This is a genomic window from Brevibacterium sp. H602, assembly GCF_051172395.1.
GTDB lineage: Bacteria > Actinomycetota > Actinomycetes > Actinomycetales > Brevibacteriaceae > Brevibacterium.
The window spans coordinates 56,999-113,015 of the sequence record NZ_JBPIZD010000014.1; the positions used below are offsets into that span (position 1 = coordinate 56,999).

The following is a 56,017-nucleotide window of genomic DNA, read 5'->3' on the forward strand; positions in this document are numbered from 1 at the left end:
GTCTTCTCCTTCATCGCCGTCGGCATCCTGACCGTTGCCGGCATCCTCGTCGCCGTCATCTTCCTGTCCTCGGAATCATCGTCGACAGATTCATCGCCGACCTCGGACTCCTCGTCGGTCGGTTCCTCATCCTCCGATTCCGACGCGGACGGCGCCCCCGGTCCGAGCACCACTGCCCCGGTGTCCGGAGGCTGGTCGAGCGGAGGCTGATTCGTTCGCAGCGGTCGGGCCGGTTGAGTCACGGCAGAGGTCGAATACAGCATCGACGCCGGTCTCGGGCCGAATCAGCCGCGGTCGTCCCGCGGAATCACCGGCTGGCGGAGGATCGTGCGCAGCTTCTCCGGCGCTGTGCGGCGAACGTCGCTGAGGTAGATCTCGTGGTGCTTCCCAGTCATCGTCATCCCTGCGTCGGGAATGACATCGGCGTGCATGTGTTCGAGGACCGGCCCTTCCTCGTCGAAGGGGCCGATATGCAGGGTCTGGACGCACGTGCCCTCCCGCAGGGACTCGAACCGGATCTCGCCGAGGCGGGGCGCCGATCCCTTCGCCCGGACCGTGTCGATGACGCCGTCGACGTGGCCTGCGTCCAACCAGTCCGGGACGAACAGCATCAGCGTGAAGTCCCACGCTGACTTGTCCCGGGCGCTCGTGAACGCCGCCATATCATCGGCCCACCACAGCCCCTCGAGCGGAGGCACGACATAGTCGCGGCCGAGTTCGAGCTTGCTGAAGAACTTCAGCCCATAGGCGAGCGGATAGAGGCTCGTCAGCGCCGATGCGAAATCCGGCGAGGTGTTCGGGTCCCCGTGGCCATCGATCATGAGGTACCGCGATTCCGGCACCTCGATGAGGTCGAATCGCCCCTGCTTCGCGCGGAGACTCGGCAGCGATCTCTTGAAATCGATCTTGTCCATTCGAGGCTCCGCTCCAGGGGTGGGAATGAGATGAGTCTGATCCGCTTGACCTTGACACGATGTCAGGGTCTTCACTGGGTGGCAAGGAGGTGGAGACCATGACACATCCACACAAGCACCACCAGGCCTCCGAACCGGAGATTTCGACTGGTACCGGCCGTCGGAACGACACCGGCGACCCCATGATCGACGCGCTGAGTGCGTCGAACCCGCAGCAGCGCCTGCAGGCGGCGATGGCGATCGGCACCCGGGCCGAGCCCCGTGACCTCGACGTGCTCATCGCCCGGTGCCGCATCGAACCGGACTTCTTCGTCCGCGACATGCTCACCTGGGCACTCACTCGCCTGCCTTCCGACGACACCGTTCCCCGCCTCGTAGCCGAACTCGACTCGCCGCTGCCGCAGGCGATCAGCCAATCCCTGCACACCCTGTCGAAGATCGGTGACGTCCGCGCCTGGCCGGCCATGGACCCGGCCCGGATCGGCACCGCCCTCATCGCCCATGCCGACACCGAGGTGGCCCGCAGTGCGTGGAGAGCCGCCGTTGCTCTGGTGCCCGGTCAAAGTCGCGAGGAACTGGCATCCGCCCTGGTGACACAGTTGGGGCGAGGGGATCTCGAGATGCAGAAGAGCCTCAGCCGAGCGCTTGTGGCACTCGGCGAGGATCTCGTGTCAGTGGTCGATGAGAGGCTTCATGCAGAGGACGACACAGTGCGGGCTCACGCCATGGCGACTCGGGACATGTTTGATGACCCGGATGCCGGCTTCGCCCACGCCTTGGACGCAGCCAAGCGGGTGGTCGCACTGGGGTCCGAGGCCACGGTCTAAATCGGCACAGGGAAGGTCCGGTCGTGCGTGTGCCGACGGGTGGGGCAAGCCCGTCGGCACACGGCCGAGGTCTCGGATCCCTTCCTTCAGCGCGCGGTTCCAGCACCTGTGCGAAATCCGCCTGCGACCGTTGAGTGACGTCCGAAAGGTCCCAGGCAGCGAAGAACTTCGGAGCAATGCACCCGGAGGGCCGCGATTGCGGCATAGAGTGGCTGACAGCAGAGAAGAGGTGGCAATGCTCATCGGCGAAGTGGCCCGGCGCTCCGGTGTGAGCGCGCGCATGCTGCGCCACTACGAATCGTTGGGCCTCGTCTCGCCCACCCAGCGGACGCCCGGCGGCTATCGGGAGTACTCCGACTCCGACATCGGTCGCATCTTCCACATCGAGGGTCTGCGCAAACTCGGGATGTCTCTGACCGAAGTCGGTCGGGTGCTGTCCGAACCGGACTTCGCCCCCGGCAGGGTGCTCGGGGACCTCATCGACCAGGCACGTGAGCGGATCGCGGCCGAGCAGCGTCTGCTCGACCACCTTCAGTCCGTCGCTCGGCTCGGCCGAGCCGACGGCGAGTCTCTCCTGTACACCATTGATCTCATGCGTTCTCTCGAATCCGACGACGTCATCCAGCGGCACAAGGCCGCACTCGGCGGCGGAGTCGACGGAGGAATGCCGATCGAGACCTTGGCACAGGCGGTCCTGCAGGAGACCGTGCTCAACGCGGCCGGGGCCATGCGGTGGGCGCTCGCCCAAGCAGGTGCCGAGGCCGTGCCTCATGTTGTGGTCGGAATGGACGACACATCGGCCCAAGTGCGTCGCAATGCACTCCTTGCCCTCGACGAGATTCGCAGAACCACACCGGATGAGAAACTCGACTCACGCTCGACATCGATGATCCGGCAGGCGCTGGACCAGGGACTCGACGATGTCGACCCTGATATCCGCAGCATCGCCGCGCTCACCCTCGGCCGCTCAGGTGATGAGAAGGCCGTGCCCGTGCTGCTCGACATGGCGATGAACGGACCGAAGGACATCGAGGCGGCAGAGACCCTCGGCTCCATCGTCGACGCGACCGGACCGACTGCCGTCATCAGCGAACGGATCCTCACCGAACTGCACCGACAAGCGGACTCGAACGATCCACAGATACGGTTCCGGGTGCTCCAAGTCCTCCTCGAGATCCCCGGCGACCGCAGCAGTGACCTCATCGCCGAGCTCAGCGACGATGACAGCCCGGAACTCGCGGCCACCGCGCTCGCCGCACTCGACCGACGCCGGCGGGACGTCGGGTCTTCCTCATTCCGGCGGCTGAGCTCGGATCATTAAACTGGCCCTCATGACAACGGGCGGGACGACGGACGGAACGGATGCGGCCGGTGCGGCGGTCGGGCAGAAGCGGCGGCTGAGGCAGCCGTTCGTCTATCGGCGACACCACTTCACGCCCACCGGGGTGCTCGACTACCTGTTCTTCCTCTTCGCCGGAGCGGCCTCGACCTGGCTGGCGCTGCTCATCCTGCTCAAGGGATTCAGCCTCGGCTGGTGGCAGGTGCTCACGCTGCTCGTGTTCTGGGGAGTCGTGTCCTATCTGGCTCTGCCCAGACTGCACCGCATCCTGTCCCAGATCTATGTGCCGAACTACTTCATCGGCCGCACTCGCACCTCTGACGGTCTGCTCGGCGATCCGGTCAACCTCGCCTGGCGTGGTGAAGAAGCGCAGATCCATCACGCGATGCGCGAAGCAGGATGGATCCTCGCCGACAGCATCACTCCCGCATCGACGTGGGAGATCATCCGTTCGACAGTGACGAAGCGCAGCTACCCGCAGGCGCCGGTGTCCCCGCTGCTGCTGTTCGGTCGCCGTCAGGACTTCGCCTACCAGCAGGAAGTCGACGGAGATCCGGGCCAGCGGCACCATGTGCGGTTCTGGAAATGCCCGCACGGATGGCTGCTGCCCGGCGGGCACCAGGCCGATTGGCTGGCCGCCGGAACCTATGACAAAGCCGTCGGCATCTCCCTGTTCACCCTCCAGTTCACCCACAAGATCGAAGAGAATACCGACGTCGAACGCGACCACATCGTCGATACCGTCACCGGCGCCGACGACGTGATCGCCGTTGATCGGATCAAGGACTTCTCCACGGGATACCACTCCCGCAACGGCGGCGGCGATGCGATCGTCACCGACGGGCACCTGCCGATCGTCGACGTCACCGAGGTGGTCACCGACGAAGCCGATCATCCCGAACGTCTGGAACTGGCCCTCGACGCCACCCGCATCTACTCCGAAGCACACAGTGTGTCCGAAGTGACGAAGACGCTGTGGCGACAGCGGCCGCTGCAGACCGTCGTCGGAGCGGTCCTCGTGCTCGTCCTGCTGCTCTTCCAGGCGTGGGATGTGATCAGCATGCTCCTCGACTGGAACGGACTGCGGTCCGAAGTCGTCGGCTACAGCTCGGACATAGCGGCCGTCAGCGATGACACGGCCACGCGCATCGTCGCGGGAGTGCTCGTCGGCGTCAGCCTCCTCATCGGGTGTCTGCAGGTCATCGCCTCGACTGCGGTGTTCCGTGGCAGCAACCGGGCCAGGCTGTGGATCCTCACGCTCTCGACGATCTCCGTGATCGTGTCGATGACGAACTACTTCACCGGAGACCGCGACCTCGCGACGAACATGTACGCGCTGACGACCATCGCCATGCAGGTGGCGGTGCTGCTGGCGCTGTCGAGCGACTCCTCCCGGATGTTCACCCGCTTCAGCACGGCAGCCTTGCGAGCCGAGCGACAGGACCGCGGACTCGAGGACTGACGCGGAGGGTCCGTGTATTCTGACCGTGTCCGATCCACTCCGCACTTCAGCTCGACGCCGAGGCTGGACCACACACGAAGGCAGGACTTCATGACCGAACAGACCCCCGATGCTTCCGTCTTTGATTCGATCGACCCGGTCCTCAAGGTGGTCACGGCCGAGATCGAGATCTCAGCCCCCGCCGAGGCGGTCTTCGAACTCATCGCCGACCCGCAGCGACAGCCGGAATGGGACGGCAATGACAACCTCGGCTCGGCCGTTGAAGGCCAGCGAGTGCGCGGGACCGGCGGCTCGTTCGTCACGACTCTGACCAAGGGTGTGGACCGGGAGAACCACATCGTCGACTTCGCCGAGGGCAGGCTCATCGCCTGGAATCCCTCCGAGGTGGGTGGAGAGCCGTTCGGTCAGAAGTGGGTGTGGGAGATCGAACCGACCGGAGACGACTCGGTCCTGGTTCGGCACACCTATGACTGGACCGAGCTGCGCGATCCGAAGCGTCTGTCGCGGGCGCAGTCGACGACCGCGGCGAATCTGCTCGCTTCACTCAAGAGACTCAAACAGCTCGCCGAAGGCTGAGTTCAGGCGCCTGACAGACAGCCGCGGCCGAGGTCTGACTGCTCACCGCATCCGAGTGCCCGTCTCGCCGGGACAGCAGTCCGGTCAGAACAGACGGATGGAGACACTCACTTCGGCCAGGCGTCGGCCAAGCGGGTGAGCAGCGAGGCCAGCTGCGCTCGTTCGTCCTCGGTGAATGTGCTCAGAGCCTGATCGACGTTCTCACGCTGAGCGCCGCGGAACCTGTTGGTGATCGCGCGTCCCTTGTCCGTCAGCGCGATGAGGGTTCGCCGGGCATCTTCCGGGTCGGCCTCGCGGCGCAGGAGGCCGAGCTCGACGCCTTGGGACACGAGCCTGGACGCACGCGGCTGATCGACGCCGATCGCATCGCCGAGCGCGCTGACTCCCAGCGCCGTGCCCGCCTGGACGAGGGAGACCAGCAGGCGGATGAGCGCACGCCCGCGACCGTGCGCAGCGAACGGCCCACCGGGATGACGCTTGCCGCCGAAAGGGAAGTCGTCTGAGTTCCGACCGCCACCGAATCCACCGCGGTCTCCGAAGCCTCCGCGTTCACCGAAGCCGCCGCGCTCGCCAGGGCTGCCGTGCTCACCGAACCCTCCGAAAGGGCCGAATCCGCGCGGGCCGCCGGGCCCGCGCCGCCACTGCAGGCGGGTGAGCGCCTCGGCGATCGCCTGAATGTCATCGTTCGTGCTCATGATTCGATTTTACATGCCACTTGACATGCAACCGAATTGCATGTCATTCTGCATATACATGTCAGATGACAACTAAGGAGATGACATGACTGCACACAATGACTTCAATGACGACAACAACGACTTCACCACCCCGACCGGAGGAGCCGGCGCAACAGGTGCCGATGATCGGAAGGACTCGCCGAACACCGACGAGAACACCGCCGCCGCCAACGCCTCGAGCCTCGGCTCCGACCGCGAACAGCCGGGCGAAGCGGACCAGACCGAGGCGACGGAGAATGATTCGGTCGCAGGCACTGAGCCCGTGAACGACACCGATTCCGGTGACGACAAGGGTGATGACACCGACGCCGATCTGCCGCAGCTGCTGCGCGAGTTCAGCCACGTGCTGCGCCGCGAATTCCGTGCGGCCGCCGCCGACTCCGGATTCGACCCCCGCGACTTCGGAAGCATGCGGCGGGGACGCCGCCGCTGGGACGCCGATGAGGTGGTCGCCGACGGCGCCGCCTACCCGGAAGAGCCCGTGACCTACGGCCCTCCGCGCGGCCGGGGCGGATGGGGACCGTCGAAGAACATCGATCCCGAAGAGCTGCGCCAGCGCTTCCGCGATATGCGCGACGGAGTCGGCGATCGCATCGAAGAGGTGCTCACCTCGGAAGAATTCGAGAATCTCAAGGCCTCGCTGTCGAAGATCGTCGACAACTTCGGTCCCGACCGCTGCGGTGACGACTCGGACCGCCACGACGGACCGCACGACCGCGAACACCCCCACGACCATGACGATCACCGAGGCGGCCCTGACCGTCACGGGACCCATGGGCCCCGGGGTGGGAACGGCGACCGCGACCGCCGTCGCGGAGGAGGCCGCGGACGGCGCGGATTCGGCCCGAACTTCGGTCCCGGCTTCGGTCCGGGCCGACGAGGATTCGACCCCTTCGGTTGGGCCGATGAGCGCCGCAGCCGCGAGCAGGAGGTCCAAGAGGCCTTCGAGCGCGGTTTCGCCGCGGGCTTCGAGCAGGGTCGCAACTCGTAGTCGAAAAGGCCGGTCCTCCTGTTGATCCCGCATGCGCGGTGAGCAGAGTGCGGCTCCGGTCACCCGCGAACGCGATGTCGACCCGCACATCCGCGCTGTCCATCAGCAGAACGGCACCGTGAAACGTCGACGCGATCCGGTGCGAACCTTCACGGTTCGCACCGGATCGCGTCTGCGTCCGTGCACCGAGTCTCCCGGTGCGCCGCACCGGGAGACTCGGTGCGGCGCACTTGCGTGTCCGCGGCACCGCAGCCGGTGCCGCGATCATGCGGCAGCACAGGCTGCTGAACGCTCAGCTGCGGGAGAGCACCGCCCCGAGGTCATCGAGCACGCTGCGATCCTCGATCGTCGAGGGCACTGCCGGATCGTCGACGCCATCGGCGATCTGCCGCATCGTCTTGCGCAGGATCTTGCCCGACCGGGTCTTCGGCAGACCTGCGACGATGTCGACGCATTTGAATGCGGCGACCGGCCCGATCTCCTTGCGGACGAGCGCCACGAGTTCGTCGATGACGGTATCCGGATCGGCCGCCTCGGCGGAATCCCCGAGCACGACCAGCGCACGTGGGATCTGCCCCTTCACATCATCGTGGACCCCGATGACAGCGGCCTCGGCCACGGCCGGGTGGGAGGCGACGACCGCCTCGATGATGCCGGTGGACAGGCGGTGGCCGGCGACGTTGATGACGTCGTCGGTGCGACCCATGACGAAGACGTACCCATCCTCATCGAGATAGCCGGAGTCACCGGTGAGGTAATAGCCGTCGAAGGCGGCGAGGTAGGAGGAGATGAACCGCTCGTCGTCGCCCCACACCGTGGCCATGGTGCCCGGAGGCAGCGGCAGCCGGATGACGATGAGTCCTTCCTCCCCGGCCGGAACGGGCTGGCCGCCGGGGTCGACGACCTCGACGTGGAAGCCGGGAGTCGGCTTCGTCGAGGATCCCGCCTTGAGCGGGAACCGGGTCAGTCCCAGCGGATTCGCCGTGATCGGCCAGCCGGTCTCCGTCTGCCACCAATTGTCGACGACGGGGACGTCGCGTCCGGTCGCCTCGGCGAGGATCTTCGTCGTCCACTCATATGTGTCGGGATCGAGGCGCTCGCCGGCGAGGAATTCCGCACGCAGACTCGACAGATCGTACTGCTTCATCAGCTCGCCGTTCGGGTCCTCCTTGCGCACCACTCGCATGGCGGTCGGGGCGGTGAAGTGGACGTTGACCTTGTGCTGCTCGATGGCGCGGAAGAAGGCTCCGGCGTCGGGTGTGCCCACGGGTTTGCCCTCATAGAGCACCGAGGTGACGCCGGCCAGCAGGGGTGCGTAGATGATGTATGTGTGCCCGACGACCCACCCGACGTCGGAGGCTGTGAACATCGTGTCGCCCGGGTGGAGGCCGAAGACAGTCGGCATCGAGAAGGCTCCGGCCACCGCATATCCGCCGGAGTCGCGGACGATTCCCTTCGGTTTGCCGGTGGTGCCCGAGGTGTAGAGGACGTAGAGCTCGTCGGTGGCCTTCACCGCCACCGGATCGATGCCCTCGGGTGTCTGGTCGAGCAGTTCGGCGTAGTCGAGGTCGTTCTCGCCGAGTTCGCAGCGATGTTCGTCGCGTTGGACGATGACGGTGAAGTCAGGTTTGTTCTCAGCGATCTCGATGGCCTCATCGAGCATCGGCTTGTATTCGAGGACTCGGCTCTTCTCGACTCCGCAGGAAGTGGAGATGACGGCTTTCGGGGCGGTGTCGTCGATGCGCACGGCGAGCTCGTTCGGCGCGAAGCCGCCGAAGACGACCGAGTGGATCGCGCCGAGGCGGGCGCACGCGAGCATGGCCACGGCTGCCTCGGGGATCATCGGCATGTAGATGACGACGCGATCGCCCTTGGTCACCCCTCTGTCCGCCAGGGCCCGAGCGAAGCGGGAGACCTCGTCGAGAAGCTCGGCGTAGGTGATCGAACGGACGGTGTCGGTGACCGGCGAGTCGTAGATGATGGCGGCCTTATCGCCGCGACCGTTCGCGACATGTCGGTCGAGCGCGTTGTAGCAGACGTTGAGCTCGCCGTCGGGGAACCAGCGATAGATCGGCGCATTCGAATCGTCGACGGCCTTCGTCGGTTCGGTGACCCAGTCGATGTGGTTCTTGGCCTGCTCGAGCCAGAAGCCCTCTGGGTCCTCGGCGATGCGGGCCACGACGTCGTCGTAGCTTTCTGCGGAGTTCTCGGTGGTGGTGTTCATGCTCCTATTGTGACGCATGGCACAGTGGTGTGCCGAGGTGGGGCACATCCTCGGGGAGCATCGCCAGCACGAAAGTGGACCCATTTCCCTGCACTCGGACCAGGAGAGGGCACAATGGGGATATGAGATTTCTGGTTGCACTGATCCTCGGCCTCGCCGTCATGTTCGGTCTGAACGCCATCTTCGACTTCTTCGCGATGGCGCGACCGTGGGGTTCGATCCTCATGGGCGTCATCGTCGGACTGACCATGCTCGTCGTCCTGCTCATCTGGGAGGCCGTGCGCCCGACCCAGCCGAAGGGCGAATCGGCGAAGGCGCAGAAGAGCGAAGACGAGCGGGCGAAGGCCCGTGCCGAACGACGTGCCCGACTCGCCGCCGAGGCGGGAGTGAGCCTGGAAGGCATCGACGGTGCCCTGCCGGGGTCGACCGCCCAATCGTCCGAGGCGGCCTCGTCCGATGGGTCCGCCGAGGAGGCTTCCACCGAGGGGACTTCCACCGAGGGGGCAGCTGCAGCCGATGAATCCGCCGAGGCGGCGTCGGGGGAGGCGACACCCGCCGAGGGAGAGTCGGCCCATGTGGCACCCACCGAGACGGTTCCCACTGTGAGCGAAACCGCCGAAAGCTCGACAGCTGAAGGGCCGGACGCGGCTGAGGCAGCGGCGACGACCGAGGGTGAGGAATCCGCTCAGACAGGTGACGGTGCCGAGCCGGACGCGGTCAGCGACCAGAACAGTGAGACGGATTCGTCCCTGGAATCTGACGGAACCGAAGTCGACGAGGCCTCAACTGACGAGGAACGTCCCGCCGATGATGCGAAGCCCGCAGTGGTCGTGAAGCCCGCACAGCCGGCAGCGCCCGTCGCTTCCGCGCATCCATCCGCATCTGCACCGTCCGGTGGCTCCGAAGCCGCCGACGCCAGCGCCGCAGACTCCGAAACGACCGGCGCCCGCGTCGGTGACACCGAAACCGGCGGCACAGCCGCTGTCGACGGCGAACCGGCTCGGCCCGCTGAGAAGCCTGCCTCGCAGTCAACCGATTCGTCCGAACTGCCTCCGCCTCCACCGATGCCGCCGGCGTTCCCGGCTCAGCCCACGGCCGCACCACAGGCTGCAGATACCGCTGCACCACAAGCTGCGGATACGACGAACGAGACCATGTCTGCGGCTCCGGCGCTGAACAAGGACGATGTCAGCGACAGCGGATCCGCCTCGGCGTCCGACCCTGAACTCGAAGGACCTGCCGAAGACCCGGCGACGCTCGACCCGGAGGAATTCGACGAATCCGCCAGCGGCTCCTCGCTTGAGGCACCACCGACCGGTGAACCCGGAATGTCGGCTGATGCGCTCTCCGGCAAGATGCCCGATGAGGCCGAGGAGTCCGCAGACTCGGCCGAGGAAGAGCCCACCGAAGACGAGACCGAGGAAGCTCAGGCTCCTGATCGCGAGGAACCGTCGGCCGAGGAGAACAACCAGTACCGGCTCTGAGCCTCTGTCGCCTCAGAGCGTGCCTCGAGTCGGCGACCCTTCAGGCGAGCAAGCCCTCAGGCGTAGTGCGCTGCGAGGATCTGCAGACCCTCTTCGATGCTGACGCGGGGAGTCCAACCGAGGACTTCCTGCGTCCGCCGCTGATCGAACCAATGTGCGGTCGACAGCTGTTCGGCGAGGAACCTCGTCAACGGCGGTTCGTCGTCGTGCTCTCCGAGGTCCCACACCTTTTCGACCACGGTTCCTGCTGCCAGCGCCGGTGCCACCGGAATGCGCAGCTTCGGCTCCGCCGCACCACCGGCGATCGCGATGCGTGACATCAGCTCACCGATCGGCCGCGGCTGTCCGTTCGTCACCACCAGTGCCTCACCATGGGTGGAGTCGACCGCGGTCACCGCTGCGACGATCGCCTCCACAGCATTGTCGACGAACAGGGTGTCGACCAGAGCCGCACCCGAACCGAGCACCGGCATCCGACCCGATCGGGCGCGGTCGATGACCCGTTCCGTGAGCTGCGAGTCACCCGGACCCCACATCAGGTGGGGGCGCAGAACCAGCACCCGGAAATCAGGGGTATCCGCGCCCAGAGCAATCCGCTCACCGGCACCCTTCGTCCGGGCATACTCGCCGCGTGCGAACTCCGGAGACGCCGGCTCGGCACCGTCGCCGATGATCGACTCACCGGTATGCGCCACCGACGGCGACGAGATATGGACCAGGCGCTGCACGCCGGCGGCCCGCGCCGCGTCGACGAGAGTGCGGGTGCCGCCGATGTTCACGGCCTCGAATTCCTTGGGATCGCCCATCATGGACACCTTCGCGGCCAAGTGCACGACCGCCTCGGCACCGGTGACGGCCTGATCCACGGCAGCCGCATCGGTCACCGAACCGATGACATCGGCGGCCCCGTCGACCCCTGAGGGGCGACGTTGCAGGGTTGTGACCTCGTGACCGGCGGTGACGAGTGCACGTGCGACGGACGAACCGAGCAGCCCGGAGGCTCCGGTGACGGTGATTCTCATTTCATCCTCAGACGCTTCCCCGCACCGGCCCACCAGCCAGGACGCTGTCGGCCCAGGCGGCGAGACGGGAACGGTCGATCTTCGAATTGTGGCGGATGTCGGTGGGGAACTCGGGTGCCACGAGAACCGCGGTCAGATCATGACCGACCGCCTCGGCGACCTTTTCCCGCAGCCGCGCCGTCAGATCCAAGGGCGCCAGCCCGGGAGACAGCGAGGTGCCCTCGGCATCGAGCACGGCCACAAGCGCCTGGGTGCCGACGGGACCGATGCCCACGATGGAGCTGCGGCTGACCTGCGCATCGGCGTCGATGAGCGCTTCGAGGCCTCCGGGCCCGACCGGTCCGCGCGGGGTCGTGACGACATGCTGCAGACGTCCTTCGAGCCACACGCGGCCGTGCTCATCGATGTGGCCGATGTCGTTCGTGCGGTGCCAGTTCAGACCGTGCAGATCATCTCGCGCCGAATCCGCAGTCGTGCGCCACAGATTGTCGTAGCCGGACTTGATATGGGCGGCACTGACGACGAATTCGCCGAGGCGGCCCTGTGCGGCCGCGCCCTGCAGCAGCTCATCGGCCGATTCGCCCGACTCATCGATCGGGGCCAGAGCGAGTTCGACGCCGTCGAGCGGCTGCCCCACGCACACCCCGAGACCACCGGTGGCATCAGCGGCGGCCACGCCGTCACGATCGATGTCGGTGAGCAGGAGCCCCTCGGTCATGCCGTAGGGGGAGTGGATGGACGCGTTCGGGAACACCTCGGCGATGGCGTCCATGAGCTCCAGCGGCACGGGCGCGCCCGCCGAGAGCACGAGTTCGACCCCGGCGCATGCTTCCCGCTGCGTCTCATCGAGCTCACCGGCGGTCGCGGCGACGTTCGTGTATGCGGCAGGAGAGGCGAAGACCATGGTCGCCCGTCCGGCGATGATCGCATCGGCGATCTCTGTGGCCGTGAGCGTCTTCGGTTTCGTCACCGACATGTCCGGTGTCACCGAGGTGGCCCCGATGACCGGTCCCAACAGGGCGAACGGTGGGAACCCGGCCACCAGACCGGTGCCTTCGGTGACGTTGAAGGTCCTGGTCAGAACGGCCGCCAGCGCGGAGATGTCCGCATGCGTATAGCGCACGCCCTTCGCCGGTCCCGTCGACCCGGAGGTGAAGAGGATCGCCGCATCGGCATCCGGTGCCGGGGCCGGCAGCTCGGCCCGGTGCGGGGTGCGGGAGAGTTCGGTCAGGCTCGTCTCTGCCTTGAACATCCGGGAACGCACGGGCCCAAGCGGACGCACCGAGATGCGTCGTCCGGGCCAGCCGAAAGCGCGGGCCAGTGTGAGTCCCGGCAGTTCGCCGATGATCCACTGCGGATCGGCCGAGGTGATCGCCCGGGTCATTCCCTTCGGGCCGAGTCCGGCATCGGCGACGACGGCGACCGCGCCGATCTTCAGGCACGCATAGAGGGCGGCGGTGAGATTGTTGCCCGGAGGCACGAGCATGGACACCCGGTCCCCGGGCTTCACGCCGAGGTCGAGCAGCCCGTTCGCGATCGACGTGGTGACATGCCACAGGTGGCGCCACGTGATCTGCTGCGCCGGATTCTGCGCGAAGTCGACCGAGGCGATCGCCTCGTCGTCACGGCGGGCATCGAGGATCGCCGTCACCGCGCGAACGTCGGTTTCGGAAGCTGAGCCGGCGGCGGCAGGGCCTGATCCCGTCGCCGAGGCGGCCGCGCCCTTCCGCTCGGACGATCCTTTCGCGGGGGCCGCCTCGGTGGGGGTGTTCGCGGTGGTGGGCGCATCGAACTGGGCGCTCAGCCAGTCGAGGACGAGACCGGGAACATCGTGATCTTCGCTGACGAGGTGGGAGGCCGTTTCGAACCGGTGCACATCGGCCTGCGGCAGGCGCTGGCGCAGGTCGCGCAGATAGCGTTCGAGGAACACCGGATCCTTCGGGCCCCAGACGAGCAGCGCCGGTTTGTCGAAGGCAGCGATGTCATGGCCGATGCGCTGGAGTTCGGGATCGGAGGCATGAGTGTCATCGACGGGGATGTCGGCGACGAAGTTGCCGATCGCCCACCGGTCCTCTGCCTTCCGGTACGGGGCATGGAAGGCGTCCTTGGTCTCGGCATCGAGGTCACCCAAGGCGAGGGTGACGCGCAGGAAACCGTCGGTGAGAACGGTGGCCGCAGGCAGCATGGGCCCGGCCAGGGTCGCGCGCAGCGGCGCGGGCACCGGGGCGTCCTCGGGCTGGTGGACGGCCGTGTTGAGGCTGATGGCCGCGGACACCAGGTCGGTGTTCCGGGCGGCCCAGCCGAGAGAGAGGACTCCGCCCCAGTCGTGACCGATCGTCACGATCGGATGGGTGGCGAATCCGGTGGCGGCCACCTCGGCGAACAGGTTTGAGACGACCGCATCGAAATCGCTGATGCGATCGGCGATGCGACGCACCTCATCGGATTTCGGGGCCGGCATCGAGGAGTGGGCGAGCCGTTCGGAGAAGCCCATCTCGAGCTGGTCGGGGGCGATGAGCCGCCAAGCGCGGCCGCCGGACTGTGCGGCATCGATGGTGGCTCGGGCGAGCCTGCGCCACAGATACGACCAGGTCGGGTTGCCGTGGAGGGCGACGACCGTGCCCGCCGGCTCCGCCCCGGCAGCGGTCAGGGCGGGCAGTGTGTCGAGCACATGGAACGCGTGTGTCCCATCGGAGGTCTCCGCCTCGACGATTCGGGACCAGGCGGGGTCCCACTCGGGCAGCTGCGGGGGAGTCGTGGCCGGCCGTGCAGGAAATCTCATGAAGTCTTTACCACTCGATCTCGGTCATGGCGGTGTTGAGGCCGGAGCCGACGCCCATGCACAGGATGCGGTCGCCGGGTTTGAGGTTCTCGGCCTCGCGGGACAGGGTGATGGGCAGGGAGGCGGGGCCGACGTTGCCCAGCTCCGGATAGCTCACGGGAATCCGGTCGGGGTCGAGGTTCGCGGCCTTCGTGATCGAATTAGTGTGCACATCGGAGACCTGGTGCATGACGTAGCGGTCCATCTCCCGCCAGTCCCAACCGGTCTCGTGGGCTTCCTCCCACGCGGCGACGACGAGTTCCATGCCGCCGGAGAGCAGCCCCTTCGTGTCGGTGAACATTCCGTTATGGTCGCCGACGCACAGTTCGTGATGCTGGGTGGCCGCACGGGTGATGCCGCCGAGGATGCGGTGGCCCTCCGGATGTTTGTCGGCCGGGCCGAGGACAGCGGCGGCAGCGCCGGAGCCCAGGGTCAGGGAGGCGAATTCGTTGAGGTACTCCTCGCGAGTGATCTCCGGACGGTTGAGGCGGCGCAGCGTCGCGTCTTGGACGCGGGAGGCGTCTTCGCCGGCGACGATGAGGGCGTATTCGATCTGTCCGGCGTCGATCATGTTCGCGGCCAGGGTCATTCCGTTGACGAATCCGAGGCAGGCGTTGGCGATGTCGAAGTTCATCGCCTGCGGGCCGAGCCCGATGCCGGCGTGGACGCCGACGGCCACGGACGGTTCCAGATGTTCACGGGTCACCGAGGTGTTGACCATCAGTCCGATGGCGTCGGGAGGGACCCCCGCCTCGGCGAGGGCCTTCTTTCCGGCCGCGATCGCACCATCGGCGAACTGGTGGGGTTCATCCCAGTTGCGGCGGGCGTACACTCCGGCGACACGTTGGAGCAGACCTGTCGGCAGTTTGAGGGATGACAGCGTATCGGCGAGGCGCTCGTCGAATTCCTGTGAGGTCACTTCGTTCGGGGCCAGGATCTCGGTCAGGCCGAGCAGGGCCACGTTCGAGTGCCGAAATGTTGCGTTGCCATTCGCCAATTGAAGTACTCATCCCTTTTCGGGTCGTTCGTCGGTGTCGATATCGGCCGCAGAGGCGCGTGCGTGACGCGTCACGACGGAGGAATTCCGGACCTATCTTACCGCCCGGTTTCTGAGATGTTCATCAGCGTGTGAACCAGGTGAAGCCGTCATAGAGCAATCCTGTGGCGGCGAGCACAGCGATGACGGCGAGAACGAGCGAGGTCACAGTGTGCGAGACCTTCGACGTCTGGAAGCGCACGGCACGCGAATACGACATCGGACGATCGGTGACGTTGTGGCCGAACTGGGCGAAGATCCGCCAGTCCATGACGTCGATGAGCGACTTCGCGGCGAGGGTGAAGACGATGATGCAGCCGATGCCCATGAACAGCAGGAACACGAAGCCGAAGAAGCCGAAGTCCTTGAAGAACGTCACCACCCGGTCGCCGATGGCCACGGCGAAGGCGGAGAAGCCGTCGCCGAAGGGCAGGGCGTCGAACGAGTCGGTGATCGTGGACAGACTGATGTTGTCGCGCACCGTCTGCACGGACCCGATGTACATGAAGATCGAGGCAGCCAGGGCGACGAGCAGGTTGATGATCGAGATCGTCGCATTGTCCGGCCAGAAGTCCAGGTGCTTGATCGTATAGGTTGCCGAGAGAGCCACGCAGATGATCGCGCCCGTCAGCGCGCCGATGGTGGCCGGCAGAAGCAGATTGTTGAAGAACACGAAGGCGACGACGGCGATGAGAGCGGCGCCGAGGATGTAGGTGAACACAGCGACGGTGTCGCCGTTGGACGCGGTGGCAGCCCGTCGGTTGGCCTCGATCATCTGGCCGGAGTGCTGGACGTTGGCGGCGAGTTCGTTCTTCGTCGCCCGCGGCAGATCGGCGTCTGCGTCGTCGTAGCCCTGTGCGTCGTAGCCCTGCGCGTTGCTGGGCAGAACGCGGGTCGCATCGTCATTGCCCACCGGACGGGTCGTCTGGTTGTAGCCGGGCTGGCCGTAGGGGTTCTGACCGTACTGAGTCTGCGGGTAGCCGCCCTGGGCGCCGCGTCCGCCGGCGGGGTTCCTGGGCTGCCATCGTCCGAGCTTCGCTCCGATGAAGTAGATGACGAAGACGACGAGAGCCGCGAGGACTCCGATGGAGATGCCGGCGCCGAGCTCGTTCATAAGGGTGACTTCCTGGGGATGGACAACGGTGGTCTTCTTTTCAGTCTATGGACTCATGCCGCTCAGAGCACGTTCCGTGGCCCATGTGCGCGCGGTTCGGTGGCGATCTGCTCCGTTTTGGAAGGGGTGCGGGCGCGGTCGACCCGACAATCGCCACGTACCGCGGTGGTTTCGCACTGCAGCCCCGTCGTTCACGACTCCGTCCTGGCGCAACTCCGTCCTCGCGCACCAGTTCTGTCCTGGCGCGCGTGGTTCGTGGGTATGGTGGGGTCAGGATCCGCCCACCGACGTTCGAGGGAGACACGCGATGAGCAACCCACAGGCTTTCACCTCCGAGGCTCTGCCTCTCGATGAGCAGGTCGTGCTCGTCACCGGCTCCGGACGCGGCCTGGGTGCTGCGATCGCGAAGGCCTTCGCGCCGGAAGGTGCGGCGCTGGTCATCAACTACCGGTACTCGGCCGAGACTGCGGAAGAGCTCGCCGAGGCGGTCCGCGCTCGCGGTGGACGTGCCGTGGCCATCGAGGCCGATGTCACCGATTCCCGCGCCGTCGACGCCATGTTCGACACCGCGGCCGCCGAGTTCGGTACTCCCGTATCCACTGTGGTCAACAACGCTCTCGCAGACTTCTCGTTCAACGGCGATGAACGCCAACCGGCCGATGAGATCGACTATTCGGATTTCGCCGACCAATTCCGCGGTTCCGTCGAGGGCGCGGTCAACACGATCCAAGCCGCGATGCACGGTTTCCGAGAGCTCGGTTCCGGCCGTGTCATCAATATCGGCACCAACCTGTTCCAGGACCCGGTCGTGCCGTACCACGACTACACGGCAGGCAAGGCGGCGCTGCTGTCGCTGACCAGGACGTTCGCGAAGGATCTCGGTCCGGCCGGGGTGCGGGTGAACATGGTCTCCGGCGGACTGCTGCGCACCACCGATGCGTCCTCGGCGACACCCGAAGAGGTCTTCGACCAGATCGCGGCCGCCAGTGCGCTGCGACGTGTGACGACTCCGGAGGACTTCGCCTCGGCAGTGGTGTTCTTCGCCTCTCCCGCTTCGCGTGCGGTGACCGGCCAGAACCTCATCGTCGACAACGGCCTCGTCATGGGTTGAGACGGCCGACTGCGACGTGGGCGGGCCGCACCCACCAGAGTCGACGGAGGTGGGCGGAAGGCGGGATTCGCCTGCAGGGTGGCCCAGGTGCAGGAATCCCGTGCCGTTGAACCGGCGTGGACTTCAGAAGCGGTCGAGGAAGGCCAGAGCCCGTTCGTAGAGCAGCTCTGCGCTGTCCTCGCGGTAGTCCGGGGTGGTCGGGTCGCTGAACAGGTGGGTGCTGCCCGGATAGAGGAAGTACTCTGCCTGCGCACCGGCCTGCGTCGCGGACTCCATCAGGGTCTCGATCGTGCCCGGGCTGCGCCAGGAGTCATCGACGGCGAAATGAGCCTGCACCGGCACCCCGGCCCGCCAGCGCGTCGGCTTCGGGAAACCGCCGCCGTGGAAGAGCAGGACGCCGCGGGCGCGCGGATCGTTCTTGCCCATCTGCTGAGCGAGCGCGGCGCCCAGCGAGAAACCGCCGAAGACGAGGTCGTCGCCGAGGTCCCCGCAGGCGTTCTTCACCCGATCCACGAGGGTCGAGAACCCGACCTCCTGGGAGTGGGCGACTCCCGATTCTGCGTCGTCGAAGGTCCTGCCTGCGTAGACGTCGGGAGTGTGCACGGCATATCCGGCCAGGGCGAAGCGTTCGGCGATGGCATCCATCCCGGACGTCCGCCCCAGAGCCGAGTGGAGAAGGACAAGGGTGGTCATAGGCAGTCCTTTCGGCGGCTCAGCGGCTGTGTCCGCGGGGGATCGAGAACGTGTCCGCGCGGGCCGTGGCCCAGTCGTCGGCCCACTCCGTTGGGGTGTCATCAAGGAGCTCGCCGGGCTTCAGCCAGTCGTAGATGCGAGCATATGACCACGACTCGGAGGCCGAGACATTGCGTCGCAGCATCGTCGGCTCCAGCTCGTCGGGTGCGGCCGCACCCATCGAAGCCATGAGGCGGATCGCCTCGGCGACGACTCCATCGTGGTAGTTGCGCACACGTTCGGCCTTGGTGGGCACGTCGATGGCGCGCGCTCGCCGCGGATCCTGTGTGGCGACGCCGACGGGGCATTTGCCCGTGTGGCAGGCCTGGGCCTGGATGCAGCCGACGGCCATCATCATCGCCCGCGCCGAGTTCGTGAAGTCGGCACCCTGGATGAGGCGTTTGACGATATCGGTGCCGGTGGCGATCTTGCCCGAGGCGCCGACCTTGATCTGCTTCCGCAGGCCCGCACCGACGAGCGCGTTGTGGACGATCATCAGCCCCTGGGTCAGAGGCAGACCGACATTGTCCTCGAACTCCAATGGTGCAGCACCCGTGCCGCCCTCGGATCCGTCGACGATGATGAAATCGGGCAGGATCTGGGTCTCCACCATGGCCTTGACGATCGAGAGGAACTCCGTGCGCGAGCCGATGCACAGTTTGAATCCGGCCGGCTTGCCGCCGGAGAGCTCGCGCATCTGCCGGATGAACTCGAGCAGTTCGATCGGGGTCGAGAACACCGTGTGTCCGGGAGGGCTGATGCAGGTCTGGCCGACGGGGATGCCGCGGATCTCGGCGATCTCCTCGGTGACCTTGGGCCCTGGCAGCACGCCGCCGATGCCCGGCTTCGCGCCCTGGGAGAGCTTGAGCGAGACCATCTTCACCTGCGGGTCCTTCGCCTTCTCGCCGAAGATCTCGGGGGAGAATTCTCCTTCCGGGGTGCGGGCTCCGAAGTATCCGGTGCCGAGCTCCCAGATGAGGTCGCCGCCGTGCTCACGGTGATATGGCGAGATCGATCCCTCCCCGGTGTCGTGGGCGAATCCGCCCAGCGCCGCACCCTTGTTCAGGGCCCGGATGGCGTTGTTGCTCAGCGAGCCGAAGCTCATCGCCGAGACGTTGAGCAGCGAGATGTCGTAGGGCTGAGTGCACTCGTCACCGCCGACGCGCACGCGTGGTGGCCTGGGCGGATTGGGGATCGGCATGTTCGAGTGCATGAGTGCCTCGTAGCCGGCGCCGTCGACATCGCGCTCGGTGCCGAACGCGTGTTCGGAGTGAGTGCCTTCGGCTCGTTCGTAGATGGTGGTGCGGGTGTCGCGATTGAACGGGCGCCCGTCCCAGTTGCGTTCGATGAAGTACTGCTGGATCTCCGGCCGGATCGACTCCAGCAGGAATCGGGCGTGCCCGGCGATCGGATAGTTGCGCAGGATCGAGTGCTTCTTCTGCGTGAGATCCCATGCGGCGAGTGCGCCGAGTCCGAGGGCCGAGGCGGCCGCCGCCGCTCCGGCGATCTGCTTGCCTGCCGATTCGCCGGTGACCATCCGGACAATGGGGAATTGCCGTTTCATTGTGCCTCCTTGAACTGTCCTGACCTCGAGCCTAGACCCGGGAGGCGCAGATTTCAGGAAAGGCAGACCTGAGGCCGCCGTGAACTGTCGGCGAACCGCCTCAGAACAGGCCGTCGAGACGCATCAGTACATGAGGCAGAACCGTCTCAGAAGAGACCGCTGAGCAGCGTCGTGACGAGCTCGTCGACCTGCATCGAATAGGCGACGATGAGGGTGAATCCGGTGGCGATCCACGCGATCTCCTTGTCGTGGACGTAACCGCGCAGCGGCTCCTGCCGATAGCGCAGACCGCCGGCGAGGACGATGCCGAGATCGATGATCCACCAGATCCCCAATCCGCCGAGGCTGAGCAGCTTGAGTGCGCCCGTGAAGTACCGGCCCGTGTAGAACCGATCACAACCGAGGACTCCGAAGAGCATCGACAGCAGCCAGGTGATGACGAAGGAGCGGTTGCCGGGAACGTCCGTGTGCTGGCCTTCGGTCGGCGCAAGCGATTCCAGGGACGAGGTGGTGACACCGGGGGATGACGCAGCGGGGTACTGTGGAGCGGCTGACGGGTCAGAGGACGTGGCAGGGCGGTTCGCGGGGTCTGCGCTGAGTGCGGGAATCTCGCTGGTCGCCGTCATCGCTGGCACGTCCATTCACTGCTCGTCGAACTTCTGATCTTCAGCCTAGAATCCGCAGGACCGCCTCGGCGATGGGGTTATCCTCCACATCCTTGCGGTGTCCGGACTCACACGGTCCGGGACCCGGAATCGTTTGAGCCGCGAATGCCGGAGGCATAGCGTAGGGCTCATGAGCACAGGTGAGCCGAGTCCGACGAGCACTCGGCGTACCGTAGCCGCGGTCTTCCTCGCGGGAGTCTCCGTCTTCCTCGTCCTCTACGAGACCCAGGGCCTATTGCCGGCGATCCGTGACGCCTACGGAATCGACGGTCCGACGGCGAGCCTGACCGTGTCCGCGACGAACGTGGCCATGGCCTGTTTCCTCATTCCGTTCTCGATGCTCGCCCCGCGCGTCGGCCACGCCCGCCAGATCGGCGCGGGGGTGATCGTCGCGGCGATCCTCGCGCTCGTCCTTCCCTTCACTCCGACTCCGGAGCTGCTCATCGTCGTCCGGTTCCTCCAGGGGGTGGCGATCGCCTCGGTGCCGGCCACAGCCATGGCCTATCTGTCGCTTCGCCTGCCGTCGGCCGCGCTGCCCGGAGCGATCGGGGTCTACATCGCCGGAAACACGATCGGCGGGCTCTGCTCGAGGCTGCTCACCGGACTGGCGTCGGAATTCCTCGGCTGGCACGGCGGGCTTGCGTTCACCGCGGCAGTGTCGCTGATCTTCGGGCTCATCGTCGTCTGGCTGCTGCGCCACGACCTCTTCTCCACCGCCCGCAGCCGGGCCGTCCTCGACACGGACGTTTCCGATCAGTCAGACACGGATCCCACCCTCACCGAGGCGGCCGACCCCGACGCTGCCACCGCAGGTGACGACGCCGCCGATGCTTCCACCGACAGTGATGGTGCCGACGACGAGACCGAAACCGGGGACAATGCCGACGACGGTGGGGCTGGGAGCGCGCAGCCGCCTCGGCGAGCGATTCCGCTGCGCGGAGGTCTGTGGCGGATCTACCTCACCGGGTTCCTGTGCATGATCGTCTTCGGCGGATCGTTCACGATGCTCGGCACCCGCCTGCAGCAGGATCCGTGGCACCTGAGCGAGGGTGCGGTCGCCCTGTTCTTCCTCATCTACCTCGTCGGCACCGTCGTCACCACGTATTACGGCCGTTTGGCCACGAAGTTCTCGCGTACTCGGATCACCTTGGCGGGAATGGTCATCGCGCTCGCCGGTGCGGGGCTGACTCTGGTCGATTCGCTCGTGGTGATCATCATCGGCATGTCGCTGCTCACTGCCGGATTCTTCCTCGGACATACGGGTGCTTCCGCCGCTGCCAGTGCCGCCCGGCCGGGAGTCGATTCGACCCGTTCCGCGGCCATCTACCTCACCGTGTACTACCTGGGTACGAGCCTCGGCGCGTGGCTCTCGGCTGTCCTCTTCGCTGACTTCGCTTGGCCGGGTGTCGTCGCCATGTGCGTGAGCTCCCTCATCGTGGTCTTCGTCTTGACCCTGACCGGTGCTCCGCTAGGCTTCAGGAAACGCAGCTGATCGCTCGTTCAGTGTCGCCGGCGTCGGTGGACTGTCGCCTGCGGCAGCGTGATGTTCCCTACCCGCCGGTGGCTTCCGCGCCGGCGTCGTCGTCGAAAGGCCAGTTCATGTCCGAGACCACCAACTCGACCGTCGTCTACGCGATCACCGACGGCGTCGCCCACGTCGAGATCGACCGTGCCGACAAGCTCAATTCGCTCACCCGCGAGGTCTTCGAAGACCTCGTCGAGGCGGGGCTGGCGCTTAAACGTTCGAGCGAGGTCAAGGCCGTGGTCCTGTCCGGTCGCGGTCGTGCCTTCAGCGCCGGTCTCGACTTCACCGAGATGGCCCGGATCGCCGAGGCGGGAGCAGCGACCCGCTCATCCGCCGAGGAAGCGGCCGAGCGGGACGCCGGTGCCGGTGAGAAATCTTCCGCAACCGGTGCCGGGCGGTCGGGTGCCGCGGATTCCGTGGCCACTGTCGTCCAGGTCGGGGAACGGCTCGGCTCGGCTCGGGCCCTGGCGCAGAAAGCCGTGCACATCTGGTCACTCATCGAAGTTCCGGTCATCGCGGCCGTGCAGGGAGCTGCTCTCGGCGGCGGGCTGCAGATCGCCCTGGGGGCGGACATGCGAGTCGCCGGACGCGATGCGAAGCTCTCACTCATGGAACTCAATTGGGGGATCATTCCCGATATGTGCGGCACCCAGCTGCTGCCGCGACTCGTCGGACCGGCACAGGCGAAGAAGCTTATCGTCACGGCTGACACGATCGGCACCGACGAAGCTCTGCGCATCGGCCTCGTCGAAGAGATCGTCGAGGATCCGCTGGCCAGGGCTCGCGAGTTGGCCGGGCAGATCGCGGGCCAGTCACGGTCGGCGCTGGTGTGGGCGAAGCGGCTCGTCGACCTGTCCTATGACTCCGACTTCAGCACCGGACTCGACGCCGAACAGGAAGCGCTCGCCGCGCTGCTCGGCACCGACGAGCAGAAACAGGTCGTCGCCACTCGACTGGCTGCGATGAAGGCCCGCGCCAAGGGCTGAATCAGGAACCGCGGTCGGAGGGGAACTCCGGGCGGACGGGATCGATGATCCTCTCGGCGGTGACCGCCTCGGTGACGGTGGAATACTCCGCGAGCTCACGCAGCAGCACGAACGTCGGGCGCATGAGCTTCAGCCGTCCGGCTCCCTCATCTGCGAGGATGCCGGTCACCGAGCGCCACTCGCTCGTGTGCGCCTCCGTCGTCTGATGCTGGGCGGCGGCGAGTTCGGGAGTCGCGATCGTATAGAAGTACGTATCGAAGCGTTTGGGCCGACCCAAGGGCGTCACCCAGTTCGCCCACGGTTTGAGCCCGGCCGGGTCGAGGACCGCGCCCGTCTCCTCCTCGACCTCACGCACAGCGGTGGCGAGCAGGACGCGCCAACCCTCGGCATCCTCGGCGATGGTCGATTTCGACCATGCGGAGGTGTGCACCTGCGGATCGGGGACGGTGATGGTCGGTGCGGTCGTGTAATCGATGGGGTCGACGCGGCCGCCGGGGAAGACGACGACGCCGGCGGCGAAGTCCATCGTCGATACCCGGTGCTGGACGAAGACCTCGAGTCCGTCGTCCCCGTCGCGGAGCATGAGCACGCTGACGGCGGGCCTGATCGGGACCGCCTCGGCGTCGGCGATATCGGGACCGCGGCTCGCGCTGTCGGCGGTATCCGAACGGTCGGAGCCCTCAGGGTTGATGTCTCGAATCACGTTCAGCACCTTCGCTCTCAGCAATTGATGTCTTCATCCAGTATGCCGGGGCTCGGGCGGAGGGCCGACGGCGGGGTGGCGCGAGTGCGCGTCGGGCGGGCAGGATACGATGGGTGACAATCTGACATCCTCCATCGGAGGCCGATAACCCAACCGGTGACGAACAGGGCGGGCTGAACGGGCAATTTATGAGCAGTTTCGGGATCTATCCGTTCTTCAACATCAACCAGGCTTGGCCGAACTGGCTGATCATCATCCTGCTGCTGGTCGATCTGATCATCCGCATCATCGCGCTCGGGTGGATTCCGCACAATCGCCGGCCGTCGGTCGCGCTCGGCTGGCTGCTCGCGATCTTCCTCATCCCCTATGTGGGCATTGCGGCCTTCCTGCTGCTGGGCTCGGCGAAGCTGCCGAAGCGGCGGCGGGACAAGCAGTCGAAGATGAATCACCTCTTCCGCGATCAGATCCGCCACCAGGCGATCGTCGGGCGCCACGACCATATGCCCGAACCGCTGAGCACCGCCGCGCAGCTCAACTTCGACCTCGGCGCACTGCCGATGACCCACGGCAACTCCTTCGACCTCCACGTCGACAACCACGCCTGCATGGAGGCGATGGCCGATGCCGTCGACCGAGCACAGCGGTTCGTGCACTTCGAGTTCTACATCGTCGCCATCGATGACACGACGAGGCGGCTGCTCGAATCGCTGTTGGCCGCGCACCAGCTAGGTGTGAGTGTGCGGGTGCTCATCGACCACGTGGGATCGCTGGGCTACCCGGGGTATTCGGAGCTCGTGAAGAAGCTCGACCGGTCGGGCATCAGCTGGCGCCGTGCCCTGCCGATCCGCCCCTGGAAGGGCGAATACCAGCGTCCCGATTTGCGCAATCACCGCAAGATCCTCGTGGTCGACGGGGAAGTCGCGTTCACCGGTTCGCAGAACATCATCGACCGCACCTACAACAAGGCCCGCAACCGTCGGAAGGGCTTCCAGTGGAAGGACCTGTCCGTGGAATGCCGCGGGCCGGTCGTCGAAGAACTCGACGCCGTGTTCATCACCGACTGGTATTCGGAGACCGACGAGATCCTCGACGAACCCGACAGCTTCGAGCTCGAGGCCCCCGAATTCGGCGGCATCCAGGCTCAGATCGTGCCGTCAGGTCCGGGATTCGAAGACGAGAACAATCTGCGGCTATTCAATCACCTCATCTACAACGCGAATCGTCGTGTCGTCGTGTGCTCGCCGTATTTCGTGCCCGACGAGTCCCTGCTTCACGCGCTGACGACGGAGGCCAGATCCGGAGTCGATGTGCGTCTGTACGTCGGTGAGACGAGCGACCATTGGCTGACCCACAAAGCGCAGCAGTCCTACTATGACGAGCTGGTGCGCGCCGGGGTGCGGATCTTCATGTACCACGCGCCGACGGTGCTGCACTCGAAGTTCCTCATGATCGACGACGAAGTGTCGATCATCGGCTCGTCGAATATGGACGAACGGTCCTTCGCGATGAACCTCGAGGTCACGCTCTTCATCGTCAACAAGGAATTCACGCAGCGCATGTACGACCTCGAGGCCGAACGCTATGCACCGAATTCGGTTGAGCTCAATGCCGAGGAATGGCGGTCGCGGTCGCTGCTGAAGAAGTACGTGGAGAACGTCGCCCGGCTGACGAGTTCGCTGCTGTAGTCGCGCGGGGACGCAGCCTGCCGCCGCGGTGGAAGCCGCGGTCATCCAATGCAGTGGGATCCGCAAACAGCATAGAGAAAGGCGTATAGCCCAGTTTCAAAACTGGGCTATACGCCTATTTCTGGGCCGTAGCGAACTAGGTCGGGGTCGCGCTGTCGGAGGTGCGCGGCGACTCAGCCAGTCTGCCGGCGCTCAGTCGTCGGCGACTCCTGCCGGACCTTCGTCGTCGAGGTGACGCTCGGGATCGGTGATCGAGTCCTGGGCCTTCGGCGAGGGCTGTTTCGCCGTGGTGTTCGACTTCGCTGTTTCCTGCGCGGCCGTGGTGCTCTTCGCCGCCGTGTCTGCCTGCGCACCAGCCGAATCCTCGTCACCGTCGTATTCCGAGACCGGAGTGTTCGTGGCAGCAGCTGCGTTGACCTTGTCGGCAGCCGTCTGCACGGCATCGGCCACAGCCGGGGACTTCTCACGGATGGACTGGTTGGCCTTCTCGACGGTGTCCTGGACGCGCGGGTCGGTCCACAGTTCCTGAGCCTGGGCCTTCAGCCGTTCGTAGCTCTGACGCCCGGTGCGTGATCCCAGAATGAATCCGACTCCGAGACCGGCCAGGAGAATCAATCTCTTCTTCATGGTCTTGCTCCTCTTCGCAACTCGACGTCACCGTATTCGGCTCTGCTGTGCGACACAGGTCCGGGCAGCGATGTGGCAGCGCACGGGCACTGTGCCCTTGGGATCCACCTTATACCGAGTCGGGCCCGTACGGGTATGGATTCACATGCGTCGTCATCGCGGATTCTTCACGGCCTTCGGGTCGGCGCACGGGACGCGGGCTCGGCAGGTGGAGCCTTGGATCGGCAGGTGGGACCAGCAGCAGATCCCACCTGCCCGACTGCAGACTCAGCCGAGGCTCGGCTGCTGCTGGGTGATGCAGTGGATTCCGCCGCCGCGGGCGAAGAGCTCGCGCGCATCGACCCCGACGACCTTCCGTCCCGGGTAGACGCGCTCGAGCACGGCGGCCGCCTCGGCGTCCATCGGATCGTCGAAGGTGCAGGCGATGACCCCGCCGTTGGTGACGAGATGATTGACATACGAGTAGTCGACCCAGCCCTCCTCGTCGCGCAGCACCTCGGGGGCCGGGATCGGCACCACTTCGAAGGGCGTTCCGTCGGCGGTGGTCTCGGCCGCGAACTGCTCCTTGAGTGCGCGACTGAATTCGTAGTCCGGGTGTTCGGGATTGCGCTGATCGTGGACGAGGACGACGCCGGGGCTCGGCATTGCGGCGACGATGTCGACGTGTCCCCGGGTGCCGAAGGTCTGATTGTCCCGGTGGAGTCCGCGGTCGAGCCAGATGACCTTCTTCGTCCCGATCGTGCGCGCGAATTCGGCTTCCACATCGGCTTCGGTCAGACCCGGATTGCGACCGGGATCGAGTTGGACGCTGCGCGTGGCGAGCACCGTGCCTCGACCGTCGACATGGAATCCGCCGCCTTCGTTGCGCAGATCCGAGGACACCACGGGAGTTCCGGCGAGGCCTGCGACGAATTCTCCGATGTGCTCATCGTGATCCCAGCTCGCCCATTCCTGCGCGCCCCAACCGTTGAACACCCAGTCCACCGCGTGCAGGGCGCCGTCATCGTCGATGACGAAGCTCGGCCCGATATCGCGCATCCACGCATCATCGAGTTCTGCGTTGACGATCGTGATCTCGTGGTTGATCCCCTCGCCGAGGTGGCGCTTGGCGTGATCGGTCTGTGCACCGGTCACGACAACCGTGACAGGGGTGAATTCGCTGGTGGCGCGGGCAACGGCGGCCCACGTGGCGCGTGCGGCCTCGGCCTCGGCTTCCGTGTCGCCGAGCGCGTAGCCGGAAGATGGGAACGCCATCCAGACTCGGTCCTGGGCGGCGGTCTCCGCCGGCATGTGCAACGTCATCGTTCGTCCCTTCGCTGGTGGACTGTCGCTGAGCCGAGTGTAGCCAGAATCTCGCCGAGGCGGTCGACGGATTTCGCAGGTCCGTCTCCGCATCTGCCCGGTTCGGGGGAGTCCACGTAGCCATCTGGGACAGTGGGCGGCCACTGGAGTCCGTATAGTCTGGCAGGGAGTCACAGAGCTGGCCAGGACACCGAGCACACGACACCGGTCACAGAGCCAGCTTTCGATCGCGTGCGAAGGAGGCAGGAAGTGGAAGACCAGGATCTGCAGGAGATGTTCGGCAGGCGAGGGACGGGGCCGCTGGCCGGAACCATCGTCGCCGATTTCTCCCGAGTCCTCGCCGGCCCCTACGCGACGATGATGCTTGCGGATCTGGGCGCCACGGTCATCAAGGTGGAGGGGAAGACCGGGGACGATACACGTCACTGGGCGCCGCCTCGGCGAGGGGATGATGCGACGTATTTCCTCACAGCGAACCGGAACAAGCACTCCGTCGTCCTCGATTTCAAGGACTCCGACGACCTCGCACTCGCCCAGCGGCTCGCCGCTCGTGCGGACGTGCTCGTGGAGAACTTCAAGGCCGGGGGACTGGCGAAGTACGGCCTCGACTATGAGACGGTCAGCGCGGTCAATCCGGGCATCGTCTACGCCTCGGTGACGGGTTTCGGCCGCGACAACCCGCAGCCGGGCTACGATCTGCTCATCCAGGGTCTGTCCGGATTCATGTCGGTCACCGGCTCCGAGGAGTCGGGCCCGGTCAAGGCGGGCGTCGCCGTCGTCGACGTGATCACGGGACTGCATACGGCCGTCGGCATCCTCGGCGCGCTCAATCACCGGAAGGACTCCGGGGTCGGTCAGCTGGTCGAGACGAATCTGCTGTCCTCGGCTCTGTCCGGGCTGGCGAACCAGACCTCCGCGTACGTGGCCGGCGGCGTGACTCCGCAGGCCATGGGCAACAAGCACCCGAGCCTCTACCCGTATCAGCCGATGCCCACGGCGGAGGGCCAGATCATCATCGCGTGCGGCAATGACAAGCAGTTCGCCCGCCTTGCCGAGGTGCTCGGCCACCCCGAATGGGCGAACGATGAACGGTTCGCGAACTTCGCCGACCGCAACGTCAACCGCGATGACCTCGAACCCGAACTCATCGCGGCGCTGAGTGAGAAGACGAACCAGGAATGGTTCGACATCCTCACCGAGGCGGGGCTGCCGTGCGCACCGATCAACTCGATCGCCCAAGGTGTGGACCTGGCATCGTCGCTGGGACTCGAGCCAGTCGCCGAGGCGGGACAGGGCGATCGCGTCATCCCCACAGTCCGCAACCCGATCCGACTGTCCGAGACCCCGCCCAGCTACGAACTGGCCCCGCCGACGCTCGGCGATTCCACCGAAGCGGTCAAGGCGTGGCTGCGGGCGGCCGAATAGGCCTCGGGCGTGCGCCGAGTGCCGAGTGCCGCGTGCCGATGTTCGGGAAGCCGGTGGGTGTCGCATGACCATGACTGATGGTCTTCGTGTGTCTGATGACCGCGAATGATTCTGCCGCTGCCCGGGCAGGCAGTGCCACAGCTGAAGTACCCTATTGACTGTGCGTTGTCACCGAGAGATCTGCCAAGCGACCGATGAGGCGCGGGACCAGCGGTGACGGCAGTCGTATTCCCAAGAGAATTTCGGAACCGAGATGGACAATGAGCCGACCGAGGTCACACCTCGGAGACGTTCGGCGGTGAAACGGACCCTGATGGTCATCGCGATGGCGATCACAGGGTTCCATATCTTCGCCAGCTTCCTGTGGATCGCCCCTGCCTCGACGGCGAGGGAGGTGATTCCCGGTGACCTGCTCTCCAAATACATGATCCCGCTGTGGGGACAGTCGTGGAGCGTGTTCGCCCCCGAGCCGATCAACGGCGACTACTACTTCGATGTGCGCGCGGTGATCAAGACCGACAACGGCGAAGAGATCACTCAGTGGGTGCGGGCCACCGATGTCGAGCTCGACCATTCGACATACAAGCTGTTCCCGCCGCGGTCGGCGGGGCTGGGCGTCGGAGTGGCCTCGGACATCAAGGGCTCGTGGGAAGAGCTGCCCGACGATCAGAAGGCGATCGTCAAACTCGACTACTTCAAGGGCGACGATTCCGTCGACCGGCTGGAGACGAAGCTGAAGGACTACGACGACCCGGAGAACGCGATTCCCGCCTACCTGGAGAGCGAGCATCTGGCCACGGCATATGCGACGCAGGTGGCGAAGGCCATCTGGGGCGACGACGTCCAGCGCGTCCAATACCAGGCCGCCCGTCAGAACGTCGTACCGTTCGCCGAACGCAACGACAAAGACGCGAAGCGTCCGAACATCCAGCCCGTCCCCGTGGGATGGCGCGCACTCGTCGTCGAGGAGCACCAGTCCCAGGAGGAATTCACGAAGTACTTCTGTGCCTCGGACGAAGTGAGGTGCGTCGGTGAACAGTGACGACACGAACCGCACGGACCGGGACGATCTCGACGGCGAGGTCACGGACCAGCGGACCGGCACGGCCGCCTCGGCGCGGAAACGGGAGAAGGGCCACGCCTCGGACTCCGCGGACCGCGGAAACGATGGGGCCGCCTCGGTGAGTGATTCGGCGCCCGAATTCGGGCTGGTCCCGGTGACGACCCTGGTGCGGACGAAGCTCGCGCAGGGGTGGAACTGGCTCGAGGAGATGCTCACCGGCCGGTACCACGCGACGTACGGGCTGGCGGTGACGCGGATCCTCATCGGATTCACCGGACTCGGCCTCATCCTCACGAACTTCAGCGCGCGGCATTACACCTTCGGTGTGGGGTCGGCCTGGAACGGGGAGATCGCCGAACCCAAGAGCGACTTCCCGAACATCTGGCTCTTCTCCCTCTTCCACCGGGCGGTGACGACGCCGCCGCTGTTCACGGCGATGATGATCGGACTCGCGCTGCTGGCGATCGTCATCATCCTCGGCTGGCGCACAAGGATCGTCCTGCCGATCTACCTCGTGCTGTGGGTGAGCTTCATCGAGCTCAACGACGGGGCAGGGGACCAGGGCGACAACGCCTACCGGATGTTCATGATCGCCATGCTCTTCGCCGATACGACCCGCAGATGGTCCCTCGACGCCAGGCGGCGCGCGCGGAACCCGGAATTCCCGGACAACGACGGCGGCTCGTGGCGGTGGGCGCTCATCATGGCCAACAATCTGGCGATCGTCGTGCTCGCATTCCAGGTATGCGCGATCTACATGTCCGGCGGTCTGTACAAGGCCGGTGGCGAAGCCTGGCAGCACGGGTTCGCCGTGTACAACCCGCTGCATACCCAGCAGTTCGGCACGTGGCCGGTGCTGTCGGACCTGATGACGGCGTGGGGGCCGATGGTCGTGGCGATCTCGTGGGGATCGATCCTCTTCCAGTGTGCCTTCCCGTTCATGCTCTTCAACCGTTACACCCGCATCATCGCGCTGCTGGGCATCCTATCCTTCCACCTGGGCATCGCCCTGCTCATGGGCCTGCCGTGGTTCTCACTGACGATGATCGCCGTCGATGCGATCTTCATCCGCGACCGCTCATTCGCGAAGGTCTCCGCCTACCTGCGGCCTTGGTGGACGTCATCGGCGCCGCGGTCGGTCGGTGGGGCTTCGGGCGGTTCGGGTGCTCGCGGCGGCGGCGCGAAGGCCGGCTCCGCTGGTCGCGGCGGCGGCGCGAAGGCCGGCTCCGCTGGTCGCGGCAGCGGTTCGAAAGGCACTGCTGCGAAAGCCGGCGCGAGTGCCAAGTCGAAAGCTTCCGCCGGGTCCCGCAAGAAGTAGTTCGCGCGCTTCGACTCCGCACGCACCCGCGGCACGCAGCCTGCGAGCACCAGCGCAGCGGCGCACCAGCGCAGCGTCCAGCGGAAGCTGAAATGGGACACTCTGCTCTGAATTGCTCACCGAAGAAAGTGAGCGATCCAGAGCAGGGTGTCCCATTTCTGTGCTGTGCTGCGCTGCGGTCAGCGAAACAGCCCAGTTTGAGTTGAATAGCCTATGTTCAAACAGGTGCTATTCAACTCAAACTGGGCTGAATCCGCTCAGCACGCCCCGGCGGTGAGCCTTAGCGCTTGGGGCGCAGCTCCAGGCCGGTGGCTTCGGGGTCCTCGGGCAGATCGACGACCACGGTGTCCCCGTCGACGACGTCGCCGGCGAGCAGTGCGCGGGCCAGCTTGTCGCCGATCTCACGCTGAACCAGCCTGCGCAGCGGGCGGGCACCGAACGCCGGATCGTAGCCTTCGAGTGCCAACCAGTCCTCGGCCCCCTGAGTGACCTCGAGTGAAACCCGACGGTCGGAGAGCCGGCGCGACATGTGCGAGATCTGCAGATCGACGATCGACGCGAGTTCGGTCTGGCTGAGCGCGTCGAAGAGCACGATGTCATCGAGACGGTTGAGGAACTCGGGCTTGAACGTCGCATGCACGACATCGAGCACCTTGCTCCGCTGCTCCTCGGTCGAGAGGCTCTTGTCGACGAGGAACTGCGAACCGAGGTTCGAGGTCAGGATCAGGATGGTGTTCCTGAAGTCGACCGTGCGTCCCTGACCGTCGGTGAGCCGACCGTCGTCGAGGACCTGCAGCAGGATGTCGAACACGGACGGGTGCGCCTTCTCCACCTCGTCGAGCAGGACGACGGAGTACGGGCGACGGCGGACCGCCTCGGTGAGTTGGCCGCCCTCGTCGTATCCGACGTAGCCCGGAGGGGCACCGACGAGGCGGGACACGGTGTGCTTCTCACCGTATTCGCTCATATCGATCCTGATCAGGGCCTTCTCGTCGTCGAAGAGGAAGTCCGCGAGAGACTTCGCGAGCTCCGTTTTGCCGACGCCGGTGGGTCCGAGGAACAGGAACGAACCGGTCGGACGATCCGGGTCTGCGACACCGGCCCGCGAACGGCGGATGGCGTCGGAGACCGCGGCGACGGCGTTCTTCTGCCCGATGAGACGCTCACCGAGGATGCCCTCGGCTCCCAGCAGCTTCTCGACCTCGCCCTGGACGAGGCGTCCGGCGGGGATGCCCGTCCACGAGGAGACCACCTCGGCGATGTCGTTGCTGGAGACCTTGTCCGAGACCATCTGATCGGAATTCGCTCCCGCCTCGGCCTGGGCTTCGGCGGCTTCGGCTTCGGCGATCTCCTTCTGCACGGCGGGGATCTCGCCGTAGAGCAGACGGGATGCGGTCTCGAGGTCCGTGTCGCGCTGGGCCTTCTCGGCGGCCGAACGCAGCTCGTCGAGCTTCGTCTTCAGCTCACCGACCCGGTTGAGGCCGGCACGCTGGGACTCCCATGTGGCTTCGAGTCCGCGCAGCTCCTCCTCCTTGTCGGCGAGATCGGCACGCAGAGCACTCAACCTCTCGATCGAGGCGGAGTCGGTCTCCTTCGCCAGGGCCATCTCCTCCATCTTCAGGCGGTCCACGGCGCGGCGGAGCTCATCGATCTCGACCGGAGCCGAATCGATCTCCATCCGCAGGCGGGAAGCCGCCTCGTCGACGAGGTCGATGGCCTTGTCCGGCAGCTGCCTGCCGGTGATGTACCGGTTCGACATCGTCGCGGCCGCGACCAGGGCGCCGTCGTTGATCGAGACCTTGTGGTGGGCCTCGTAGCGTTCCTTGAGTCCGCGCAGGATCGCGATCGTGTCCTCGACACTGGGCTCACCGACGAAGACCTGCTGGAACCGCCGCTCCAGGGCGGGATCCTTCTCGATGTTCTCGCGGTACTCGTCCAGCGTGGTTGCGCCGATCATCCGGAGCTCACCACGGGCGAGCATCGGCTTGAGCATATTGCCCGCGTCCATCGAGGAATCCCCGCCGGCACCGGCACCGACGATCGTGTGGAGTTCGTCGATGAAGGTAATGATCCGACCGTCGGCGTTCTTGATCTCCTCGAGCACGGCCTTGAACCGCTCCTCGAACTCGCCGCGGTACTTCGCACCGGCGACCATTGCGGAGAGGTCGAGGCTGATGAGGGTCTTGTCGCGCAGCGATTCGGGCACGTCTCCGGCCACGATCCGCTGGGCCAGGCCTTCGACGACGGAGGTCTTGCCGACGCCGGGCTCACCGATGAGGACGGGGTTGTTCTTCGTCCTGCGGGAGAGCACCTGCACGACGCGGCGCACTTCCTTATCGCGGCCGATCACCGGGTCGAGCTTGCCTTCCCGGGCGACGGCGGTGAGGTCGATGCCGAACTTCTCCAGCGACTGCATCGTCTCCTCGGGGTTCTCCGAGGTGACCTTCTTCCCGGCACGCAGCTCGGGCAGGGCCGCGAGCAGTGCGTCCCTGTTGGCCCCATTCGCGCGCAGCGCTTCGCCGGCGCCGTCCTTGCCGGCCGCGGCGGCGAGCAGCAGGTGCTCGGTCGAGACGAACTGGTCGCCGAGCGCCGTCATCTCCTCCTGTGCGAGGTTCATCATCTCCAGGCCGGCGCGGGAGAGTCCCGGCTGGCTGACGGTGGATCCGCTGACGGTGGGGAACCCGCTGATCACGGATTCGATGGACCGCAGCACGGTCTGCGGGTCGGCGCCGACCTTCGTCAGCAGGGTCGCGGCGAGCGAATCGGGCTGGCCGAGCAGGGCCGCGACGAGGTGGGCCGGTTCGATCTGGTTGTTCTTCCGGGCGACGACGTCGTTGACCGCGGTCTGCAGCGCCTCCCGGGATTTGGTTGTCATCTGTGCGTCCATGTACGCATCTCCTTCTCAGAATCTGTGCTGATTTCAGCTCTCGAAAAGAACAACGCCGACAAAGTTGAGTCTATTCCGCTCAACTTTGAAAATCGAGAAGTATTTCGCCGCCCGCCCCTACCTCGTGATGACCGATTGGAGGTCGAAGCGGTGGAGCACGCGGTCGGCGATCTCCGGGTCGGTGCCGCGTTCGCGCCGGGCCTTGAGCACCTCGGCGCGGGCGGACTGCATGGCTTTCTTCTGCACGGCCAGCATCTGCTCCCGGTGTTCCTTGAAGGCCATCGCCTGTTCCGAGCTCGCCTGGTCATCGGTGGTTCCGCTAAGCTGATCGTGCAGGACTTTGAACCGTGCCCGCAGCGGTTCGATGACGTCGTCGGGCAGACTGTCATCGTTCTTGATCTCACGCATCGCGGCCTTGTAGGCGCGCAGAGCGATGTCCCTGGTCGCCTGATGTTCCTTCTCCGCCTCGTCGTCGATGCCGAGGAGAGCGACGACGGTCGGAAAGCTCAGGCCCGCCAGCACCAGAGTGAGCAGCAGGACCACCGCGGCCGCGACGACGACATAGGACCGGCCGGGGAACGGAGCACCGGAACTCGTCGTGGCCGGGATCGACAGGGCCAGGGCGACCGTGGCGAGGCCGCGCATCCCGCCCCAGGTCATCAGCGTGGCATCGCGGACGCTCAAAGGTGCGGCATCCGGATCCTCCTCACGTCGCTTGCGTTCGATGAGGGTGCCGAGCAGCAGCCATACGAAACGGACGGCGACGACGATGAGAGCGATGAGCCCGCCGACGAGCAGTGCGCGACCGAGGTCGGCGTGTTCGGATTCGACGATGAGGCGCAGATCGAGGCCGATGAGTCCGAAGGCGATTCCCGTGATGAGCATCTCGAGGACCTGCCACGTCGAATTCTGCGTCACCCGCTCCGCCGAGTTGCCCTCGACATCGCGGCGCCGCACCTCGAGGGCGGCCACGACGACGGCGATGACCCCGCTGGCGTGGAAGTGCTCGGCCACGAGGTAGACGCCGAAGGGCAGGACGAGCATGAGGGAGGAGCGAGCGATCGTGTGATCGATCTTCTCCATCACCCACCAGGCAGCGAAGGACAGGACGAGGCCGACGATGATCGCCACGACGGCGGAGACGACGAACGACACGGCCAGATCTGCGTAGTCCACCTCGGTGCCGGCCAATACCGCGGCCATCGCGGTCTGGAAGATGACCAGCGAAGCGGCGTCGTTGAACAGGCCCTCGCTCTGCAGGGTCGACATGATGCGGCGCGGGATCGACACGGTGCTGGCCACGGCTTCGACGGCGACCGGGTCGGGTGGGGCGAGCATGGCGCCGAGTGCGATGGCCGCGGCGATCGTGATTCCGGGGATGAGGAAGACCGCAGAACCGGCGACTGCGGCCACGGTCACCCCGACCAGCGCCACGGACATGCCGAGGATCGTGCGCCACCGGATCGCGAACAGCGCCCACGATGTCTTCTGCGCGGCGGCGAAGAGCAGGGGCGGCAGGAAGAGGGGGAGGACGAGCTCGGGATCGATGGCCACCTCGGCGAAGGTGGGGATGAACGCACCGGCGATGCCGATGAGGACCATGAGCGCCGGCCACGGAAGTTTGAGCTTCTGCCCCAACCCGACCACCACCGAGGTGGCGGCACCGAATCCGATGATCATCAGCAGTGTGGTCATGCCAGTCCCTCCGAATCGCTCCCACCGGGGCAGACGTGTCCGGAGGCGGGCGGAAATCGTCTGCGCAGATTCCGCGCCGGGCCCGGCGACCTTTGGCAGAATGAGGCTATGTCGGAATCAATTGTATTCGCGCAGCTCGACGACGGAGTCGCGTCCGTGACGATCAACCGGCCGTCCACGCGCAACGCACTGTCGCGTGAGGTCATGGAAGACCTCATCGACACCCTCACCGAGTTGGGGCAGCGTATCGATGTGCGCGCGGTCATCCTCATCACCGCCGGTCATGTGTTCAGCTCCGGTCATGATCTCACCGAGATCCGCGGGGCGGATCTGGAGACGCAGCAGACCACGTTCGACGCCTGTGCCCGACTGATGCAGCTCATCCAATCCATCCCGCAGCCGGTCATCGCGCAGGTGCAGGGTGTGGCCACGGCGGCCGGCTGCCAGCTGGTGGCGAGCTGCGATCTGGCCGTTGCCGCCGAGTCCGCCAGATTCGCAACTCCGGGAGTGAAGATCGGTCTGTTCTGTTCGACTCCGATGGTGGCCCTCTCCCGGGCGGTGCCGGCGAAGCAGGCGATGCGGATGCTGCTGACCGGTGATTTCGTGACCGCCGAGGATGCGCTGAAGTTCGGTCTCGTCTCCGATGTCGTCGTCGACGCCGACCTCGAGTCCGCCACCTTGGAATTGGCTCTCAGGGTCGCGTCCGCCTCGTCGGCTACAGTTGCCCTAGGAAAGGCCGCGTTCTACGAACAGCGGGAGCTGCCTGTGGCCGATGCCTATGCGCGGATGTCGCAGGTGATGGCGGACACTGCCGTCGCGGCCGATGCGCAGGAAGGGATCGACGCCTTCCTGACGAAGAGGGAGCCGCAGTGGCAGCACCGCCGCTGAGGCGGCGGGTGTGAAGATGAGAAAGGGAATGTCGTGGCGGTGATTGTGACCGGAGCCAGCGGCTTCATCGGTGGTGCCATTGCACGGGCGCTCGCCGACAGGGACGAAACAGTCTACGCGCTGTGCCGGCGAGATCCCGAGATCCCCGGGGTGAACTTCCAACACTGGGACATCACCGAACCCGCGTCCGCCTCGGTGACCTCCCTGGCCAAGAATGTGACCGCGGTCTTCCACTGTGCTGGAATCGCGTCCGTCAGCGCCGATGACGACGCTCTCTACAACGTGAAGGTGACGGGCACACGTCATGTCCTCGATGCGTTTCCGAAGGCCCGCATCGTCCACGTGTCCTCGACGACGGTGTACTCCGAGTCCGAACCCCACGCCGAGCTGTGGGAGGAAGCCGGGCCGAAGGACCCCAACGACTTCGCCGACGCATACTCTCGCACTCATGCTCTCGCCGAGCAGCTCGTCATGAGGATCCGTCCCGATGCTGCGATCCTGCGCCCCGCGGCCGTCTACGGTCCCAGGGAGACGATGCTCATGCCGTTCCTGTCGCGGATGTCGAAGAAGGGTGTCCTGCGGCTGCCCGGCGGCGGCAGGCAGAAGATCACCCTGACGCATGTCGACAATGTGGTGCGGGCCGCGCTCGCCTGCCTCGACGTGCCTTCGGCAGCGGGTCCCTTCAATATCGGTGACCCGATTCCGTACCGGCTCAAAGAGGCGATTGTCACTCACTTTGCGCGGATGGACTATGACCAGGTCGTCATCGAGGGTGTTGCGAAGGACAAGGCACTGGTGGCGGCGAAGCTCGGGCTCAAGATCAAGGGCGTGTTCAAACGCGGAGACCGCGCGAAGCTCTTCCTCGTCAGATACCTGCAGTCGGACCGGACGTACAACCTGTCCCGGCAGCAGCGGGTGCTCGGCATCTCGACCACCCAGCACCTCATCCCGTCTCGCCTGCAGTAGGACGCCAGGGCTCAGAGGCGGTTCCGGTTCGAGCCGCAGGTGCGCGTCTGCCTTGGGCCCAGGCCGCCGGACGTGTCAGACTGGCCCGCAGTTCAGCTGGGGTTGAGCCGACCGCGGTTCCTGTCATCGCTTGAGGCCGTGCTGGGCGGCGACGATCTTCGACACGAGCTCACGTGGAAGCGCACGCCCCAGCAGAAACGGCAGCGGTGCCCTGCTGCCGACGGCGTAGAACTCCCGCGGCCTCGGCGCGATGATCGCATCGACGATCGTGGCCGCAACCTTGGCCGCCGGAATGCCGCCGCGCTCGTTGGCGTCGAGGTGCTCGAGCATCGTCGTCACGTCCTGCGTATAGGGCGAGCCCTCTTCGAGGTACTTCGTCCGGCGCATCCCGATACCCGTGGCGATCGATCCCGGTTCGACGGTGCTCACCCAGACGCTGAAGGGCGAGAGCTCCTGCCGAGCCGCCGTGGCGAAAGCGCGCAGAGCCGCCTTCGCCGCCGAATAGGAACTGCGGTGGGCCAGTGGGAAGCTGGCGAGCATCGACCCGACCATGATGATGCGCCCCGCCTGCCGTGCACGCATTCCGGGCAGTACGAGTTGGCTCAAACGAACGGGGCCGAACACATTCGTGCGGAAGAGCCGTTCGATGGCATCAGCCGGGAGCTCTTCGAACGGACCCGACTGGCTCTCACCGGCATTGTTGATGAGCACATCGATGCCGTCGAGCAGGCCGAGTTCCTCGAGCTCCGTGGCCAGTCGGTCGGGGCCGTCGGGATCGGCGAGATCCAGTGGAAGATAGCGGACACCGGGGATCCGATCGGCGGGGGAGATGCGGTCGGGGTTTCGGCCGGTTGCCAGCACCGTGCAGCCTTTCGCCGCCAGCGCCTCGGCGACGGCTCGACCGATTCCCGAGGTGCCGCCGGTGACGAGGACGGTGAGATCTGACTGCGTGCTGCTGGTCACGAGTGCGCTCCTTCGCCTGGTGCAGACCCACTTTCCGGTCGCCCAGATGTCACTGCACGGCCCGCCTGCTCTGCGGCGGCGCGTCCGGCGCGGAGGCCGGAGAAGATGCACCCGCCGAGGAACGTTCCCTCGAGTGCGTTGTACCCGTGCATTCCGCCGCCCCCGAAACCGGTGACCTCGCCGGCAGCGTAGAGGCCCTGAATCTTTTCGCCGGATCCCGCCAGCACCTGCCCGTCGAGGTTCGTCTCCAGTCCGCCGAGAGTCTTGCGCGACAGCAGGCTCAGACGCACCGCGATGAGCGGACCGTGTGCCGGGTCGAGGATCTTGTGCGGTTTGACCGCACGCACGATCTTGTCGCCGAGGTAGGACCGAGCATTGTGGATGGCCTGGACCTGCGCGTCTTTCGAGAACGCGTGCTCGGTCTGCCGGTCCCTCTGCCGGATCTGTGCGATGAGGTGGTCGTGATCGATGACCGGTCCGCGGGAGCGCTCGTTCATTCCCGCGACCAGTTCCTCGGTGGTCTCGGCCACGACGAAGTCGGAGCCGTACTTCTTGAAGGCCTCGATCGGTCCCGGAGCATCGGAGGAGCGCACCCGATCGAGCGTGATCCGAATGTCCTTCTCCGTGAGGTCCGGGTTCTGCTCCGAACCGGAGAGCGCGAATTCCTTGCGGATGATCGACTCATTGAGCACGAACCACGAATAGTCGTGCCCGGTCTCAAGGATCGTGTGCATCGTCCGATTCGTATCGAAGCCGGGATAGTTCGGTGCCGGGAACCGATTGCCCTCGGCATCGAACCACATCGACGACGGTCCCGGAATGATGCGGATCCCGTGCCCCGGCCAGATCGGATTCCAGTTCTCGATGCCCTCCGTGTACGCCCAGATCCGGTCCCGGTTGATGAGGCTGGCTCCGGCATCCTCGGCGATCTGCAGCATCCGCCCGTCCACATGAGCGGGCACTCCGGCGAGCATCGTATCCGGGAACTCGCCGAGGCGGTCGACCGGCCAGTACTTCTTCATCAGATCGAAATTGTGCCCGATGCCGCCGGTGGTGACGATGACCGCGGGTGCCCGGAGTTCGAAGTCGGCGATTTCGTCGCGGTTCGATTCGACTCCGCGGGCCGTGTGACTGGGGGCGAGCGTCCGCCCGCGGACACCGACGACGGCTCCATCCTCGGTGATGAGTTCGTCCACGCGGTGACGGAAAGCGAACTCGACGAGTCCCGCGGCCTCCGCGGTCTCGACCGGTTCACGGAAGACTCGGACCACCTCGGGGCCGGTGCCCCAGGTGAGGTGGAAACGGGGCACGGAATTGCCGTGTTCACCCGCCCCGGACCCACCGCGTTCGGCCCAACCGACGATCGGCGTCAGGCGTAGGCCGAGGTCACGCAGGTACTGGCGCTTCTCGCCGGCGGCGAACTCGAGGTAGGCCTCCGCCCATTTCCGGGGCCAATGATCCTCATCGCGGTCGAATCCCGCCGAGGTGGCCCAGTCGTCCTTGGCGAGCTCGAGCGAATCGTGGATGCGCAGTCGCCGCTGTTCGGGGGAGTCGATGAGGAAGAGCCCGCCGAGGGACCAGAACGCCTGTCCGCCGAGGTTGGCGCGGTTCTCCTGATCGAGGATGAGTACCCGCTTGCCGGCCTGGGTGAGCTCATGGGCGGCGACGAGTCCGGCGAGCCCGGCTCCGACGATGATCGCATCGGGGGAGGGGCGGCCCGGAGCGGAGAGATCTCCAGCGGAGCTGTCGCCGCGGTCACCGGCTGTGGGGGACGGGTCCGTGCTGCCGAAAGAACTCATCGTCGACTCCTCTGTCGCATTCGTCGGCGGGTGAACCGACTTAAGTGTGCGCAGATTGCCCGAAACAGACCAGATTCCGGCAATCTGCGCACACTTACCTACCAGTAGGCTTCAGTATTGCAGATTCGGCGGCGAGTAGGGGACGATCAGGCGCCGCGTTCAGCAACGAGCCGGGACGGGGCACCGCACCACACGTTCAGGCGCCCAGGGTCTTCTCCAGCCAATCGGCGGCTGCGGCGAATGACTCGTCCGTCGTCGTCGGGTCGATCGGCACCACTGCTCCGTCAGAGCTCGGGTAGCTGCCGAGGAAGTGCAGCTTGAGGGCCGCCCGGTGGACACCCTGCAGGGCCTCGGCCATGCGTGCCTCATGGATGTGTCCGAGCAGGTCGATCGAGAACTGGTAGAGGCCCAGCCCGTCACCGGTCGGCCGGGATTCGATGCGGGACATATTGATCCCGCGGCTGGAGAACTGTTCGAGCAGTTCGAGCAGCGAACCCGCCCGGTCCGAGCGCAGGGCCGCGACGATGGTCGTCTTATCGGCCCCTGTCGGAGCGGGCAGCGGACCCGGGCGGGTGACCACGACGAATCGGGTGACGGCGTCTTTGCGGTCGCCGATGTCCTCGGCGACGATCTCGAGTCCGTAGCGCTGAGCGGCCAGGGCCGGGCAGACGGCAGCCATATGGTCGCCGGCGTCATTGGCCAGGTCCCGGGCGGCCGCGGCAGTCGAGGACGTCGGCAGGTAGACGGCTTCGGGGAAGTTCTCGTTCATGAACGCCCGCACCTGTGCCTCGCCGTGCGGGTGCGAACCGAAGGAGGAGATCTCCTCCCTGGTGGTGCCGGGTTTGACGGCGAGGACGAAGCGGACGGGCACGACCACCTCGGCGATGATCTGCAGACGTCCGTTCTCGGTCAGGGCATCGATCGTGGCGGGCACCCCGCCTTCCAGGGAGTTCTCGATCGGCACGACCGCGGCATCGCAGTCGCCCTCGAGCACCGCGTCGAGCGCCGAGGGGGCATTGCGCATCGGGTGCGTCGTGGCCTCGGCGCGCAGGTTCCGGGAGTCGAGGAAGCTGAGCAGGGCCGCCTCGGTGAAAGTGGCCTCCGGGCCGAGGTACGCGAAACGGTTGAGGCTCACTTGCCGGTCTCCTTGTGGTTATCGCCGTTCCGCTTCGCGCGGAGGCGGCGGACGAGGATGGCGCGGGCGACATCGCGGTACTGGGCAGCGCGGTGCAGCTGGGCTTTCAGATCGCGACCGGTGACGCGGTGGTGGAGGTCGCATTCGACCTCTTCCACGCGCAGTCCGGCGTTGACGACGTCGATGGTCATGGCCGCCTCGACTCCCCATCCGGCGGCGAAGGGCAGGGCCGCGTCGAAGGCCTCCCGCGACAGGCAGCGCATGCCCGACAGGGGCTGGGTGGCGTCGAATCCGGAGAGTTCGGCGATGCCCTTCTTCGCCAGTCCGACGACGAAGCCGAAGCCTCCGCCCTTGCGCTTCTGCGCGGGCAGGATCGCGATCGTCATGTCCGCTGAACCGGCGAGCACAGGCTCGGCCAGGGGAGCGGTGTTGATGGCGGAGTCTTCGAGGTCGCCGTCGATGAACAGCAGCGCCCGGTGGTGCGGGTCGATGCCCGGATCGGCGTCGGAGATCTCCCGATTGCGCAGTGCGAAGGCTCCGGTCATCATGGCCGCAGCCTTGCCTTTGTTCTTCGGGTGGGTGATGACCTCAGCGCCGGCCCGGCGGGCCCGAGTCCCCGTGTCGTCAGCCGATCCGTCGTCGACGACGAGGACCAGGTCGACCCCGGGGATCTGCTTGGCCGCAGCGACGGTGGCACCGATCCGCTGGGATTCGTTCATCGCGGGGATGATGGCGGCGACCGCCTCGGGGGCGGGGTGCGGCTGTGCGCTCATGTCGGTTCTCCTGTCCGTCACCATCACCGAGGCGGGGCACCCTTTTTCGGGTCCCGCCTCGGTGATGGGGTGGTGACGGATATCAGTGGATGGTCAGCTGGCGGGACACGATGCCCGAGCGGACGCGGCGGGCCTCGGTGCTCATCGGCTCGGTCGTGTTCAGCGCTTCGTCGAGGCGCTTGCCGAACACGGCGATGGGCTCTTCGACGTCGTCGACCTGGGTGCCGAACTCGAGTTCCCAGACTGGGACGATGATGCCGTGGGCGCGGAAGTAGCCGAGGAAGGTGCCGATTCCGCCGAGGTCGTTGGCGTTCTCGGCCTGCAGGCGGGCCATCGCATCGACGACGCGGTCCTCGCCTTCGGGGCGGGCCCAGCGGACGTAGGTGCGGCCGGACATCTCGGTCCAGTAGGCGGAGTCGACGGAGGCGAGCTTCTCGGTCGGAGCCACGGAGTCGTTGGCCTGCTGGAGGGCGGCGGCCACGTCGGCATCGGACTCGGCTTCGGGCAGGGCCCAGTAGTCGAAGTTCTCGAGCACGCGGACGTCGAACGGATGAGAGGTGTCGAGGATGTCCTGCAGGCGCGGGCCCTCGCCGGGTTCGGTCGTCGCCTCGATGGAGGTGCCGGGTTCGGCATCGACGGCGGCCAGCAGTCCGCGGGCGACATCGCGGGAGGCGTCGGTCGAGGACACGGGCACCTGCATTCCGGCCAGGATCTCACCGTCGTCGCGGTGCCACGCCTGCCATGCCGCGGGCAGCAGGGACGTGATGGTCACCTCGTGGCCGCCGTATTCCTCGGTCAGCCTCGCGGTCGCGGTGGCCGCGGGCACGAGCTCACGCAGGCAGATGAGGTCGGCTTCGAACGGCAGGTCCGCGAACGGACGTGCGACGAATGCCGTGGCCTGCGCCCTGGCGAGGCGTTTGGCGATGAGTTCTTCCTTGGAGCGCTTCGACTTCTTTCCCATGGGACGCAAGTCTAGTCGGTGCGGCGGTTGCTGGGCTGTCGGGTCCGCAGGCGTGCCTGTGGCGGCGGGGTCAGATGCGTCGACCGCGACCGAGTGAAGAAAGGCCGACCGCGACTGAGCGCAGACAGTCCGGGCCGCTGCGCGACCTTCGACCTCAGCCGTCGTGGCCGACGGGAATGAAGTAGCGCGTGTTGTTCGACTCGTCCATGCGCACCTGCAGCTTGTCGCCCGGATGGGGGAACGCAGAGCGCTCCGGATTGTCGGGAGTCAGCCCGAGCGTCTCCAGGCGGATGACGCCGTGGCGGCCCACCTCGTCGGCGGCGAGGACATAGGAGTGGTTGAGCTCGCGGATGGTGACCTCGATGGCCGGATCGGTCGGTTCGTCCGCCTCGGCGAAGGCTCGGGGAGGGGCGGAATTGCCCATGCCCAGATACGCGCCGGCATCATCGGCGATATACCCGGCCACGGAATCGGCCTGCGCCATCAGCCCGGCGAGGATCACCGACAGCCGTTCCTGCTGGGCATCGGATTTCAGGGCCTGCCCGGGTTTGAACAGGTGCTCCTCGGCGAGCACGCACCACGCGTCCTGCATGATCGTGCGCAGCTGGAGTTCGACGAGGACGGAGGGCTCGGAATCGAAGGGAACCTCGACGATGAGGTGGCGGCCGCGGTATCCGGAAGGTTTCGGGGTCGCGGAATAGTCGCGCACCTCGGCGATGGAGAGGTTCGTATCGTCACTCACCGCGGCGAGCAGATCCCACAGGGCCGACTGTTCGCGCTCGGTGCGGCAGATGACACGGGCGCCGACGACATCGATGACCTGATTCTCGACCTCGACGGATTCGTGGATCTCGTCATTGGCATCGGCGAGCTTGCGTCGCAGCTTCTCGCCCGTGCGCAGCCGATCCTTGATCCGACCGTCGACGACGCGCACTCGATCCCCGGAGAGCAGGGCGGACGAAGCACGGACGGACTCGACCCAGTCATTGACCGTCTCGAGGGCGGCTCTCCAGGTGGACTCACGCCGGTCGTAGGCTTCGTCGACCAATTCGCGGACAGTTGCTGACATCCTCGTCACCTTCCTAGCTCCTGATTCAACTTCACCAGAAGAGAGGAGAGATGTCTATGGCTTCGACGCTGAAGTTGCGCCGGGGTGCCGAAAGGTGAGACGGCAGTCCGAAATCACCGAGGCGGGAAGGCTCAGACCTCGTAGTCGACGATGACGGGAGCGTGATCGGACGCGCCCTTGCCCTTGCGCTCCTCGCGGTCGATCTCACCGGCGGTCGCGGTCTTCGCCAGTGCCTGCGAGGCGAGCTGGAAGTCGATGCGCATGCCCTGCTTCTTCGGGAAGCGCAGCTTCTGGTAGTCCCAGAAGGTGTAGACGCCGGGTCCGGGCGTGAACTGTCGAGTGACCTCGGTCAGGCCGGCTCCGAGCAGATCGTCGAAAGCGGCGCGTTCGGCATCCGAGACGTGGGTGGCGCCGTCGAACTCGGCCATGTCCCAGACGTCCTCGTCGAGCGGGGCGACGTTGAAGTCACCGCAGAGGACGAGTTTCTTCTCCGGTTCGGCGCTCAGCTGAGCGGCGATATCGGCCGTCAGCGCCTTGTACCACTCCAGCTTGTAGCCGTAGTGAGGGTGATCGAGTTCGCGGCCGTTGGGCACATAGAGCGAATAGACGCGCACATCGTTGCAGGTCACTGACAGCGCCCGGGCTTCGACGACGGGTTCTTCCGAGCCGAAGGCAGGGATGTCCTTGAACCCGATCTCGGTGTCGGCCAGTCCCACGCGCGAGGCGATGGCCACACCGTTCCACTGGTTGAGGCCGTGATAGCTGACCTCGTAGCCGCGCTCGGTGAACAGCTCCTCGGGGAACTGCGAGTCCTTGCACTTGAGTTCCTGGATGGCCAGGACATCGACATCCGAGCGATCCAGCCAGCCCCCGATGCGGTCGTGGCGGGCACGGATCGAGTTCACATTCCACGTAGCGATTCTCACCCTCCCACCCTAAGCCGTCCGCGCCGGAGGTGAAAGCGGGGTGCGGGCGCTCACCGCGGGGCGGCTCGATAGAATCGGGACCATGCCTGAAGCTCCCAATGAACACCTCGGCCACGACGGTGCCGACTACCCGGACTCCTACTATGTGCGGCTGTCCGAGGACCGCCTCGTCTCCACTCTGCACAGCCAGGGCGCTTGGCAGCCCGGCGAGCAGCACCTCGCGCCCGCCTCGGGGATGGTGCTCGCCGAGATCGAACGTCGCCTGCCCAGCGACAAGCTCATCTCCCGGGTAACCTTCGACGTCCTCGGCGTCATCCACTCCGGTGAGTTCACCATCGACGTCAACGTCGTCCGCCCCGGCCGCACCATCGAACTCGTCGAAGCGCATATGCGCCACGGGGAGCGCACCAGCGTGACCGCTCGAGTGTGGCGGCTGCAGGCCTCAGACACCGAGGCGGTCGCCGGCGACGAATGGTCGCCGATGCCGCCCGTGTCCGAAGTGCCCGAAGTCCCGTTCACCGGCCGCTGGGGTGGGGGCTTCATCGCGTCGCTCGAAGGACGTCAGGGAGCGGACGCCCATCCCGGCTGCGCACAGTCCTGGGTGCGCAGTCCCTATCCTCTCGTCGACGGCGAGATCGACCCGCCGACCGCGGCCTTCGTCAAGTTCGTCGACACCGCCAATGGCCTGGCCGTCCGCGAGGACCCGAAGACGACGTTCTTCCCGAACGTCGACCTCTCGATCCACCTCACCCGCGTGCCCGGGGGCGGCTGGGTCGGCTTCGACACGAAGGTGGCCTTCGGGCCGACCGGCCTGGGCCAGACGACGAGCGTGCTCAGCGATGCGGCCGGCCCCATCGGCACGGCCGTGCAGTCCCTGACCGTCCGCCGAGGTCAAGGCGCAGTATGAGTCCGCGGCCGCGTGCCCTCATCACCGGGGCGAGCGCCGGGCTGGGACGCGGCTATGCCCGCACCCTGGCCGCCGAGGGGTACGACCTCGTCCTCGTCGCCCGGGATGAGGCCCGGTTGGAGAGCTTGGCTGCGCAGCTGCGGACCTCGCAGGACATCCACGCCGAGGCGGCCGTGGCCGACCTGTCGACCCGTGACGGTATCGACGCGGTCAGCGAGATCATCGCGACGCAGCCGATCGATGTGCTCATCAACAACGCCGGCTTCGGCCTGCGCGGGACACTGTTGGATTCCGATGCTGCCGAGCTCGATGCGCTCGATCGGGTGCTCACCGGGGCGGTGAGGGAGCTGTCGCTGGCGGCGGCCCGGCCCATCCGGGCCCGCGGTCGAGGAGGCATCATCAATGTCTCCTCGCTGGCGGCGGTGACGACGATGGGACAGTACGCCGCCTCGAAGGCCTCGACTCTGGTGTTCACCGAGGCGCTCGCCGGGGAGCTCAGGGACAGCCCGGTGACGGTCACCGCCGTTCTGCCCGGTTTCATCCGGACGGAATTCCACAGCCGCCTCGGCGTGGAGCGTCCGGGCCCCGGCCTGATCTGGCTCAGCATCGATCAGGTGGTGCGGGAGTCGCTTCGCGATGCGCGGGCAGGCAAGGTCGTCTCGGTACCGGGGTGGGGATACCGTCTGGCCGCGCTCGTCGCTCCGGTGGTGCCGCGCCCGCTCATGCGCTGGGGATCGACCGGATTCTCCTTCGCCCGCACTCGCGATCGCTGAGTCGGGATTCGCCGCGTGCGCTCGTCGGCATGACGTTCGCCAGCGGTGATCGCTTCGCACCCGCGATCGCTGAGTCGGGTCTCGCATGACGTGCCGGCGGTCATCGTCCGAAGGTCGTGCGCGCGTTGCGAGATGTGACCTATATGCAATTTTCGGCAGGAGCGGCGCAAGTGAGTTGAGGATTGAACTATCTGGAGTTGAGCCTGTGACCAGGGGTTTTATTCTGATCGCTTCTATGCTATAGAGCCCGACAGGATTCAAGACGGTGCGTGAGATTCTTTACAAGCGACACGAAAGTGTGGTCAAATTAATGTGTTCGCCCGGTGGGGATCGGGTGGACATAACGGACGTATGGGGATGCGTCCGGGTACTCGAGGGGAGTGCTGCGAGGACCCCGGGATGTCGCGATTACGCGCCCCGGGGTTCTTGTCATTCACAGCAGTATTTCGCGAAAACCTGCCTGACTTCAGGTCACTATCGGACATCCGAACCCAAATCCAGGTCACCATCGGATACTTCCCCTCTGTGTCAGGCTGGTTGTGAGCCACCCCGGATAAGAGAGGAACCGGAGCATCATGGCCATCACCCCTGGATACACTGTCGAAGAGATCCGAAACTTCGTCTACCAACACGGGAAGATCCCACACGGGTATAAATCCCTGTGGTTAGCGGAGCAAGAGTTCAGCCTTCACCAATTCAGGAAATGGCGACTAGCGACATTCAACGGTGACCTCGACCGTGGCCTGATCCCACGGTCACGGGCAGGCAAAGTTCCCTACAACCCGAGGCAACTGATGCAATCATCAATCGAAGAAAACCAAGCCAAACGTATCGCCGAACTCGAAGAACGCAATGCTCAACTCGAGGCAGCGAACGAAGCCTTGGGAAAAGCTATCGGGCTCTTGCACGATCGGAACGCACAAGAGCCCGACGTAACCCCGACGACGCCGAAGCCGAGCAATTCCTGACCATCGAGAACTCCCTGGTCATCGAACTGGCTGACGTTCTGTCCTCACAGCGGAAAGCATTGGCGCTGGTCGGCCTGGCCCGATCAGTGTGGCACTACCGGGTCAACCCTCGGCCCCGACTAACTGACCCGATCGAGCAGAAGCAGCGAGACTACTCGACGCGGATCGGTGCTGCCGACCGGCAGAGCATCGAGGAGTGGATCCAGGCCGGTTGGCTGCAGGGTCGGTCAGTGGATGCGTCGTTTGCACGAGCGTGGGACGAGGGTGTGATGGTGGCATCCAGGCGCACGTGGTGGCGTATTGCTGAAGCGATTGTGGATCAGTCGCAGCGGCCCCGGATCCCGTCCCGGGGTGAGACGAGGACGCCCCGAGTGGCACCTGTGCTGGTGGCTACCCGGCCGGGGCAGGTGTGGAGTTGGGACATCACGGATGTGAAGTCGGTCTGGAGTCGGGTGACGTACAAGGCGTACTCGATCATCGATATCTTCTCCCGCAAGATCGTCGGTTACCGGGTCGAGTCCCGCGAAGTCGATGATTTGGCTGTTGAGATGTTTGAGGCCGCGATCGCCGAGCACGGTGTGCCTGAGTTTGTGCATGCCGATTCGGGAGCGGCGATGAAGTCGAATGCGTTGAAGAACGCACTCGAGGCCTACGGGGTGGAGTTATCGCATAACCGACCGTATGTGTCGAATGACAACCCGTATTCGGAATCGGAGTTTCGGACGATGAAGTATCGCCCGGACTATCCGAAGACGTTTGAATCACTTGAGGCAGCTAGAGCCCACATCGATGCCTATGTCGTCTGGTACAACACGGAGCACCGGCATTCAGGGATCGGGTTGTTCACCCCGAATCAGGTCCATGACGGGTCGTGGGAGGAGGCGTGGAACGCCCGGGTGAAGGCGAATAATGAGTATTACGCTAGGCATCCCGAGCGTTTCCATGCGCCACCCCAGGTGCCGAGGCCGGCCGGTGTGGTCGGTATCAATTACGAACCAGTATTAGTTGAAGTCCAAGAAATCACTGCTGAAGCAGCGTGAGTGACTCCAAACAGCTTGACACCCCGCGTTCTGCGCGCGAAATTATCCGATAGTGACCTAGTTCGGCGGGGCTACTGGATGCTGACGCTGCGCTGGCGGCGCGAGCGGGTGCGGGCGATGCCGATCTCCAGGGCCACCGCGCTCAGCGGGGACCCGAGTGCCGTTGCGGCATTGCCGGCGGCGCGCTCGGCGACTTCGGCGATGATCGCATCGATGTCGGCGCGTTCATCTGCGTCGACGTGGATGAGCAGCTCCGGACTCCGCGCGGTGCCGCGCAGAATCACCGTGGCGTCGGAGACTCCGTCGGTGGATTCGAGGTCGGCGGCGACCGCCTCGGCGATGACCTCCGCATTCACCGTGGTCAGACCCGTGCGGGCATCGGCCTGCATCCGGAAGGGCTTCGCGAAGTCCTTCCGCGGGACCTGCACGCTCAGCCAGCGGAGCCCGATGATCGCGAGGATGAGAGCCACGACCACGGCGATGAGCGCCGAATAGGGCAGCGCCAGCACCGAGGCGACCGGACCGAGATCCGCTCCCGCCTCCAGGGCAGGGGCGATCGGGGCGGCGAGACCGAACCCGATGGCGAGCACTGCCAGTCCGGCGAGCAGAGCGATGAGGCCGAGGATGATCAGTCCCGTGCGGTTGGCAGCGGCGGCCGTGCGTCTCATGACTGACTCCTTCTGGCCTGGACCTTCACCGTGGGGGTGCGGTCGAATGAGATCGAGGCGAAGCGGTCCTTGACGGCGGCTTCGACCTCGGCGCGGATCGGCTCAACGTCGCGGATAGGCGTCGAGAACGTCACGATCGTCGACTTCGCGTTCGACGAGGCCTTGACCCCGCTGACGCCGTCGACCCCATCGGCGGCTGCGGCCGCGATCTGCGACAGCGCCGAGGTGGGCAGGGCGACCTCGAAATCACCGATGTTTTCTGACCCAGCGGCTCTCACGCCGAAGATCCGGCGCGCTCCGGGGGAGACGCCGAGGATGAAGGCGATGAGTCCGAGCAGAGCCAGGATGGCACCGACCGCGATGACGACCGCGGAATTCCAATGCAGGTTCCCGGCCGCCTCGGCGATGCCGGAACCCGGCGCTTCGATCAGTGCGGCTGCGACGGATCCGTTGCTCACGAATGCGGCGATGCCGGCCCAGCCGAGTCCCACGGCGAGGAACAGCAGGATGAGAGCGACGACCACGGCGGGGCCGATGCGGGAGGGCCCCTTGCGCAGCAGGCGGGTGCTCATTGCAGGCGATTCCTTCCTCGATTCGCACCGGAGGATTCCAGGGCGAGCCACCGCACGCTGATGTCGACCTGGCGGACGGTGACACCGGTGAGGCGTTCGACTTCGTGACTCAGGGTGGAGCGGACGTGTTCGGTCGCCTCGGCGATGGGGGTGGGGTAGGCCAGACCCAGCTGGACGGCGAGCGTACAGCTGCGTCCGGACAGGGTGACATCCACGGACGGGCGCGTGTCCAGGCTGGAACTCGCTCCGATTCCGAAGAGACCCGAGCTCGTGCCGCCGACGCCGGGCAGGTCTTTGAGCACCTGCCCGGCGGTGCGCTCCACGACCTTGTCCGCGATGGTCAGGCCGCCTCGGCGAGCTGGAGCGTCGTCGAGTATCGGGGCCACGGTGCTACCTCCGCGTGGTCGAGCGTGAGCTCAGCGCGGACAAGTCGAGACGTCCGTCGAGGACGAGGCCGACGACCAGGCCGAGCCCGCCGCAGATGGCGACGACGAGGAACGCGAGGAAACCGCCGAAGTAGGCGACGATTCCCAGCGTCAGGCCGACGAGGAGTCCGATGAGAGTTTTCGACATGGCATTCCTTCTGCCGAGGTGGTGCTGCGGATGAGGGTCAGTTGAGTTCCGGCGAATCCTTGGCCGGAGCCTCTTCGTCGTCCTCGGGCAGGTGGACGTCGGTGACGTCGATGTTGACCTCGACGACCTGGAGTCCGGTGCCCTGTTCGACGGCGCGGACGACGTTGCGGCGGATCGCCTCGGCGACGTCGACGATGGAGGTGCCGTATTCGACGACGATGGTGAGGTCGATGGCGGTCTGCTTCTCACCCTTCTCCACGGACACTCCGCCGGAGACGTTGGTCTGCGAGCCGGGGATGCGGTCGGTGAGGGTGTCGAAGGCGCGGCGTGCGGCATTGCCCATTCCGTAGACGCCGGGGACCTCGCGGGCGGCGATTCCGGTGAGCTTGGCGACGACGTTCTCGGCGATGGTGGTGGTGCCCATGTCGGTGACGAGCGGGCTGCGCACGTCATCGTTCTGGGTGGTCTGGGCCTTCTGGTTCGAATCGGACTGCTTTGGTTCCGGCATCGTTCTTCCTTTTCGTTGGAGGTGCATGCGGTTCGCAAGTCCTTCGGCTGAAGGATGCTTACACAGGTACAGACGCGGCCTCGATGAAATCCTCACGCGGTGTTCGCAGAAATTTTTCGCCGGAGCGGAATTTTCGCCGAGGCGGCCGGCCGGTTCCGCGGCACCCGTGGCCTACGATGGGGATATGACAAGGGGAGATGATCGTTTCGACATCGTCACCCTGGTCGTGCGCGCTCGCGAGGGTGACATCGCCTCGTTCGAGGCCCTCGTCGACGAATACGAGCGGAAGCTGCTGCGTTTCGCCTGGCGTGCGCTCGGGGATCGGCAGGATGCCGAGGATGTCGTTCAGGACACGCTCGTCAAGGCGTGGCGATCGCTCGATGCGCTGTCGGAACCCGCGGCCTTCGGCACGTGGATCTATCGGATGGCCTCGAATCGCTGCACCGATGTGCTGCGCCGACGCACATCCCGGCCCTCGGATGCATCGGACCCCGAGGATCTGGGCCATCACGTCGACGGCACCGCTTCGGTCGAACGGTCCGTCGAGGCACGCACGGCGCTCGAGCACTTCTCCGCGATTCTGCAGACCCTGTCCTCGGAGCAGCGTGTAACGTGGGTGCTCCACCAGATGGAAGGTCTCAGCTACGCCGAGGTCGCCGAGACCTTGGGAATCAGCGAAGGCAGTGTGCGCGGACGCATCCACCGCGCCCGAACCGCCATCGCTGAGGGCATGGAAGGATGGGTATGAGCGACGAGTCCGTCAACGCCACGGACGCTCACCTGCGCGGCATCATCGACGAATACATGGGGGCCTTCGAACCCGACCCCGCCGAATCCGTCGGCCTGCGCGAACGCATCCTCCAGATCGTGCGCGAGGACGCGGCGCTGGCACCGGCCACGAAGCTGACGACCGAACGCGGCAATCCCTTCCGGATCTCGACGGCGGAGGTGCGCGGAATCATCCGCGAGGCCGTCGACTCCGTGCCCGGGATCCGCGCCCGCAGCGTGAATCCGACCCCTGCGGGCGAGCCGGAGGGCAGCGCCGTCGAGGTGGCGCTGACCGTGACGATGAGCGCGGGCACGGCTTTCGTCTCCGCCGCCGAGGATGTCCGCCGCAGCGTCGCCGGTGCCCTGACCGCGCAGCTGGGGATCCCCGCGCTGCGGATCGACGTCACTGTCGAGGACGTATTCGTCGACGAGGAGGCCGCCGATGACTGAGAAGCCGAGGACCGAGAAGCCGAGAATCGGAACCGAGACCTCACGTGGATTCGACGAGGAGGCGGTCTCGGCACGCCTGACCGAATCCGTCACCGGAGTCGACGGCGTCACCGGCCTGGCGCCGGGTCTGCGGGACATGATCGCCAACGCGGCCGCGCGAGTGATGCGCCGGACCGGATCCGAACCGCTGCGCGTCGAGGTCTGGAGATCCGGTGAGGACCTCAGCGTCCGGATCGACGCGCACCTCGACGACAGTCGGCCCGTGACCGAGATCGTCGATGAGCTCTTCGCCGTCATCGCCGTCGACCTGCAGGCTGCGGTCGACGGACCCATCGGGGAGATCGACATCGACGTGCACATCGTCAGCCGCAGCCGCTGAGCTCTCGCGGCGGGTTGCGAGCGGCACTCAAGACGCGAACGGCACAGAAAAAGGTGGACAGCCCAAGTTAGAAACTGGGCTCTCCACCTTTTTCTGGGCTGTTGCCGGCGGGCCGTCTGCGGCTGTGTTGGGCCGCAGTGGGGCACCGCCGGGCAGCTTGCGGCTGTCCTGAGGCTGTTCCTGCTCAGTCGGCCTTGCTCTTCGAGCGTCCGGTGATGAGACCCCAGACGATGAGCACGATCAGCGAGCCGCCGATCGCGCACAGCCAGGACGACAGTGAGAAGAACTTATCCATCTGGACGCCGAAGATCATGCCGCCGAGCCAACCGCCCAGCATGGCTCCGACGACGCCGAGGATGAGCGTGGCGAAGAAGCCGCCGCCCTGTTTGCCGGGCAGGATCGCCTTAGCGATGGCTCCGGCGATGAGTCCGAGGATGAGATATGCGATGAAACCCATGTTGCTCACGTCCTTCCTGAAGGCACTTGACCGGCTGGGTTGCGCGGTGTTGTTGACACTCTACAACCCACTGTAGTCGATAGTCTAAAGGTGTGTTGATTCTTTATAGCATCGGTACAGACGCAGGCGCGATGAAATCCTCACGCTCCAGATCTGTGCCGTCTGTCACGTCCGCATCCCCCGCCGTCGCTGAGACGGCGCTGAACGGTCGCCCGAAACCCGCCCAGTAGACTGGAGTTCATGACCGACAGCACTGACACTCGCCGACAACTGCTCGACCTCATCGACGAACTCGCCGTGGTGCGCGGCAGGGTGACCCTCTCCTCCGGCAAGGAGGCCGACTACTACCTCGATCTGCGTCGGGTCACCCTCGACCACCGCTCGGCACCGCTCGTCGGCGATGTCGTCCTCGACCTCCTCGAGGCTCATGATCTGCTCGACAAGGTCGACGCCGTCGGCGGCCTGACGATGGGCGCCGACCCGGTCGGCACCGCCGTCATGCACCGGTCTGTGGTGCGGGGCACCCCGCTCGACTCCTTCGTCGTGCGCAAAGAGGCGAAGAAGCACGGAATGTCCCGTCGCGTCGAAGGCCCCGACGTCGCCGGCAAGCGAGTCGTCGCCGTCGAGGACACGTCGACCACGGGAGGTTCCGTGCTCACCGCCGTCGAAGCGCTCAAGGAAGCCGGCGCCGAGGTGGTCGCCGTGGCCGTGGTCATGGACCGCGACACCGGCGCCAAGGAACGGGTCGAAGCGACGGGAATTCCGTACCTGACCGCGCTGACGACCGCGGACCTCGGCCTCGACTGAGACCCGCCTCGGCGAGGCGGGGCGAAACCGTGCCGCCTCGGCGAACTCGGCTCACCGATCACGACCTGGGACTCGACTGGCAATTCTGTCGAAATCGAGGACGTGGTTTGAAACAAGTCTCTTATTTCAACACGATAGATGAGACACTCCCCAAGAACTGTTTGATGTAAAGGATGACGCGTGCTCACACTGAAAGAGGTTTCCCTCCGCACAGGGAAGCGGACATATCTGGACGAGGTGAGTTTCACCGCCGAGGCGGGCCGGATCACCGCAATCGTGGGAACCCGCTCGGCGGGCCGCACCGAACTGGTGCGCATCATTATGGGCCTCATCGCCGCTGATGAGGGCACCATCGAACTCGAGGACTTCGAACTCGACTTCGGCGACCGGCAGAACTTCGGCTATCTGCCCGCGGAACGCGGCGGATACCCGAACATGCGCGTGCTCGACCAGATCGTCTACCTCGCCCGCCTGCACGGGATCACCCTGGGCGCGGCCGAACGGAATGCGCTGACCCTGCTCGGCCATCTCGAGCTCGCCGACCGCGGCTACGCACCGTTGAAGAACCTCTCCGGCGCCGAGATCGCCCGCGTCGACATCGCCGCGACCCTGGCCGCCGACCCGGACGTCGTCGTCATCGACGATGCCTTCGCCGGCCTCGACGCCGCCTCGCTGCGCCTGGTCACGTCCCTGCTGCGGGCCCACGCATCCTCGGGCGTGCCTGTCATCCTGGCCACCGACGACTGGGAGGCCGCACAGACGTTCGCCGATGATGTCATCATCCTGAACCAGGGCAAGGTGACCGCCACGGGCAGCGTCGAGAAGCTGCTCGGTGACCCGCACTACCGCGTCGAGTCGACGGACACCGAGGCGGCCGCCTCGGCGCTGAAATCCCGAACGGGAATCAGCGATGTGAAGACCGCCGGACGCGAGGGCTCTGCGGTGAGCTTCCGCGCGAATGATGCGAAGTCAGCCGCGGCTGCCGTGGCCGAGCTGAAGAATGTGAAGAACTTCGAAAGTGTCCGCCCGACACTGGCCGAGCAGTACAAGGAGGCTCTGTAATGGCGCGCAAAGACAATGGTGCGAATGACGAGTCCCCGGAACCGCTCGTGTCCAAGGGCACGGCCGGCGAAGGCATCGACGACCTCGGTGTGCCCGTCGACGACGATGTGATCGAAGACGAGACCACCGCCGAGGAGGTCGACTCGGACGACGAGGCGACCGTAGCCGGTGCGACCAAGGGGTCGGCCGCCTCGGCGAAGAAGGACACCGACACGAAGGATCCAGCCGCGAAGGATCCAGCCGCGAAGGAATCGGACGAATCCGGCGCCACCGACGGCCTCGACGACGTTCCCTTCGAACTCGCCGAGGACACCCCCGACCCTGACGAACTGCCGGAGACCGGGCTGGTCTCGGAATTCGTCGACGTCGGCAACCGCCAGGCCGCGTGGCTCGTGTCGAACCGTGAGTCCACCACGGCCATGCGCAGCCCGTACTTCCTGGTCACCGCCGCCGTGATTATCCTCGGCGTGCTGGCCGCCATCATCTCCGGAATCGTCGCCGACGTGCAGAAGGACTCGGGCACCCCGACCATGGCGATGGTCGGAGTCGGCGAGCAGGCGGCGATGTACGAACAGCAGCTGGGTGTGAAGATCACCGATGCCAAGGATGCGCCGGCGGCTGAGAAGCTCGTGCGTGAGGGCAAGGTCGACGCCGCATTCATCCAGGACCCGAGCGGTCAGGGACAGCCGACGATCATCGCCCTCGACAAGCAGCCCGATGCCCTGCTCGAGAAGCTCGCTCCGAAGACCGAGGCGACGCTGCTCGAGACC

Annotated in this window: 54 protein-coding genes (2 of these 54 cut by a window edge); 26 read left to right on the forward strand and 28 right to left on the reverse strand. The window is 65.9% G+C overall.

Features of this window, described 5'->3' with window-relative positions; translation table 11 throughout:
• Positions 1 to 210, forward strand: the 3' portion of a protein-coding gene (locus ACSBQT_RS11960) for a hypothetical protein (RefSeq protein ID WP_435001825.1). 57 nt of this gene lie to the left of the window's left edge; only the last 210 of its 267 coding nucleotides appear in the window; its start codon lies off the left edge, out of view; it ends in the stop codon at positions 208 to 210.
• A gap of 74 nt (positions 211 to 284) precedes the next feature.
• Here the strand turns inward: ACSBQT_RS11960 and ACSBQT_RS11965 are convergent, their stop codons facing one another.
• The gene (locus ACSBQT_RS11965) at positions 285 to 914 is read right to left on the reverse strand and encodes a GyrI-like domain-containing protein (protein WP_435001826.1); all 630 of its coding nucleotides are present in this window, start codon (positions 912 to 914) and stop codon (positions 285 to 287) included.
• A gap of 98 nt (positions 915 to 1,012) precedes the next feature.
• Here ACSBQT_RS11965 and ACSBQT_RS11970 point away from each other — a divergent pair, with 98 nt between their 5' ends.
• From ACSBQT_RS11970 to ACSBQT_RS11985, 4 genes are all read left to right on the forward strand, one after another.
• Entirely contained in the window at positions 1,013 to 1,741 is a 729-nt protein-coding gene (locus tag ACSBQT_RS11970; protein ID WP_435001827.1) for a HEAT repeat domain-containing protein, read from the forward strand.
• 208 nt (positions 1,742 to 1,949) lie between these two features.
• Entirely contained in the window at positions 1,950 to 3,062 is a 1,113-nt protein-coding gene (locus ACSBQT_RS11975; RefSeq protein WP_435001828.1) for a MerR family transcriptional regulator, read from the forward strand.
• A gap of 10 nt (positions 3,063 to 3,072) precedes the next feature.
• Positions 3,073 to 4,542: an LssY C-terminal domain-containing protein gene (locus ACSBQT_RS11980; protein ID WP_435001829.1), complete on the forward strand. Its 1,470-nt coding sequence runs from the start codon at positions 3,073 to 3,075 to the stop codon at positions 4,540 to 4,542.
• Positions 4,543 to 4,632: 90 nt separating this feature from the next.
• Positions 4,633 to 5,118: an SRPBCC family protein gene (locus ACSBQT_RS11985; RefSeq protein WP_435001830.1), complete on the forward strand. Its 486-nt coding sequence runs from the start codon at positions 4,633 to 4,635 to the stop codon at positions 5,116 to 5,118.
• A gap of 107 nt (positions 5,119 to 5,225) precedes the next feature.
• Here the strand turns inward: ACSBQT_RS11985 and ACSBQT_RS11990 are convergent, their stop codons facing one another.
• Complete coding sequence (locus ACSBQT_RS11990) at positions 5,226 to 5,813, reverse strand: MarR family winged helix-turn-helix transcriptional regulator (RefSeq protein WP_435001831.1); 588 nt, start codon at positions 5,811 to 5,813, stop codon at positions 5,226 to 5,228.
• Positions 5,814 to 5,898: 85 nt separating this feature from the next.
• On the opposite strand from ACSBQT_RS11990, the gene ACSBQT_RS11995 reads away from it, so the two are divergent.
• Positions 5,899 to 6,846 (forward strand): hypothetical protein, encoded by a 948-nt coding sequence (locus ACSBQT_RS11995; protein WP_435001832.1) that lies wholly within the window; start codon positions 5,899 to 5,901, stop codon positions 6,844 to 6,846.
• A gap of 292 nt (positions 6,847 to 7,138) precedes the next feature.
• Here the strand turns inward: ACSBQT_RS11995 and ACSBQT_RS12000 are convergent, their stop codons facing one another.
• A complete protein-coding gene (locus tag ACSBQT_RS12000) occupies positions 7,139 to 9,088 on the reverse strand; it encodes an acetate--CoA ligase (protein ID WP_435001833.1) in 1,950 nt (649 codons plus the stop codon).
• A gap of 104 nt (positions 9,089 to 9,192) precedes the next feature.
• Here ACSBQT_RS12000 and ACSBQT_RS12005 point away from each other — a divergent pair, with 104 nt between their 5' ends.
• Positions 9,193 to 10,554 (forward strand): hypothetical protein, encoded by a 1,362-nt coding sequence (locus ACSBQT_RS12005; protein WP_435001834.1) that lies wholly within the window; start codon positions 9,193 to 9,195, stop codon positions 10,552 to 10,554.
• A 56-nt stretch (positions 10,555 to 10,610) separates the two neighbouring features.
• On the opposite strand, the gene ACSBQT_RS12010 is transcribed toward ACSBQT_RS12005, so the two are convergent.
• The 4 genes from ACSBQT_RS12010 to ACSBQT_RS12025 all read right to left on the reverse strand — a co-directional run bounded on the left by ACSBQT_RS12010 (position 10,611) and on the right by ACSBQT_RS12025 (position 16,547).
• Positions 10,611 to 11,576, reverse strand: a complete 966-nt coding sequence (locus ACSBQT_RS12010) for an NAD-dependent epimerase/dehydratase family protein (RefSeq protein WP_435001835.1) — start codon at positions 11,574 to 11,576, stop codon at positions 10,611 to 10,613.
• Positions 11,577 to 11,583: 7 nt separating this feature from the next.
• Positions 11,584 to 14,358, reverse strand: coding sequence for an alpha/beta fold hydrolase (locus tag ACSBQT_RS12015; protein ID WP_435001836.1), 2,775 nt, complete (start codon positions 14,356 to 14,358; stop codon positions 11,584 to 11,586).
• A 7-nt stretch (positions 14,359 to 14,365) separates the two neighbouring features.
• A complete protein-coding gene (locus ACSBQT_RS12020; protein ID WP_167199980.1) occupies positions 14,366 to 15,394 on the reverse strand; it encodes a 3-oxoacyl-ACP synthase III in 1,029 nt (342 codons plus the stop codon).
• 124 nt (positions 15,395 to 15,518) lie between these two features.
• Complete coding sequence (locus tag ACSBQT_RS12025) at positions 15,519 to 16,547, reverse strand: hypothetical protein (protein WP_410709044.1); 1,029 nt, start codon at positions 16,545 to 16,547, stop codon at positions 15,519 to 15,521.
• A 307-nt stretch (positions 16,548 to 16,854) separates the two neighbouring features.
• Here ACSBQT_RS12025 and ACSBQT_RS12030 point away from each other — a divergent pair, with 307 nt between their 5' ends.
• A complete protein-coding gene (locus tag ACSBQT_RS12030) occupies positions 16,855 to 17,658 on the forward strand; it encodes a 3-oxoacyl-ACP reductase (RefSeq protein WP_435001837.1) in 804 nt (267 codons plus the stop codon).
• A 123-nt stretch (positions 17,659 to 17,781) separates the two neighbouring features.
• Here ACSBQT_RS12030 and ACSBQT_RS12035 read toward each other — a convergent pair whose 3' ends face one another.
• The 3 genes from ACSBQT_RS12035 to ACSBQT_RS12045 all read right to left on the reverse strand — a co-directional run bounded on the left by ACSBQT_RS12035 (position 17,782) and on the right by ACSBQT_RS12045 (position 20,580).
• Positions 17,782 to 18,351, reverse strand: a complete 570-nt coding sequence (locus ACSBQT_RS12035) for a dienelactone hydrolase family protein (protein ID WP_435001838.1) — start codon at positions 18,349 to 18,351, stop codon at positions 17,782 to 17,784.
• A gap of 19 nt (positions 18,352 to 18,370) precedes the next feature.
• Positions 18,371 to 19,954 carry an FMN-binding glutamate synthase family protein gene (locus ACSBQT_RS12040; protein ID WP_410709041.1) on the reverse strand — a complete coding sequence of 528 codons (1,584 nt, stop codon included), beginning with the start codon at positions 19,952 to 19,954 and terminating at the stop codon, positions 18,371 to 18,373.
• Positions 19,955 to 20,100: 146 nt separating this feature from the next.
• The gene (locus ACSBQT_RS12045; protein ID WP_410709040.1) at positions 20,101 to 20,580 is read right to left on the reverse strand and encodes a TM2 domain-containing protein; all 480 of its coding nucleotides are present in this window, start codon (positions 20,578 to 20,580) and stop codon (positions 20,101 to 20,103) included.
• Positions 20,581 to 20,749: 169 nt separating this feature from the next.
• Here ACSBQT_RS12045 and ACSBQT_RS12050 point away from each other — a divergent pair, with 169 nt between their 5' ends.
• Together ACSBQT_RS12050 and ACSBQT_RS12055 are read left to right on the forward strand one after the other, a co-directional pair.
• The gene (locus ACSBQT_RS12050) at positions 20,750 to 22,111 is read left to right on the forward strand and encodes an MFS transporter (protein WP_435001839.1); all 1,362 of its coding nucleotides are present in this window, start codon (positions 20,750 to 20,752) and stop codon (positions 22,109 to 22,111) included.
• Positions 22,112 to 22,218: 107 nt separating this feature from the next.
• Positions 22,219 to 23,130, forward strand: coding sequence for an enoyl-CoA hydratase-related protein (locus ACSBQT_RS12055; RefSeq protein WP_435001840.1), 912 nt, complete (start codon positions 22,219 to 22,221; stop codon positions 23,128 to 23,130).
• A gap of 1 nt (position 23,131) precedes the next feature.
• On the opposite strand, the gene ACSBQT_RS12060 is transcribed toward ACSBQT_RS12055, so the two are convergent.
• Positions 23,132 to 23,833 (reverse strand): NUDIX hydrolase, encoded by a 702-nt coding sequence (locus ACSBQT_RS12060; RefSeq protein WP_435001841.1) that lies wholly within the window; start codon positions 23,831 to 23,833, stop codon positions 23,132 to 23,134.
• Positions 23,834 to 24,021: 188 nt separating this feature from the next.
• On the opposite strand from ACSBQT_RS12060, the gene cls reads away from it, so the two are divergent.
• The gene (gene cls / locus ACSBQT_RS12065) at positions 24,022 to 25,518 is read left to right on the forward strand and encodes a cardiolipin synthase (RefSeq protein ID WP_435001842.1); all 1,497 of its coding nucleotides are present in this window, start codon (positions 24,022 to 24,024) and stop codon (positions 25,516 to 25,518) included.
• 192 nt (positions 25,519 to 25,710) lie between these two features.
• Here cls and ACSBQT_RS12070 read toward each other — a convergent pair whose 3' ends face one another.
• Both ACSBQT_RS12070 and ACSBQT_RS12075 read right to left on the reverse strand, forming a co-directional pair.
• Positions 25,711 to 26,145 (reverse strand): hypothetical protein, encoded by a 435-nt coding sequence (locus ACSBQT_RS12070; protein ID WP_435001843.1) that lies wholly within the window; start codon positions 26,143 to 26,145, stop codon positions 25,711 to 25,713.
• Between the two features lie 267 nt (positions 26,146 to 26,412).
• Positions 26,413 to 27,447: an agmatine deiminase family protein gene (locus ACSBQT_RS12075; RefSeq protein WP_435001844.1), complete on the reverse strand. Its 1,035-nt coding sequence runs from the start codon at positions 27,445 to 27,447 to the stop codon at positions 26,413 to 26,415.
• 249 nt (positions 27,448 to 27,696) lie between these two features.
• On the opposite strand from ACSBQT_RS12075, the gene ACSBQT_RS12080 reads away from it, so the two are divergent.
• From ACSBQT_RS12080 to ACSBQT_RS12090, 3 genes are all read left to right on the forward strand, one after another.
• Positions 27,697 to 28,872 carry a CaiB/BaiF CoA transferase family protein gene (locus ACSBQT_RS12080; protein ID WP_435001845.1) on the forward strand — a complete coding sequence of 392 codons (1,176 nt, stop codon included), beginning with the start codon at positions 27,697 to 27,699 and terminating at the stop codon, positions 28,870 to 28,872.
• A 298-nt stretch (positions 28,873 to 29,170) separates the two neighbouring features.
• Positions 29,171 to 29,914 carry a DUF5819 family protein gene (locus ACSBQT_RS12085; protein WP_435001846.1) on the forward strand — a complete coding sequence of 248 codons (744 nt, stop codon included), beginning with the start codon at positions 29,171 to 29,173 and terminating at the stop codon, positions 29,912 to 29,914.
• Complete coding sequence (locus tag ACSBQT_RS12090; RefSeq protein ID WP_435001847.1) at positions 29,904 to 31,253, forward strand: HTTM domain-containing protein; 1,350 nt, start codon at positions 29,904 to 29,906, stop codon at positions 31,251 to 31,253. Before ACSBQT_RS12085 ends, ACSBQT_RS12090 begins: the two co-directional genes overlap by 11 nt.
• A gap of 280 nt (positions 31,254 to 31,533) precedes the next feature.
• On the opposite strand, the gene clpB is transcribed toward ACSBQT_RS12090, so the two are convergent.
• Both clpB and ACSBQT_RS12100 read right to left on the reverse strand, forming a co-directional pair.
• The gene (clpB, locus tag ACSBQT_RS12095; protein ID WP_435001848.1) at positions 31,534 to 34,140 is read right to left on the reverse strand and encodes an ATP-dependent chaperone ClpB; all 2,607 of its coding nucleotides are present in this window, start codon (positions 34,138 to 34,140) and stop codon (positions 31,534 to 31,536) included.
• 117 nt (positions 34,141 to 34,257) lie between these two features.
• Complete coding sequence (locus ACSBQT_RS12100) at positions 34,258 to 35,835, reverse strand: Na+/H+ antiporter (RefSeq protein WP_435001849.1); 1,578 nt, start codon at positions 35,833 to 35,835, stop codon at positions 34,258 to 34,260.
• Positions 35,836 to 35,943: 108 nt separating this feature from the next.
• Here ACSBQT_RS12100 and ACSBQT_RS12105 point away from each other — a divergent pair, with 108 nt between their 5' ends.
• Together ACSBQT_RS12105 and ACSBQT_RS12110 are read left to right on the forward strand one after the other, a co-directional pair.
• Entirely contained in the window at positions 35,944 to 36,723 is a 780-nt protein-coding gene (locus tag ACSBQT_RS12105) for an enoyl-CoA hydratase (protein ID WP_435001850.1), read from the forward strand.
• A 33-nt stretch (positions 36,724 to 36,756) separates the two neighbouring features.
• Positions 36,757 to 37,689 carry an NAD-dependent epimerase/dehydratase family protein gene (locus ACSBQT_RS12110; protein ID WP_435001851.1) on the forward strand — a complete coding sequence of 311 codons (933 nt, stop codon included), beginning with the start codon at positions 36,757 to 36,759 and terminating at the stop codon, positions 37,687 to 37,689.
• A gap of 123 nt (positions 37,690 to 37,812) precedes the next feature.
• On the opposite strand, the gene ACSBQT_RS12115 is transcribed toward ACSBQT_RS12110, so the two are convergent.
• From ACSBQT_RS12115 to ACSBQT_RS12145, 7 genes are all read right to left on the reverse strand, one after another.
• A complete protein-coding gene (locus tag ACSBQT_RS12115; RefSeq protein WP_435001852.1) occupies positions 37,813 to 38,652 on the reverse strand; it encodes an SDR family NAD(P)-dependent oxidoreductase in 840 nt (279 codons plus the stop codon).
• A complete protein-coding gene (locus ACSBQT_RS12120) occupies positions 38,649 to 40,451 on the reverse strand; it encodes an FAD-binding dehydrogenase (protein ID WP_435001853.1) in 1,803 nt (600 codons plus the stop codon). The genes ACSBQT_RS12115 and ACSBQT_RS12120 overlap by 4 nt, the downstream gene beginning before the upstream one ends.
• A 196-nt stretch (positions 40,452 to 40,647) precedes the next feature.
• Complete coding sequence (gene pheA, locus ACSBQT_RS12125) at positions 40,648 to 41,586, reverse strand: prephenate dehydratase (protein WP_435001854.1); 939 nt, start codon at positions 41,584 to 41,586, stop codon at positions 40,648 to 40,650.
• On the reverse strand, positions 41,583 to 42,359 hold the full coding sequence (locus ACSBQT_RS12130; protein ID WP_435001855.1) for a glycosyltransferase family 2 protein: 777 nt from the start codon (positions 42,357 to 42,359) through the stop codon (positions 41,583 to 41,585). The genes pheA and ACSBQT_RS12130 overlap by 4 nt, the downstream gene beginning before the upstream one ends.
• A gap of 82 nt (positions 42,360 to 42,441) precedes the next feature.
• The gene (locus ACSBQT_RS12135; protein ID WP_435001856.1) at positions 42,442 to 43,320 is read right to left on the reverse strand and encodes a DUF5926 family protein; all 879 of its coding nucleotides are present in this window, start codon (positions 43,318 to 43,320) and stop codon (positions 42,442 to 42,444) included.
• 154 nt (positions 43,321 to 43,474) lie between these two features.
• A complete protein-coding gene (locus ACSBQT_RS12140) occupies positions 43,475 to 44,389 on the reverse strand; it encodes a GTP pyrophosphokinase (RefSeq protein WP_435001857.1) in 915 nt (304 codons plus the stop codon).
• 131 nt (positions 44,390 to 44,520) lie between these two features.
• Positions 44,521 to 45,315 (reverse strand): exodeoxyribonuclease III, encoded by a 795-nt coding sequence (locus ACSBQT_RS12145; protein WP_435001858.1) that lies wholly within the window; start codon positions 45,313 to 45,315, stop codon positions 44,521 to 44,523.
• An 82-nt stretch (positions 45,316 to 45,397) separates the two neighbouring features.
• On the opposite strand from ACSBQT_RS12145, the gene ACSBQT_RS12150 reads away from it, so the two are divergent.
• The 4 genes from ACSBQT_RS12150 to ACSBQT_RS12165 all read left to right on the forward strand — a co-directional run bounded on the left by ACSBQT_RS12150 (position 45,398) and on the right by ACSBQT_RS12165 (position 49,003).
• The gene (locus ACSBQT_RS12150) at positions 45,398 to 46,222 is read left to right on the forward strand and encodes a thioesterase family protein (RefSeq protein WP_435001859.1); all 825 of its coding nucleotides are present in this window, start codon (positions 45,398 to 45,400) and stop codon (positions 46,220 to 46,222) included.
• A complete protein-coding gene (locus tag ACSBQT_RS12155; protein WP_435001860.1) occupies positions 46,219 to 46,995 on the forward strand; it encodes an SDR family NAD(P)-dependent oxidoreductase in 777 nt (258 codons plus the stop codon). Before ACSBQT_RS12150 ends, ACSBQT_RS12155 begins: the two co-directional genes overlap by 4 nt.
• 575 nt (positions 46,996 to 47,570) lie before the next feature.
• Positions 47,571 to 47,963 carry a hypothetical protein gene (locus ACSBQT_RS12160; RefSeq protein ID WP_435001861.1) on the forward strand — a complete coding sequence of 131 codons (393 nt, stop codon included), beginning with the start codon at positions 47,571 to 47,573 and terminating at the stop codon, positions 47,961 to 47,963.
• Between the two features lie 371 nt (positions 47,964 to 48,334).
• A complete protein-coding gene (locus ACSBQT_RS12165) occupies positions 48,335 to 49,003 on the forward strand; it encodes a transposase (RefSeq protein WP_435001862.1) in 669 nt (222 codons plus the stop codon).
• 71 nt (positions 49,004 to 49,074) lie between these two features.
• Here ACSBQT_RS12165 and ACSBQT_RS12170 read toward each other — a convergent pair whose 3' ends face one another.
• The 5 genes from ACSBQT_RS12170 to ACSBQT_RS12190 are packed head-to-tail and all read right to left on the reverse strand — an operon-like array spanning position 49,075 to position 51,324.
• Positions 49,075 to 49,671, reverse strand: coding sequence for an alkaline shock response membrane anchor protein AmaP (locus ACSBQT_RS12170; protein WP_410709017.1), 597 nt, complete (start codon positions 49,669 to 49,671; stop codon positions 49,075 to 49,077).
• Positions 49,668 to 50,243 (reverse strand): DUF6286 domain-containing protein, encoded by a 576-nt coding sequence (locus tag ACSBQT_RS12175; RefSeq protein WP_435001863.1) that lies wholly within the window; start codon positions 50,241 to 50,243, stop codon positions 49,668 to 49,670. Before ACSBQT_RS12175 ends, ACSBQT_RS12170 begins: the two co-directional genes overlap by 4 nt.
• A complete protein-coding gene (locus ACSBQT_RS12180; protein ID WP_410709015.1) occupies positions 50,240 to 50,629 on the reverse strand; it encodes an Asp23/Gls24 family envelope stress response protein in 390 nt (129 codons plus the stop codon). Before ACSBQT_RS12180 ends, ACSBQT_RS12175 begins: the two co-directional genes overlap by 4 nt.
• A gap of 4 nt (positions 50,630 to 50,633) precedes the next feature.
• Complete coding sequence (locus tag ACSBQT_RS12185) at positions 50,634 to 50,816, reverse strand: hypothetical protein (RefSeq protein WP_062862592.1); 183 nt, start codon at positions 50,814 to 50,816, stop codon at positions 50,634 to 50,636.
• 37 nt (positions 50,817 to 50,853) lie between these two features.
• A complete protein-coding gene (locus ACSBQT_RS12190; RefSeq protein ID WP_410709014.1) occupies positions 50,854 to 51,324 on the reverse strand; it encodes an Asp23/Gls24 family envelope stress response protein in 471 nt (156 codons plus the stop codon).
• Positions 51,325 to 51,508: 184 nt separating this feature from the next.
• Between ACSBQT_RS12190 and ACSBQT_RS12195 the strand changes: the two genes are divergently transcribed.
• Genes ACSBQT_RS12195 through ACSBQT_RS12205 form a run of 3 tightly spaced genes read left to right on the forward strand, consistent with a single transcriptional unit; the run spans position 51,509 to position 52,921 of the window.
• On the forward strand, positions 51,509 to 52,072 hold the full coding sequence (locus ACSBQT_RS12195; protein WP_410709013.1) for an RNA polymerase sigma factor: 564 nt from the start codon (positions 51,509 to 51,511) through the stop codon (positions 52,070 to 52,072).
• On the forward strand, positions 52,069 to 52,542 hold the full coding sequence (locus ACSBQT_RS12200) for a hypothetical protein (RefSeq protein WP_410709012.1): 474 nt from the start codon (positions 52,069 to 52,071) through the stop codon (positions 52,540 to 52,542). Before ACSBQT_RS12195 ends, ACSBQT_RS12200 begins: the two co-directional genes overlap by 4 nt.
• The gene (locus ACSBQT_RS12205; RefSeq protein ID WP_410709011.1) at positions 52,535 to 52,921 is read left to right on the forward strand and encodes a hypothetical protein; all 387 of its coding nucleotides are present in this window, start codon (positions 52,535 to 52,537) and stop codon (positions 52,919 to 52,921) included. The genes ACSBQT_RS12200 and ACSBQT_RS12205 overlap by 8 nt, the downstream gene beginning before the upstream one ends.
• A 184-nt stretch (positions 52,922 to 53,105) precedes the next feature.
• Here ACSBQT_RS12205 and ACSBQT_RS12210 read toward each other — a convergent pair whose 3' ends face one another.
• Entirely contained in the window at positions 53,106 to 53,378 is a 273-nt protein-coding gene (locus tag ACSBQT_RS12210) for a GlsB/YeaQ/YmgE family stress response membrane protein (RefSeq protein WP_410709010.1), read from the reverse strand.
• 240 nt (positions 53,379 to 53,618) lie between these two features.
• Here ACSBQT_RS12210 and pyrE point away from each other — a divergent pair, with 240 nt between their 5' ends.
• From pyrE to ACSBQT_RS12225, 3 genes are all read left to right on the forward strand, one after another.
• Positions 53,619 to 54,185 carry an orotate phosphoribosyltransferase gene (gene pyrE / locus ACSBQT_RS12215; protein WP_410709009.1) on the forward strand — a complete coding sequence of 189 codons (567 nt, stop codon included), beginning with the start codon at positions 53,619 to 53,621 and terminating at the stop codon, positions 54,183 to 54,185.
• Positions 54,186 to 54,365: 180 nt separating this feature from the next.
• The gene (locus ACSBQT_RS12220) at positions 54,366 to 55,247 is read left to right on the forward strand and encodes an ABC transporter ATP-binding protein (RefSeq protein ID WP_410709008.1); all 882 of its coding nucleotides are present in this window, start codon (positions 54,366 to 54,368) and stop codon (positions 55,245 to 55,247) included.
• Positions 55,247 to 56,017, forward strand: partial view of an ABC transporter permease gene (locus ACSBQT_RS12225; protein ID WP_435001864.1) — the 5' end (the start) only. The gene runs 831 nt beyond the window's last position; the window shows 771 of its 1,602 coding nt (coding positions 1–771); its start codon is at positions 55,247 to 55,249; its stop codon lies beyond the right edge, outside the window. The genes ACSBQT_RS12220 and ACSBQT_RS12225 overlap by 1 nt, the downstream gene beginning before the upstream one ends.

Coding starts and splice junctions, on each gene's coding strand:
- ACSBQT_RS11965 (WP_435001826.1), bottom strand. CDS start 914: ATGGACAAGATCGATTTCAAGAGATCGCTGCCGAGTCTCCGCGCGAAG.
- ACSBQT_RS11970 (WP_435001827.1), top strand. CDS start 1,013: ATGACACATCCACACAAGCACCACCAGGCCTCCGAACCGGAGATTTCG.
- ACSBQT_RS11980 (WP_435001829.1), top strand. CDS start 3,073: ATGACAACGGGCGGGACGACGGACGGAACGGATGCGGCCGGTGCGGCG.
- ACSBQT_RS11985 (WP_435001830.1), top strand. CDS start 4,633: ATGACCGAACAGACCCCCGATGCTTCCGTCTTTGATTCGATCGACCCG.
- ACSBQT_RS11990 (WP_435001831.1), bottom strand. CDS start 5,813: ATGAGCACGAACGATGACATTCAGGCGATCGCCGAGGCGCTCACCCGC.
- ACSBQT_RS11995 (WP_435001832.1), top strand. CDS start 5,899: ATGACTGCACACAATGACTTCAATGACGACAACAACGACTTCACCACC.
- ACSBQT_RS12000 (WP_435001833.1), bottom strand. CDS start 9,088: ATGCGTCACAATAGGAGCATGAACACCACCACCGAGAACTCCGCAGAA.
- ACSBQT_RS12005 (WP_435001834.1), top strand. CDS start 9,193: ATGAGATTTCTGGTTGCACTGATCCTCGGCCTCGCCGTCATGTTCGGT.
- ACSBQT_RS12010 (WP_435001835.1), bottom strand. CDS start 11,576: ATGAGAATCACCGTCACCGGAGCCTCCGGGCTGCTCGGTTCGTCCGTC.
- ACSBQT_RS12015 (WP_435001836.1), bottom strand. CDS start 14,358: ATGAGATTTCCTGCACGGCCGGCCACGACTCCCCCGCAGCTGCCCGAG.
- ACSBQT_RS12025 (WP_410709044.1), bottom strand. CDS start 16,547: ATGAACGAGCTCGGCGCCGGCATCTCCATCGGAGTCCTCGCGGCTCTC.
- ACSBQT_RS12030 (WP_435001837.1), top strand. CDS start 16,855: ATGAGCAACCCACAGGCTTTCACCTCCGAGGCTCTGCCTCTCGATGAG.
- ACSBQT_RS12035 (WP_435001838.1), bottom strand. CDS start 18,351: ATGACCACCCTTGTCCTTCTCCACTCGGCTCTGGGGCGGACGTCCGGG.
- ACSBQT_RS12040 (WP_410709041.1), bottom strand. CDS start 19,954: ATGAAACGGCAATTCCCCATTGTCCGGATGGTCACCGGCGAATCGGCA.
- ACSBQT_RS12045 (WP_410709040.1), bottom strand. CDS start 20,580: ATGACGGCGACCAGCGAGATTCCCGCACTCAGCGCAGACCCCGCGAAC.
- ACSBQT_RS12050 (WP_435001839.1), top strand. CDS start 20,750: ATGAGCACAGGTGAGCCGAGTCCGACGAGCACTCGGCGTACCGTAGCC.
- ACSBQT_RS12055 (WP_435001840.1), top strand. CDS start 22,219: ATGTCCGAGACCACCAACTCGACCGTCGTCTACGCGATCACCGACGGC.
- cls (WP_435001842.1), top strand. CDS start 24,022: ATGAGCAGTTTCGGGATCTATCCGTTCTTCAACATCAACCAGGCTTGG.
- ACSBQT_RS12070 (WP_435001843.1), bottom strand. CDS start 26,145: ATGAAGAAGAGATTGATTCTCCTGGCCGGTCTCGGAGTCGGATTCATT.
- ACSBQT_RS12075 (WP_435001844.1), bottom strand. CDS start 27,447: ATGACGTTGCACATGCCGGCGGAGACCGCCGCCCAGGACCGAGTCTGG.
- clpB (WP_435001848.1), bottom strand. CDS start 34,140: ATGGACGCACAGATGACAACCAAATCCCGGGAGGCGCTGCAGACCGCG.
- ACSBQT_RS12100 (WP_435001849.1), bottom strand. CDS start 35,835: ATGACCACACTGCTGATGATCATCGGATTCGGTGCCGCCACCTCGGTG.
- ACSBQT_RS12105 (WP_435001850.1), top strand. CDS start 35,944: ATGTCGGAATCAATTGTATTCGCGCAGCTCGACGACGGAGTCGCGTCC.
- ACSBQT_RS12120 (WP_435001853.1), bottom strand. CDS start 40,451: ATGAGTTCTTTCGGCAGCACGGACCCGTCCCCCACAGCCGGTGACCGC.
- ACSBQT_RS12130 (WP_435001855.1), bottom strand. CDS start 42,359: ATGAGCGCACAGCCGCACCCCGCCCCCGAGGCGGTCGCCGCCATCATC.
- ACSBQT_RS12135 (WP_435001856.1), bottom strand. CDS start 43,320: ATGGGAAAGAAGTCGAAGCGCTCCAAGGAAGAACTCATCGCCAAACGC.
- ACSBQT_RS12140 (WP_435001857.1), bottom strand. CDS start 44,389: ATGTCAGCAACTGTCCGCGAATTGGTCGACGAAGCCTACGACCGGCGT.
- ACSBQT_RS12150 (WP_435001859.1), top strand. CDS start 45,398: ATGCCTGAAGCTCCCAATGAACACCTCGGCCACGACGGTGCCGACTAC.
- ACSBQT_RS12155 (WP_435001860.1), top strand. CDS start 46,219: ATGAGTCCGCGGCCGCGTGCCCTCATCACCGGGGCGAGCGCCGGGCTG.
- ACSBQT_RS12160 (WP_435001861.1), top strand. CDS start 47,571: ATGGCCATCACCCCTGGATACACTGTCGAAGAGATCCGAAACTTCGTC.
- ACSBQT_RS12170 (WP_410709017.1), bottom strand. CDS start 49,671: ATGAGACGCACGGCCGCCGCTGCCAACCGCACGGGACTGATCATCCTC.
- ACSBQT_RS12175 (WP_435001863.1), bottom strand. CDS start 50,243: ATGAGCACCCGCCTGCTGCGCAAGGGGCCCTCCCGCATCGGCCCCGCC.
- ACSBQT_RS12185 (WP_062862592.1), bottom strand. CDS start 50,816: ATGTCGAAAACTCTCATCGGACTCCTCGTCGGCCTGACGCTGGGAATC.
- ACSBQT_RS12190 (WP_410709014.1), bottom strand. CDS start 51,324: ATGCCGGAACCAAAGCAGTCCGATTCGAACCAGAAGGCCCAGACCACC.
- ACSBQT_RS12195 (WP_410709013.1), top strand. CDS start 51,509: ATGACAAGGGGAGATGATCGTTTCGACATCGTCACCCTGGTCGTGCGC.
- ACSBQT_RS12200 (WP_410709012.1), top strand. CDS start 52,069: ATGAGCGACGAGTCCGTCAACGCCACGGACGCTCACCTGCGCGGCATC.
- ACSBQT_RS12205 (WP_410709011.1), top strand. CDS start 52,535: ATGACTGAGAAGCCGAGGACCGAGAAGCCGAGAATCGGAACCGAGACC.
- ACSBQT_RS12210 (WP_410709010.1), bottom strand. CDS start 53,378: ATGGGTTTCATCGCATATCTCATCCTCGGACTCATCGCCGGAGCCATC.
- pyrE (WP_410709009.1), top strand. CDS start 53,619: ATGACCGACAGCACTGACACTCGCCGACAACTGCTCGACCTCATCGAC.